This is a genomic window from Streptomyces sp. NPDC001606 (assembly GCF_053596835.1).
In genome coordinates this window covers 14978-55624 of the sequence record NZ_JBSFHC010000032.1, presented here as the reverse complement: position 1 = coordinate 55624, position 40647 = coordinate 14978, and the positions used below count along the sequence as shown (strand labels likewise).

Annotated in this window: 40 protein-coding genes and 7 pseudogenes; 32 read left to right on the top strand and 15 right to left on the bottom strand. The window is 69.4% G+C overall.

The window, feature by feature from the left end:
- Positions 1–341 precede the first annotated feature (341 nt).
- Positions 342–554 (bottom strand): helix-turn-helix domain-containing protein, encoded by a 213-nt coding sequence (locus ACWCV9_RS36185; RefSeq protein WP_450793094.1) that lies wholly within the window; start codon positions 552–554, stop codon positions 342–344.
- Positions 555–640: 86 nt separating this feature from the next.
- Positions 641–1828: a spore photoproduct lyase family protein gene (locus ACWCV9_RS36180; RefSeq protein WP_450793092.1), complete on the bottom strand. Its 1188-nt coding sequence runs from the start codon at positions 1826–1828 to the stop codon at positions 641–643.
- A 281-nt stretch (positions 1829–2109) separates the two neighbouring features.
- Between ACWCV9_RS36180 and ACWCV9_RS36175 the strand changes: the two genes are divergently transcribed.
- The 5 genes from ACWCV9_RS36175 (at position 2110) to lspA (ending at position 4830) form a co-directional block, all read left to right on the top strand.
- Positions 2110–2256, top strand: a complete 147-nt coding sequence (locus ACWCV9_RS36175) for a hypothetical protein (protein WP_385848290.1) — start codon at positions 2110–2112, stop codon at positions 2254–2256.
- A gap of 120 nt (positions 2257–2376) precedes the next feature.
- Positions 2377–2637, top strand: a complete 261-nt coding sequence (locus tag ACWCV9_RS36170; protein ID WP_450793091.1) for a hypothetical protein — start codon at positions 2377–2379, stop codon at positions 2635–2637.
- 96 nt (positions 2638–2733) lie between these two features.
- Positions 2734–3177 (top strand): large conductance mechanosensitive channel protein MscL, encoded by a 444-nt coding sequence (gene mscL, locus ACWCV9_RS36165; RefSeq protein ID WP_450793090.1) that lies wholly within the window; start codon positions 2734–2736, stop codon positions 3175–3177.
- Positions 3178–3388: 211 nt separating this feature from the next.
- Positions 3389–3922, top strand: coding sequence for a hypothetical protein (locus ACWCV9_RS36160; protein WP_450793088.1), 534 nt, complete (start codon positions 3389–3391; stop codon positions 3920–3922).
- A gap of 311 nt (positions 3923–4233) precedes the next feature.
- The gene (lspA, locus tag ACWCV9_RS36155; protein ID WP_450793086.1) at positions 4234–4830 is read left to right on the top strand and encodes a signal peptidase II; all 597 of its coding nucleotides are present in this window, start codon (positions 4234–4236) and stop codon (positions 4828–4830) included.
- Between the two features lie 116 nt (positions 4831–4946).
- On the opposite strand, the gene ACWCV9_RS36150 is transcribed toward lspA, so the two are convergent.
- The gene (locus ACWCV9_RS36150) at positions 4947–5213 is read right to left on the bottom strand and encodes a hypothetical protein (RefSeq protein ID WP_450793084.1); all 267 of its coding nucleotides are present in this window, start codon (positions 5211–5213) and stop codon (positions 4947–4949) included.
- 24 nt (positions 5214–5237) lie between these two features.
- On the opposite strand from ACWCV9_RS36150, the gene ACWCV9_RS36145 reads away from it, so the two are divergent.
- A complete protein-coding gene (locus tag ACWCV9_RS36145) occupies positions 5238–5582 on the top strand; it encodes a hypothetical protein (protein WP_450793082.1) in 345 nt (114 codons plus the stop codon).
- 104 nt (positions 5583–5686) lie between these two features.
- Here ACWCV9_RS36145 and ACWCV9_RS36140 read toward each other — a convergent pair whose 3' ends face one another.
- Positions 5687–6589 carry a helix-turn-helix transcriptional regulator gene (locus ACWCV9_RS36140; protein WP_450793081.1) on the bottom strand — a complete coding sequence of 301 codons (903 nt, stop codon included), beginning with the start codon at positions 6587–6589 and terminating at the stop codon, positions 5687–5689.
- A gap of 367 nt (positions 6590–6956) precedes the next feature.
- Here ACWCV9_RS36140 and ACWCV9_RS36135 point away from each other — a divergent pair, with 367 nt between their 5' ends.
- From ACWCV9_RS36135 to ACWCV9_RS36115, 5 genes and pseudogenes are all read left to right on the top strand, one after another.
- Positions 6957–7985: a zinc-binding dehydrogenase gene (locus ACWCV9_RS36135; protein ID WP_450793079.1), complete on the top strand. Its 1029-nt coding sequence runs from the start codon at positions 6957–6959 to the stop codon at positions 7983–7985.
- Positions 7986–8955: 970 nt separating this feature from the next.
- Positions 8956–9588 (top strand): hypothetical protein, encoded by a 633-nt coding sequence (locus tag ACWCV9_RS36130; protein ID WP_450793078.1) that lies wholly within the window; start codon positions 8956–8958, stop codon positions 9586–9588.
- A 647-nt stretch (positions 9589–10235) separates the two neighbouring features.
- Positions 10236–10613 (top strand): annotated as a pseudogene (locus tag ACWCV9_RS36125) (carbohydrate-binding module family 20 domain-containing protein); the annotation flags it as partial.
- 55 nt (positions 10614–10668) lie between these two features.
- Positions 10669–10794 (top strand): annotated as a pseudogene (locus ACWCV9_RS36120) (carbohydrate-binding module family 20 domain-containing protein); the annotation flags it as partial.
- Between the two features lie 127 nt (positions 10795–10921).
- A pseudogene (locus ACWCV9_RS36115) lies at positions 10922–11588 on the top strand (L-threonylcarbamoyladenylate synthase); the annotation flags it as partial.
- Positions 11589–11746: 158 nt separating this feature from the next.
- Here the strand turns inward: ACWCV9_RS36115 and ACWCV9_RS36110 are convergent.
- Complete coding sequence (locus ACWCV9_RS36110) at positions 11747–12391, bottom strand: carbonic anhydrase (RefSeq protein ID WP_450793076.1); 645 nt, start codon at positions 12389–12391, stop codon at positions 11747–11749.
- Between the two features lie 164 nt (positions 12392–12555).
- Here ACWCV9_RS36110 and ACWCV9_RS36105 point away from each other — a divergent pair, with 164 nt between their 5' ends.
- Positions 12556–14676, top strand: a complete 2121-nt coding sequence (locus ACWCV9_RS36105) for a SpoIIE family protein phosphatase (protein ID WP_450793074.1) — start codon at positions 12556–12558, stop codon at positions 14674–14676.
- 15 nt (positions 14677–14691) lie between these two features.
- On the opposite strand, the gene ACWCV9_RS36100 is transcribed toward ACWCV9_RS36105, so the two are convergent.
- On the bottom strand, positions 14692–15414 hold the full coding sequence (locus ACWCV9_RS36100; RefSeq protein ID WP_450793072.1) for a hypothetical protein: 723 nt from the start codon (positions 15412–15414) through the stop codon (positions 14692–14694).
- 648 nt (positions 15415–16062) lie between these two features.
- Here ACWCV9_RS36100 and ACWCV9_RS36095 point away from each other — a divergent pair.
- From ACWCV9_RS36095 to ACWCV9_RS36080, 4 genes and pseudogenes are all read left to right on the top strand, one after another.
- A complete protein-coding gene (locus tag ACWCV9_RS36095) occupies positions 16063–17241 on the top strand; it encodes a Cmx/CmrA family chloramphenicol efflux MFS transporter (RefSeq protein ID WP_450793070.1) in 1179 nt (392 codons plus the stop codon).
- Positions 17238–17489 (top strand): annotated as a pseudogene (locus ACWCV9_RS36090) (helix-turn-helix domain-containing protein); the annotation flags it as partial. The gene ACWCV9_RS36095 and the pseudogene ACWCV9_RS36090, both read left to right, overlap by 4 nt.
- Before the next feature lie 377 nt (positions 17490–17866).
- A pseudogene (locus ACWCV9_RS36085) lies at positions 17867–18412 on the top strand (aminotransferase class III-fold pyridoxal phosphate-dependent enzyme); the annotation flags it as partial.
- Between the two features lie 548 nt (positions 18413–18960).
- Positions 18961–20487, top strand: coding sequence for an NHL domain-containing protein (locus tag ACWCV9_RS36080; protein WP_450793068.1), 1527 nt, complete (start codon positions 18961–18963; stop codon positions 20485–20487).
- A 55-nt stretch (positions 20488–20542) separates the two neighbouring features.
- Here the strand turns inward: ACWCV9_RS36080 and ACWCV9_RS36075 are convergent, their stop codons facing one another.
- Both ACWCV9_RS36075 and ACWCV9_RS36070 read right to left on the bottom strand, forming a co-directional pair.
- Complete coding sequence (locus ACWCV9_RS36075; RefSeq protein WP_450793066.1) at positions 20543–21049, bottom strand: hypothetical protein; 507 nt, start codon at positions 21047–21049, stop codon at positions 20543–20545.
- Positions 21050–21092: 43 nt separating this feature from the next.
- Complete coding sequence (locus tag ACWCV9_RS36070; protein ID WP_450793064.1) at positions 21093–22187, bottom strand: hypothetical protein; 1095 nt, start codon at positions 22185–22187, stop codon at positions 21093–21095.
- Positions 22188–22537: 350 nt separating this feature from the next.
- On the opposite strand from ACWCV9_RS36070, the gene ACWCV9_RS36065 reads away from it, so the two are divergent.
- From ACWCV9_RS36065 to ACWCV9_RS36045, 5 genes and pseudogenes are all read left to right on the top strand, one after another.
- The gene (locus tag ACWCV9_RS36065) at positions 22538–23257 is read left to right on the top strand and encodes a hypothetical protein (RefSeq protein ID WP_450793062.1); all 720 of its coding nucleotides are present in this window, start codon (positions 22538–22540) and stop codon (positions 23255–23257) included.
- Between the two features lie 63 nt (positions 23258–23320).
- Complete coding sequence (locus tag ACWCV9_RS36060) at positions 23321–25168, top strand: FG-GAP-like repeat-containing protein (RefSeq protein WP_450793060.1); 1848 nt, start codon at positions 23321–23323, stop codon at positions 25166–25168.
- 773 nt (positions 25169–25941) lie between these two features.
- A protein-coding gene (locus ACWCV9_RS36055; protein ID WP_450793058.1) for an IS5 family transposase occupies positions 25942–26752 on the top strand; the annotation gives its coding sequence in 2 pieces (ribosomal slippage) (positions 25942–26294 and positions 26293–26752; 813 coding nt in all).
- Between the two features lie 51 nt (positions 26753–26803).
- Positions 26804–27522: pseudogene (locus ACWCV9_RS36050) on the top strand (IS5 family transposase); the annotation flags it as partial.
- A gap of 445 nt (positions 27523–27967) precedes the next feature.
- The gene (locus ACWCV9_RS36045; protein ID WP_450793056.1) at positions 27968–28312 is read left to right on the top strand and encodes a hypothetical protein; all 345 of its coding nucleotides are present in this window, start codon (positions 27968–27970) and stop codon (positions 28310–28312) included.
- 106 nt (positions 28313–28418) lie between these two features.
- On the opposite strand, the gene ACWCV9_RS36040 is transcribed toward ACWCV9_RS36045, so the two are convergent.
- Positions 28419–28946 carry an SMI1/KNR4 family protein gene (locus ACWCV9_RS36040; RefSeq protein ID WP_450793054.1) on the bottom strand — a complete coding sequence of 176 codons (528 nt, stop codon included), beginning with the start codon at positions 28944–28946 and terminating at the stop codon, positions 28419–28421.
- Between the two features lie 287 nt (positions 28947–29233).
- On the opposite strand from ACWCV9_RS36040, the gene ACWCV9_RS36035 reads away from it, so the two are divergent.
- Positions 29234–29923, top strand: a complete 690-nt coding sequence (locus ACWCV9_RS36035; protein WP_450793052.1) for a hypothetical protein — start codon at positions 29234–29236, stop codon at positions 29921–29923.
- Here the strand turns inward: ACWCV9_RS36035 and ACWCV9_RS36030 are convergent.
- Complete coding sequence (locus ACWCV9_RS36030) at positions 29833–30318, bottom strand: N-acetyltransferase family protein (protein ID WP_450793051.1); 486 nt, start codon at positions 30316–30318, stop codon at positions 29833–29835. The two genes, ACWCV9_RS36035 and ACWCV9_RS36030, sit on opposite strands and share 91 nt — an antisense overlap.
- Before the next feature lie 123 nt (positions 30319–30441).
- On the opposite strand from ACWCV9_RS36030, the gene ACWCV9_RS36025 reads away from it, so the two are divergent.
- On the top strand, positions 30442–30612 hold the full coding sequence (locus ACWCV9_RS36025; RefSeq protein WP_450793049.1) for a hypothetical protein: 171 nt from the start codon (positions 30442–30444) through the stop codon (positions 30610–30612).
- Positions 30613–30636: 24 nt separating this feature from the next.
- The gene (locus ACWCV9_RS36020; RefSeq protein WP_450793047.1) at positions 30637–30783 is read left to right on the top strand and encodes a hypothetical protein; all 147 of its coding nucleotides are present in this window, start codon (positions 30637–30639) and stop codon (positions 30781–30783) included.
- Positions 30784–31095: 312 nt separating this feature from the next.
- On the opposite strand, the gene ACWCV9_RS36015 is transcribed toward ACWCV9_RS36020, so the two are convergent.
- Positions 31096–31602 (bottom strand): hypothetical protein, encoded by a 507-nt coding sequence (locus tag ACWCV9_RS36015; protein WP_450793044.1) that lies wholly within the window; start codon positions 31600–31602, stop codon positions 31096–31098.
- 67 nt (positions 31603–31669) lie between these two features.
- On the bottom strand, positions 31670–32068 hold the full coding sequence (locus ACWCV9_RS36010; RefSeq protein ID WP_450793041.1) for a hypothetical protein: 399 nt from the start codon (positions 32066–32068) through the stop codon (positions 31670–31672).
- On the opposite strand from ACWCV9_RS36010, the gene ACWCV9_RS36005 reads away from it, so the two are divergent.
- Positions 32067–32360, top strand: a complete 294-nt coding sequence (locus ACWCV9_RS36005) for a hypothetical protein (RefSeq protein ID WP_450793039.1) — start codon at positions 32067–32069, stop codon at positions 32358–32360. The genes ACWCV9_RS36010 and ACWCV9_RS36005 overlap by 2 nt on opposite strands.
- Before the next feature lie 153 nt (positions 32361–32513).
- Here the strand turns inward: ACWCV9_RS36005 and ACWCV9_RS36000 are convergent, their stop codons facing one another.
- Positions 32514–32900 carry an endonuclease VII gene (locus ACWCV9_RS36000; protein WP_450793037.1) on the bottom strand — a complete coding sequence of 129 codons (387 nt, stop codon included), beginning with the start codon at positions 32898–32900 and terminating at the stop codon, positions 32514–32516.
- Positions 32901–33013: 113 nt separating this feature from the next.
- Between ACWCV9_RS36000 and ACWCV9_RS35995 the strand changes: the two genes are divergently transcribed.
- The gene (locus ACWCV9_RS35995) at positions 33014–33595 is read left to right on the top strand and encodes a hypothetical protein (protein ID WP_450793031.1); all 582 of its coding nucleotides are present in this window, start codon (positions 33014–33016) and stop codon (positions 33593–33595) included.
- 115 nt (positions 33596–33710) lie between these two features.
- A pseudogene (locus tag ACWCV9_RS35990) lies at positions 33711–34471 on the top strand (IS5 family transposase); the annotation flags it as partial.
- 18 nt (positions 34472–34489) lie between these two features.
- Here ACWCV9_RS35990 and ACWCV9_RS35985 read toward each other — a convergent pair.
- The gene (locus ACWCV9_RS35985) at positions 34490–35017 is read right to left on the bottom strand and encodes a hypothetical protein (RefSeq protein ID WP_450793029.1); all 528 of its coding nucleotides are present in this window, start codon (positions 35015–35017) and stop codon (positions 34490–34492) included.
- Positions 35018–35036: 19 nt separating this feature from the next.
- Positions 35037–35360 (bottom strand): NucA/NucB deoxyribonuclease domain-containing protein, encoded by a 324-nt coding sequence (locus ACWCV9_RS35980; protein WP_450793027.1) that lies wholly within the window; start codon positions 35358–35360, stop codon positions 35037–35039.
- Positions 35361–35420: 60 nt separating this feature from the next.
- Between ACWCV9_RS35980 and ACWCV9_RS35975 the strand changes: the two genes are divergently transcribed.
- From ACWCV9_RS35975 to ACWCV9_RS35955, 5 genes are all read left to right on the top strand, one after another.
- Positions 35421–35813: a peptidase inhibitor family I36 protein gene (locus tag ACWCV9_RS35975; protein WP_450793025.1), complete on the top strand. Its 393-nt coding sequence runs from the start codon at positions 35421–35423 to the stop codon at positions 35811–35813.
- Between the two features lie 324 nt (positions 35814–36137).
- Positions 36138–36572 carry a hypothetical protein gene (locus ACWCV9_RS35970; RefSeq protein WP_450793024.1) on the top strand — a complete coding sequence of 145 codons (435 nt, stop codon included), beginning with the start codon at positions 36138–36140 and terminating at the stop codon, positions 36570–36572.
- A 76-nt stretch (positions 36573–36648) separates the two neighbouring features.
- Positions 36649–36993 (top strand): helix-turn-helix domain-containing protein, encoded by a 345-nt coding sequence (locus tag ACWCV9_RS35965; protein ID WP_450793022.1) that lies wholly within the window; start codon positions 36649–36651, stop codon positions 36991–36993.
- Entirely contained in the window at positions 36990–37850 is an 861-nt protein-coding gene (locus tag ACWCV9_RS35960) for an XRE family transcriptional regulator (protein WP_450793020.1), read from the top strand. Before ACWCV9_RS35965 ends, ACWCV9_RS35960 begins: the two co-directional genes overlap by 4 nt.
- A gap of 434 nt (positions 37851–38284) precedes the next feature.
- Entirely contained in the window at positions 38285–38677 is a 393-nt protein-coding gene (locus ACWCV9_RS35955) for a hypothetical protein (protein WP_450793018.1), read from the top strand.
- Positions 38678–40647 lie beyond the last annotated feature (1970 nt).

The following is a 40647-nucleotide window of genomic DNA, read 5'->3' as shown; positions in this document are numbered from 1 at the left end:
CGCGCTGAACGCCGTCGGCCTGGACGACGGCGCGGCAGTCCTGGGCCCGGCCGTGGTCACGGGTATCGACACCGGGGCGTGAAGCGGCGAGCGCTGACGCGACCGGCCCGCGCAGGTCACACGTTCGGGTGAACCACCGCTGCCCGCCGGAGCGGCGTCACCGCGGACCCCGCCGACTCCCGCACCGGCACGTTCCGGGCCACGCGCCGGTCCCACGGCCTGTGGGACAGGGACCTGCTGACCACAAAGGACAGCGCCGAGGGCTTCATGGTGCGCACCGGCGACCGCCTGGAGACCCAGGTCCGGCTGCCCGTCGGACTCGGCGCCCGGCCCGGCCGCCGTCAGTCCGCCGACCGGGCAGCGTGGGTGCGTACATCGCCGCCCCGGCTCCTGAGCGGCACGCCCGCCTCACCGAGCACACGGTGCACGAAGCCGTACGAGCGGCCGTGAGCCTCCGCTATCACGCGGATCGAGCGCCCCTCCTCGTACTCCTTCTTCATCACTTCGGCCAGCTCCCTGCGCGCCGTACCCGTGATCCACTTCCGCTTGTCCACGACGATCTCCTCTCGCGACGTCGGATGTGATCACCGGCTGCCCGACTCGCCGCGATCCATGTCGCCGATCCGGCGTCCGCTCCCGGCTAGAACGCGTACCTGATCCGCAGCCAGGGCGCGTGCGTGGCAACGAGCCTGCGCAGGGCGTCCACCGCCTCCGCCTTGACACCGTTGCGGTAACGGACGTTCAGGGCCCCGTTCTGCGAGCGCTTGGCCTGCTGGAGGCCGGGCTGCCACAGCAGTTCCTCGCCGCGGGGGTGCCAGCCGAGGTTGACCTCGTGCAGGTCCTCGTTGTGGGTCAGCATGACCACCTCGGCCGCCGCCTGCCGCTTGACCGGATCAGGCAGCACATCGTCGAGGTGTCTCAGCAGCTCGGCCCATGCCTCCTGCCAGCCGGGGCGCAGCACGACGGGGGAGAGGTTGAAGTGCACCTCGTAGCCGGCCTCCAGGAAGTCCCCGGCGGCCGCGACGCGGTCGGCGACCGGCGAAGTGCGCAGGTCCAGGAGGCGGGAGTCCTCCGCCGGCATCAGGGAGAACCGGATCCGGGTACGGCCGCGCGGGTCGCAGTCGAGCAGATCGGGATTGACGAACTTGGTCGCGAAGGATGCCTTGGCCGTGGGCCAGTGCCGGAAGGCGTGCACCAGATCGGCGGTGTTGTCGCAGATCAGGGCGTCCACCGAGCAGTCGCCGTTCTCCCCGATGTCGTAGACCCAGGCCGTGTCGTCACACTGGTTCGGCTCGGGCTTCCTGCCCTGGCGTGCGATGTGCCGGCCGAGGTGCGCGATGATCCGGTCGATGTTGGTGAAGACGGTGATCGGATTGGCGTACCCCTTGCGGCGCGGCACATAGCAGTACGCGCACGCCATCGCGCAGCCGTTGGAGGGCCCCGGGGCGATCCAGTCGGCCGAGCGGCCGTTTGGACGGGTGGTCAGGGTCTTCTTCTCGCCGAGGACCAGGGTCTCGCCCTTGACGCGGATCCAGCGCTCGACGTTGCCCTCGTTGCCGTGCAGCCCGGGGATGCCCCAGTGGGACGCCACCTCGATCAGGCGGCCCTGCGGGAACAGGTCCAGGATCCGTCGGCCACGGGGCGAGGCGGCGGCGGCCGGCTCGGCGTAGATCTCCCGCACGGGCAGCAGCCGACGGGCCGTGGCACTGGCACGGAACGCGGGGCCCCCCGAACCCCGGCTTCGGTCGGGCTGCGCGGCGCCGGGTGCGCCCAGGGCCTCCAGGCCGAACAGGGCGTCGGAGCCGTCGTCCGCTGCGGCGTGCGTCATCCAAGGGCTCCGGGCTGGGGCTCGGCCGTTGCGGCGCGTGTGTGTCGGTGCTGGTCGGGTCCACCGTAGGACGCTCACGCGCCTGGCGCGGCGGCACGCGGTCACGGGCGCGTGGTGGACTGCGTCACGCGGTGACGCGCGTGGGCGGCGGTGCCACGCCGTCAGGCGCGCGCAGAGCGGTGTCCGTTGCCCGGCTGAACGCGCGACGGCCGGGTAGACGAGTGCTACGCGCCCCGGAACCGCCCTGCGGTCCCGCGACCCGACGGACGACAAGGAGCGTCATGGCCACCGTGATGGAACGGATCAAGCAGTTCGCGCGCAGCCCGCAGGGGCGCCGCACCATGGAGCAGATACGGCGCCAGGCCGCCGACCCGCGTCGGCGCGCCCAGGCCCAGCGCCTCTTCGAGCGGCTCCGTTCCCGCCGGTGACGCGGGCGCGCCGGAAGTGACGGCTGACACGTTTGCCGTACGCCGGAGTCATGACTCGCGCAACGCCGGGTAACGGCCCGCCAAGGACGGAGCGGGCGGCACGATCAGGGAAGGTTCGAGATGGCGACGCGCGTGGGCACGACGCCGGACACCGGTACGCCACTGCCGCAGATCACCGACCGGCAGAGGATTGCCCCTGAGGCCGCCCGTACCCTCACCCAGCTGTTCCTCCAGCGGCTCACGGTGCTCGAGGAAGGTGCCGCCGAGTACCAGTACGCCCGCAACACGCTCATCGAGATGAACATCTCGCTGGTGCGCTCCGCGCTGGGTCAACTGGCGCATCGACGTGCATCGAACCGGTTCTCTTCCTGGTCGGCATAAGCGCCAGCGTTACGCATGGGTGAGAGGTGGCAGGGCATCCGGGTGAGGAGCCGGGGTTGCCGCCCGTCGACGTCATGGCCCTAGGAGGGTGAAAAGGTGAAGGGCTTCCGCAGCTTCATCCTGCGCGGCAATGTGGTCGACCTGGCGGTCGGCATCGTCATCGGAGCGGCGTTCACCGCAGTCGTCAACGGCTTCGTCACCGCCTTTTTGACCCCGCTCGTGGGGCTGGCCACCGGTGTCACCGGCGACATGGCCCGCAAGACCTTCACCGTAGGCGCTACCACGTTCCCCTACGGAGCTTTCATCAACGCGGCGATCAGCTTCCTCCTCATCGCCGGCGCCCTGTACTTCCTCGTCGTCCTCCCGATCAACAAGCTGCACGAGCGTCTCGCTCCCCACCACGACGTCCAGGCCCCCAAGCGGGACTGCCCCGAGTGCCTCAGCCCCGTCCCGGCCCAGGCCCGACGCTGCGCCTCCTGCACCGTCCCCCTGCCCGCGGTGCCCGCCCAGGCCGGGGAGACAACTCAGCGGGCCGGGTGACCGGACTCCTGATCGAGCGGTGACAGCCGGACAACTTCGGTTCTCAACCCTTGGCCGGGGTGCCCCCGCAGCCGCGGCGCCGGCGTTCGGCATCCCCGCCCTCTGGTCTGCGGGCCTGCCGGAGACGGGCCAGGCGTCCAGGCACTTCTCGGAGCGGATCACCGCCGCGACCGGGGAGGTGTCTCGTCTGCGGTTTCTCGCCTCCTGCGCGGTGCTGGACGCGCAGATGGCGACCGTGGACGAGGTCGTGCACCTGGTCGGCGTCGTCACCGGCTCCGCCGCCACCTTCACCTCGCGCGAGGTGCAGTCGGCCCGGACGGCGGTGCGGGTCGGTCCGGCCCCTGTGCGCTGCCTGGCACGATGCTGTTCATGCAGCCGCTGCCCGTTCCGTGCCCTGCCAGCCTGGTCCCGGACGCAACAGGCGTCGATGCCTTCAACGCCGCATACCAGCGGGCCAAGCATCAGCGCGCGGTATGTGTCGGCCTGGAGCGCCAGCCCCTCCGTGGACGGTGAAGGCGGACACGCTCATCGCCCCGGGTTACAGGTCGACGATAGCGTGTACGACGCGCTTCGCAACGCGATGATCCGGCTGATCCGCCCCAACTCCTCTGCTGGTCCTGTCTACTTCGTGCTGCACGACGTCGACGGTGAGCGGCGGGCCAGCGAGTTGGCGGCCGCGTTGCACGCCGCCCTGTACGCCGACCTCGTCCCGCTGGCCCGCGCTGTTCCCGCGACCTCTGCCTGATCTGCGGCTGTCGCGTGTCACCGCACTGCCCTCCCCGATGGCGGAGCGGCGGTGACCTTCTGCTCGGTGGTGCGTTGGGTGCAGTGACGCGTGGCCGGTGTTCATGGTCACCTCACGACAGGGCACTGTGTTGCGTACGGCCGTGGCTCCCGCCCGGCGTCGGGGCCACGGTCGTCGGCGTGAGCCGGCCGGGCTGCCGTGGTTGGGCCCGGGCCCGGACGGCTCTGCTGCCGGTCCGTCGGTCACGGAACTGCGTCGGATCCCCCGACAGGCTCTTGTAACGTGGGCTTGTCCAGGGCGGCTCGGCATCCATGGAGCAGATCATCTCTACCGACAATGCCTCGCAATCCCAGCCCGAGCCAGCAACGCCTGGTGTTGATGAGCGTGTACTGGCTCAGGGCTCTGTGACCGCTCTGCTGGTGGCGGCCGCTCTCACCTATGCTTTGGACCTCGGCAGCAAGCTTGTGGCTGTCTCGCGGTTGGAAGGTCGGGAGCCCGTTGCCATAGCAGGCCGCGTGGTGACGCTTCAGGTGTTCCGTAACGCGGGTGCGGCTTTCAGTTCGGGCCAGGCTTTCACTGCTGTGTTCACGGCGATCTCGGTCGCGGTGGTCCTGGTCATCGCGCGTGTCGCACGCAGGCTTCGGAGCTTTTGGTGGGCTGTCGCTCTGGGCCTGTTGCTCGGGGGTGCGCTCGGCAATCTGACTGACCGGATCTTCCGGGCGCCCGGCGTCTTCCGTGGGCACGTCGTCGACTTCATCTCCGTTGAGCACTTCGCGGTGTTCAACCTGGCCGATTCGGCCATTGTCTGCGGCGGTGCCCTGGTGGTCCCCCTGTCGTTCCTGGGCACTTCCCTGGACGGCTCGCCCCCGCACGATCGGCAGGGCCGGAGCATTCTCGCTCCGCGATGAGATGCTCAAGAGCTGAGCGCTCGACTGCCGTGTAGCGCGGGCCCGGTGTCCCCTTCGGTAAGGGCTCCGGCTGCATGCACGTCGAGCCCGAAGGCACATCCGCGCCGGTGGTGCGGTCACCGGTGCAGCGCCACCACGGTGTCCACCACCGCGCGGGCCCGCTCCACCAGCTCATCGCACAGTGCCTGTAGAGCCTGGACGACGTCCTTGGGTGCGTCGGCGAGGACCTGGCCGACGAAGTGCGCGATGATGCGGGCGATTCCCGGCACGGCGGTCGCAGGGGCGTGTGTGGCCCACTCGCGGATCGCCATCAGGTAGATGACGCCGACCTCGTCCAGGACGAAGGAGCGGGCGCCGGGCGGGGCAGGCTGGAGAGAGGACATCCGGCGAGGAAGCGGAAGCTGCCCGTGGCGGTCACGACACCCCGTGCGGCGACACCGCTGTCCGTGCGGCCCTACCAGGGCGGCGACGAGGCGGCGGTGCTCGACCTGGTGGGCGCCGACCGGCTGCCCACCGCGCGCGGTATGCGGGAACGTGAAGAACCGGGCCAGGGCTCTGGCACGATTTGCGTTGCTGTTCCACGGACCCGTCAGATTCGCCTGAAGGAAGTACGCGTGGAGCGCGCCGTCGTGCTCGAACCGCGGCGACAGGGGGAAGGGCAGGCCGTCTGGCGGTCCTTCCTCATCCAGCCATGCCACCAGATCACCGGGCACCGCGTCCAGGAAGGAAGGCGTCGTCGCAAGCACGGGTAGTCGCGGCTCACGAAGTGCACCGTCCACCTGGGTCTGCTCAACACCCGCGGACCCTCACCGGTCAGTGGCCGACTACTTGCTCCTGCCGCAGTACGGCCGGGCACTTAGCTCTGTCGACGCGCTGCGTCCCGCTGCGTGGGGCTGTCGGCAGGTGGCGCAGTCATGTCGAGCAGAAGCAGCGCATCGTGGTCGCGGCTACCGGGCTCGGCGGTATAGACGCCGATGCGCTGGCCAGGGGTGCCTTCCACGTGCAGGGACTGCGAGGTGAGCGTGAGCGTTCCGCCCTGGGGATGCCGGAACGTCTTGTGAGCAGGCTTGCGTCCGGTCACTTCGTAGCGTTCCCACAGCCGGGCGAAGTCGGGGCTCTTGAGGAGGAGCTCGCCGACCAGGTTGGTCAGGTCGGGGGCGTCGGGGGCGGTGCCGGCGACGGCGCGCAGGCGGGCGACGCAGCCGGTGATCTGCCGGTCCCAGTCAGTGAAAAGGTCGCGGGCCGCGGGGTGGAGGAAGAGGTAGCGGGCGAGGTTGCGGTGCTTGGCCGGCCAGTCGTCCAGGCCCGCGTACAGGGCGAGGCCGCCGGGGTTCCAGGCGAGCATGTCCATGCTGCGGCTGATGACGTAGGCCGGGTTCGGTCGCAGCGACTCCAGCAGCAGCTTCAGGTGGGGGCGCACGGTACGGCTCGGGGCCGGCGGTGGCTCGGGCGCGTAGCGGGCGGCACGCGCGGCGAGCTCACGCAGGTGCTGATGCTCCTGGTCGTCCATGTGCAGAGCACGGGCGAGGGAGTCGAGGACGGCGGGACTGGGGCGGGTCTCCTTGCCGCGTTCCAGGCGCACGTAGTAGTCGATGCTGATCCCGGCGAGGGTGGCCAGCTCCTCACGGCGGAGCCCTGGGGTACGGCGGATACCGGCGCCGACGGTGAGGCCGACGTGCTCGGGACTGGTCTGGGTGCGGCGGGCACGCAGGAAGCGGCCCAGCTCGGCGCCCTCGCTGTGCGCGCTCGTCGAAGTCATGACTCCAGTCTCACCCGCCGGGCACCCGCTGCGCGGGCGGAGGGGGGCCCTGTCATTACCCCCGAAGAGCCCGCCCTGCCACACCCGAGCCATCCGGGCGAAGGTGAATGAGGAAGACGTCGGCCCCTCGCTCCGCCCGGACTTCAACCGGCACGACCTGCCGGGCCGGACGCCAGTGAGAGACCAGGTGACACCATGATCGGAAGAGGGTGACCGCCGAGCAGCTCAACAAGCTCTCCAGCCTGCCGCCCGCCGTCGGCGACCCCCACACCGAGGCCCAGGCGCAGATGCTCGAACGCTGACCCCAATCCTGGCACGCCGCGCCTCGCGTGGCGCCCCCCGCCTCTCGTTTGGAGTAACACCTTTCATGCGTGCAGCAGTGATGTACGGAGCCGGTGACGTCCGCGTCGAGGACCGGCCCGACCCGAAGATCGTCCAGCCGGCCGACGCCGTGGTTCGCGTCGTCGCTTCCTGTGTGTGCGGCAGCGACCTGTGGCCTTACGCGTCGATGCCCGCCACCGGCACCGGCCGCCCCATGGGGCACGAGTTCCTCGGCGTCGTGGAGGACACCGGCGCGGACGTGACCGGCCTGAAGACCGGTGATCTGGTCGTCGCCCCGTTCACCTACAGCGACAACACCTGCGACTACTGCGCCAAGGGCTTGCACATCTCCTGCCGCAACGGCGGCCGGTACGGCTTCGATGGCGTCGACGGCGGGCAGGGCGAAGCCGTTCGTGTCCCGTACGCGGACGGCACCCTGGTGAAGCTGCCGGTGGCCGCCGACTCCGCGCTGCTGCCGTCGCTGCTCGCGCTCTCCGATGTGATGACCACCGGCCACCACGGCGCCGTCACCGCCGGCGTCGGCCGCGGAGATGCGGTGCTGGTGGTCGGGGACGGCGCGGTCGGCCTGTGCGCAGTGATCGCGGCCAAGCGGCTGGGGGCCGAGCGGATCGTGCTCGCCGGCCGCCACGAGGCCCGCACTGGCCTGGGCCGTGAGTTCGGTGCCACGGACGTGGTCGCCGAGCGAGGCGAGGAGGGCATCGCTCGCATCCGCGAGCAGACGGGCGGCGTGGACAAGGTCATCGAGGCCGTCGGCACCCGCCAGGCCCTCGACACCGCACTCGGGGCGGTCCTGGACGGGGGCACCATCAGCCGCCTGGGCGTCCCCCAGTACGAGCAGGGACCGATCGGTCCGGCCGAGTTCATGCGCAACATCACTCAGACCGGTGGCGCCAGCCCCGCCCGCGCCTACATCCCGGAACTGCTGCCCGACGTCCTGGACGGCACCATCACCCCCGGCCGCGTCTTCGACCAGGAATTCATCCTCGACCGGACACCGGACGCCTACCGGGCCATGGCCGACCGCCAGGTCCTCAAGGCCCTCATCCGCCCCTGACTCCCCGGCCCTCCGGTGAAGGACATCCCGCGGTGCCACCGTCGATCCCGGCGACGAACAGGCCCTGGTGGGCAAGGAAGCCGTGGTCGGCAGTGCCTTCGTCCCCTGGGACGACTGGTTTCGTCCACCGGGAAGTCCCGCCGGATACCCCGGCGGACGCTGAGACCAGACCCCTCCTACCACTCCGGGCACCGCACCGTGGCTACGTCAGTGAGAACGGGCTCTGTCTGCAAGTTCTCGAACACATCGCCTTTCTTACACCGCTATACCCCGTGGCGAACCGGTCGCGCGCCGCCACTTACCGATCTTGCTCATCAATCGCATCCCCCGCCTCCCCCCGCCAGGAGGCGAGGTTGCTCCGGGCAGTGAGGGTGTCGGGGTGGTTCCGGGCCCAGCGGTGTCGCGTTCGATGGCGGGCCAGGCATTCCTTCACAGCAAGGCTAGGCATCACGTACGGTCATAGCCGGGGCAAGATCATTGATTAGCCGCACGAGTGAAGACGGCGTTGTAAACGGCGCCGGCTCCTGACCCCTTAGCCACAGATTGGGGCCTCAGGACAGAGACGCCACGATTCCTTCGCCAGCTCGCGCGTAGACCTCCACCCCGGCCCTCAGACGCAGGCGCCTTCCTGACAGCCGCCCCGTGGGGCTCATTGGCGCTCGCGCCATCCGGTGACCGATGAGGCTGGTTCTGTCCCCGTAGCCACATCCGGAGCCGACCCAGGTCTGGGCAGTCACGTGATCGCCCGAACACGCCCTGGAAAAAGACCATGACTGCCGCACCTGTCACTCCAGGTGGCACTTACACACAGCGTTCGGCCCTGACCAAGCGTCACTCGACGGTCGGCGCGTGTGTGAAGTGCGCAGCGTGCACGCACACTTGGGAGGTATCGGTTTTCGGAAAGGACGCTGCATTCATGGGTCTGACCCGTCGGCTTCTCATACTGCTCTTCGCACCCCTGCTCGCCCTGATGGCGGCGCCCGTGCTGGGGACCGGGTCGGCAGTTGCCGCACCGCAGGCGAAGACGATCTCGATCGCCCAGGCCCGCGGCCTGCCGGTCGGGACAGTGGTCACCGTGGCGGGCTCGGTGACGACTCCCTCCGGTGCCTTCGAATCCAGCTTCGGCGACAAGGGATTCGGGCTCCAGGACAGGACCGCCGGTATCTACGTCAGCCTGCAGAGCGAGGTGCATGCGTACCCGTGTCAGCGCGCACGCATCACCGGCACGCTGCGGGACAGCTCCGGACTGCTGACCCTGGTCCCGGCCGATCCTTCCGATGTCGAGCTCGGTCACGAGGGCCGGCCGGTGAAACCGGAACGGGTCGGCACCGCCGGGGTCGGAGAGGCCACCGAGGGGCGGCTCGTCAAGGTCGTCGGCAGGATCACTCAAGCACCCACGAGCGACCTCCCCTACGGGTACAAGCTGCCCGTCGACGACGGTTCGGGCCTCGTGCCGGTCTTCGTCAATGTGCAGACGGGCATCGACGTCTCCGGCCTGAAGCAGGGGCAGAGGGTGCGGGTGATCGGCTTCAGCAGCCAGTTCGGCACCCACTACGAAATCGATCCGCGGTCGCCGCACGACATCGCGGTGGTCGGGGCCTGATCGCCGGCGGGGCGGAGCGGGATGAGGGGGGCGGGGTAGTCCTGGGCATTGGGTTGCCGGAGGATGAGGACGGCCGCCGCAAGGGTCATCTGCTCCGCGAGCACTGTCGGCGATGGATACCCCGGCAAGCACGGCCACGCCGACCATTCGCGCTGTGCGTGCCGTCGTAGCGCGGTCGGGACCGGTGAGGCCCACCTTCGCGACAAGCATGGTGAAGGGCGTGGGAGCCCTTCGCCTTCCCTGCGGGGACGGTGATGCTCGGCAGTCCTGCGTCCAGGACTTCCGGGCTGGCGGCGGCATACGGCTGCCAGCCCGCTTGGGCAGGATCGAAGGTGGTGCCCCAGGTCTGAGCGGCGGAGGAAGGACTGCCCGCAGCAATCGACGTCCGCGGCGCTGGCACCCGAATCTGACCACCACAGCCAGCCGGCTCCTGGCGCAAGGGGGCTACGTGGCGGTCAGGCAGTGGTGAACCGCCCGGGGATCGCTAGAGGCTACATGCGTTGACTCGTCAGCCACGGTGTCCTCCTGCTGCACGAAGCCCACATCGGCCGCCGCGCGACTCCCACTTGTTTCGGGATGCGGGCCGGCGGGGGAGAGGGACGCCCCTCGGCGGGGCACCCGCCGACTCTTACACAGAAGGACATGCCATGCTCGCGACACATAGCCGAGTATCGGCCGCCTGGCGGCCGATACTCATGCTCGCTGTGCTCCTTGCCGGACTGCTCGCCGGCACGGCGCCCCACGCCCGTGCAGCCACAACCCAGGACACCTCCGTCACCTTCCACGCGCAGGCAACCACGGAAGGCGGGACGCTCCTGGTCTCCGGCAGGACTCCGCAGCTGGGCTCCTGGGACCCGGCCAGAGCCATTCCCCTGGGCACGACTGCCAGCGCGTACCCGCACTGGGCGGCCAGCATCCGGCTTCCCGTCGGCACCACCGTGCAGTACAAGTACCTCCAACGCTCCCCGAACAGCACGGTGACCTGGGAAAGCACCCCCAACCGCACCCTGGCCGTCTCCGGGGACACGTCGGGCACCGACCACAGCTGGAACGTCAGCCCGGTCACAGGCCACCGCCACCACCCACTGGGGCCAGAACCTCTACGTCACCGGCAACCTGCCCGACCTCGGCAACTGGGACCCCGCCAAGGCCCTCCCCCTGGCCACCGGCCCCAGCACCCACCCCCTGTGGTCCGGCACCCACTAACTGCCGCCGAACACCACCGTGCAGTACAAGTACCTGAAGAAGAACCCCGACGGCACCCTGACGATCAACGACACCTGGCGCTGACGCGCCGACAGCGGGCGCCGCGGTGCCCAGGTGCTGCTGGACGACCGGCGGCCTGGAGACGGTCGCTGTGCGTATGCCGGGACACCCGCTCGCGCTCGCGCGGCTGGAGGCGTTCGGCGGCGGCATCACGGCTCCGTCCGCCAACCGCTTCGGCCAGTCAGCCCAACCGCGGCGGACGACGTCCTTGCCGAGCTCGGCGACGCCGTCGACTTCGTGCTGGAGGGCGGCCGCTGCGAGGTCGGCGTCGAGTCCACCCTCGCGACGTCACTGGTGAGACTCCGGCCATCGTGCGACCCGGCGGGGATACCCGTGAGGACCTTGAAGCAGTGCTGGGGCACCCGCTCGCTGCGCCTGCGACCAGTCACGTCCGGGTGCCGGGCCAGCACCCGTCCCACTACGCACCGCGGGCGCGGTTCGTCCTGGTCGAGCCTGAGAGGGTCGTCGCCGAAGCGGAAGTCGCTTCCGGCCTGGGGCACCGGGTGGGCGTCTTCCTCCCCGCCGCATTCGCCGGGGCGCCGGTGAGGGCACACGCCGCGGTGGAGGTGCCCGCCTCGGTGGCCGCCTACGCGCGCGGCCTGGACGGGTTCCTGCGCGAACTCGACCAGAAGGGATGCGACCGCATCGTCGCGTCCTTGCTGGCGGAGGAGGGGCTGGGCCTGGCGATCGCCAACCGGCTCCGCCGCGCCGCGGGGCCCCGTACGACCGTCTGACCACCCCCGAGCACCCACGTCTGATGGGCGGGCTGCCGGGCGCGTGCCGATCCTCGCCTGAGATTCTCCTGTTCTTCCGCACGTGGCAGCCCGCGGCCCTACCGGCTCGGGCGGGGCCGCGGGCTGGATCCGCGATCTTCCGGGTGAGCGGGGTCCAGTCAGGACGCGGCGGGACCCGCGACGTCGAGGCCGCGGGCGGCGACGAGCTGGGCGCTGCCCGCGGCCAGCCGGTAGGACAGGCCCACCACGCCGAGGCGGCCGTCAGCCACCCGCTCGGCCAGGACCCGGGAGCGTTCCAGCAGCAGGTCCACGGTGTGCTCGATGTGCTCGGCCAGGATCTCCTCGGCGCTCTCGCGTCCGGCGGCGCGGGCTGCCAGCACGCTCGGGGTGACCCGTTCGACGACGTCGCGGACGAAGCCGCCCGGCGTCTGCCCGTTCTCCAGGGCGGAGCAGGCGGCGGCGACGGCGCCGCACGAGTCATGGCCAAGGACGACGACGAGCGGCGCGTTCAGGACACAAGCGCCGAACTCGATGGAGCCGAGCACCTCCGCCCCTATGACGTGACCGGCGGTGCGGACCACGAACAGGTCGCCCAGGCCGCGGTCGAAGATGATCTCAGCGGCCAGACGGGAATCGGAGCATCCGAACAGCACGGCGAACGGCTGCTGGGAGGGTGCGGTCTCGGTGCGACGGACGGCGTCCTGGTTCGGGTGCTCGGGCGTGCCGGCGACGAAGCGCTGGTTGCCGGCCATGAGCAGCTCGAAGGCGTCGCGGGGCGACGGCGTGTGGATCTTCTCGGTCATGGCGGCAGCCTACGAGGCAGCACCCGCCGCGGCTGCCCCAGGCCCACACCGTGGACGGCATCACGCACCGCCCCCACACCCGCAATATCGTCCCGTAAAGTGATTGTTTGTCCGGCCGTATGAGCCGCGCCGGATCACGTCGCACCGGCTGGAGGGAGGAGCGGTTGTCCGAGGGCACGGGGCTGGGGCGGCGTTTGCTGGACCACCTCTTGACCGAGGCGGTGCGGGACCTGGGCGCGCACGCCGCCGGGGTGTACGTGCTGGCTCCCGGGGAGGAGGTGCTCACGCTGGAGGTTATGACCGGGCTGCCGGTCGAGTTCGCTCAGCCGTGGCAGCGGGTCTCCCTCGCCTACCCGGTGCCGGTGACCGACGCGGTGCACGTCCGGGACCTGGTGTGGGTGGACTCCCAGGAGGAGCTGGCGCGCCGCTACCCGCGCGCTGCGCTCGTCCTGCCCTACCACTTCGCACTCGCCGGTGCCCCGATCCTGCACGACGGGGCGGTGGTGGGGGCACTGCTGCTGCTGTGGCCCGGGCCTCGGCACGACCTGGTGCCCGCGGTGAGGGCCGGCATCGCGTCGGTGTGCGCGTTCCTCGGCCACGTGCTGGCCGCGGCCGAGCAGACGGGACAGCCGCTGGCCCCACTTCCGGCCGCGCGCACCCTGGCACGCCCCATGACCAAAGACCCCGCACCCCCGGCGGCAGCAGAAGTCGCGGCGGGCTACGCCGAGCGGCTGCCCGAGCCCGGCGTCGCGCTCGACCTGGACGGCCACATCACCTTCATCACCCGCGCCGCGGCCCGCCTGGTGGGCGCCGGGGAGCAGCGGCTGCTCGGCGCTCTGCCGTGGGAAGCGCTGGCGTGGCTGGACGACCCGGTATACGAAGACCGCTACCGCGCAGCCGTGATCAGCCGTCATCCCACCTCGTTCACCGCCCAGCGTCCCGACGGGGTGTGGCTGCGCTTCGAGCTGTTCCCCGACGACACCGGAATCAGCGTGCGCATCACCCCCACAGCCGGCCCGGCCGCCGTAGTCGCCGCTGAGCCGTCCCAGGCCGGCACAGCCCTCGGCACGCCGCCGCGGGTGGGGGCGCTGTACCACCTGATGCATCTGGCCGGCGCGCTGACCGAGGCGGTGGGGGCCGAGGATGTGGTGCGGGTGGTGGCGGACACGGTGCTGCCCGCGTTCGGCGCACAGGGACTGACGGTGCTGGTCGCTGAGGGCGGGCGGCTGCGGATCGTGGGTTACAGCGGCTACCCGGCCGAGGTTATGGACCTCTTCGACGGCACTCCGCTCACCTCGCCCACCCCTGGGGTGCGGGCCCTGACAGAAGGGGTGGCGGGTTTCTTCTCCACCCGCAATGACCTGGAGCGCACGTTCCCGGCTCGCGCTCAGCGGGAGGACGGGATGGCGGCATGGGCGTTCCTGCCGCTCATCGCCTCCGGCAAACCGGTCGGCACCTGTGTCCTGGCCTTCGCCCAGCCTCACGTCTTCGCGCCGGAGGAGCGGGCGGCGCTGACCTCGCTGGCCGGCCTGATCGCCCAGGCGCTGGACCGCGCCCGCCTCTACGACACTGAGCACGCCCTCGCGCAGAGCCTGCAGACCGGTCTCCTGCCGCGCGCCCTCCCGGACGTCCCCGGTCTCGAGGTGGCGGCGCGCTACCTCCCCGCCACGCATGGCATGGAGATCGGCGGCGACTTCTACGACCTCATCCGCCTGGACGCCACCACCGTCGGGGCGGTCATCGGCGACGTTCAGGGCCACAACGTGGCTGCCGCCGCCCTGATGGGCCAGGTCCGCACCGCTATCCACGCCCACGCCACCGCCGGCGCCGCCCCCGACGAGGTCCTCACCCGCACCAACCAGCTCCTGTGCGACCTCGATCCTGGACTGTTCACCAGCTGCCTGTACGCCCGTATCGACCTCGCCGCCCACACCGTGTGCCTGGCCACCGCCGGCCACCCGCCACCGCTCCTGTGCCTCGACGCCATCACGAGCATCGTGCAGTTGGAGCCCGGTCTGCTGCTCGGCATCGACCCCGGTGCCATCTACCCCACCCACACCCTCGCCCTACCGCCTGGGGCGGTGCTGGCCCTGTTCACCGACGGCCTCGTCGAAACTCCCGACGAACCGCTGGATGCCCGCATCACCGCCCTCGCCAACGCTCTGGGAGGCGGACCGACCGACCTGTCCACCCTCGCCGACACCCTCACCACAGCGGTGCGCGCCGGTGACGAACGCACCGACGACGTCGCCCTGCTCCTGCTCCGGCCGGCCCCATCCACCTGATCCGTCCTGCCGGCGTCAGGGTGTCCGCCGTACCGAATCCCGCGCCAGGCGTCCACCCCAGGAGCGTTGCCTGACCGCATGTCGTCTCGGTGCCGCAACCATGGAGCCCGCACCGGAAGCTGTGACCACCGCCCTGCTGGACGCCCACTGGCTCGCACCCGGTTCACCCGCCCGTTGTCCGGTGCCCTGCCCGGCCGGTGCTCCGCGGACAGATCGCGGGCTCGGGGCCGGTGCGATGCGCAGGAAGACGCAGCGCTTGGACAGCGGGTTGAGGACCGCTGCTTTCAGCGGGGTACGGGTGGCGGCCTGGATGCGGGCGAGCCAGGAGTGTCCGGGCACCAGGATCGTCGGCTCTGCCGGCCACTGGGCGACTGCTTGGGGATCGGGGCACACCACACCGGCGACCCGGAACTCGCGGCCCGGGTGGGGCCTGCTGTAGACGAGCAGCCCGTTGCCATGGCTCTGGCCGCCGTACTCGACCGTCTTGCCGGAGACGGTACGGACCAGCTGCGTGAAGGCGGGCCACACCTGGGCGTCTATACCGGCGTGCCCGAGGAACGCGGCCTGACGTTCCTGCTCGGCCTGCCGTTCCTGTGCTTGCAGCAAAGCCTCCTGCAGCCGCTGTTCGGCGGCAGCAGCATGCGCGGCGGCACAACCGCGTGCCTGCTCGGCGGCCCTGGCACGCGCGGCGGCCTCGGTGTCCGCCTCCAGCCCTGAACCGGCGGCCGCCAGTTCCACGTACGCGGGGGGTTGTCCACCACACCGTGCCGCCCGGCCCGGTGCGGGGGTGCACACGCCTCTGGAGGATCCACCGGATCGCCTCGCCGAGCGCGCAGGTGATGTGGTTCCAGCCCGGCTTCGCCGCCAGCGTGCGCGGGGCCCATGTGTAGCGCGCCAGGCCATGCCGCACCGTCCAGCCGGCCCCGCGCGGCTTTTCGGGCCTTTGGCTGAGCCGGAGCGCCGGCGGGCCGGGGGCCGCCGTCCACCGTTTTGGCTGTCAGAAACCCTCCGAGGGGCCGGGCAGCCTGGGTGACGTCACGCGTGGCGCAAGCCGCGATCGGGGTCGCGTACCTGGTCGGGACGGAAGGGCTCGAACCAGTCCGCAGCGGCCAGGTTGGCTGGTGTTGGGGGACATGACGTTGGTGACACAGGCCAATGCCGGTGAAACCGAAGTGCCTCGACGGGCATCGGTCGGGTAGCGTGCGGGCCATGTCGAGTCCTGAGTCAGACAAGGTGGGGGCTTTCGGTCACACCGTCAGCCCCCTGAACCCCTGAGCTCGTAGCCCTGTCGTCGTGCCGCATCTGCGGTGGGACGCGTGTGCCCCTGGGGCTGGCCGCGGTGACGAGATGACCTTCTCGTGCCTCTCCTCACCCCGGAGCCACTCGATGCCTCTCCCGCTGTACCTGCTTGCCCTGGCGGTCTTCGCCATGGGCACCTCGGAGTTCATGCTCGCCGGCCTGTTGCCGGACGTCGCCTCAGATCTCGACGTCACCGTCGGGACAGCAGGCGCGCTCACCTCGGCCTTCGCCATCGGCATGATCGTCGGCGCCCCCCTGGTGGCCGCGCTTGCCCGCAACTGGCCCAGGCGCTCCAGCCTTCTCGGATTCATCCTCGCTTTCGCGGCAGCCCACGCCGTGAGCGCCCTCACCACCAGCTTCCCGGTCCTGTTCGCCACCCGGGTCGTCGCCGCGCTCGCGAACGCAGGGTTCCTTGCCGTCGCTCTGACGGCGGCCGCCACGCTGGTCTCGCCCCATGAGAAGGGACGTGCGCTGGGTGTGCTGCTGTCAGGCACGACGGTGGCCACGATCGCCGGTGTCCCTGGTGGGTCGGTACTCGGCACGCTGCTCGGCTGGCGGGCCACCTTCTGGGCCGTCGCCGCTCTCTGCCTGCCCGCAGCTCTCGGCATCCTGAAGGGGATCCCCCCGGGACGTGTGAAGGCAGAGGCGACCGGCGGGCCGGTCCTGCGAGCAGAGCTCGCCCAGCTCACCCGGCCGCGGTTGATCCTGGTGATGCTGCTCGGCGCGCTGGTGAACGCGGCGACGTTCGCGAGCTTCACCTTCCTCGCCCCCGTGGTGACCGGCGCCGCCGGGCTGGACGAGCTGTGGATCTCTGTCGCGCTGGTGCTCTTCGGCGCCGGTTCCTTCGTCGGCGTCACCGTCGCCGGCCGGCTGTCCGACCAGCGTCCCGGTCTGGTCATCGCAGTCGGTGGTCCGTTGCTGCTCCTCGGCTGGCTGGCCCTGGCCATGCTGGCCCACCAGCCGGTCGCCCTGTTCGCCCTCGTGTTCGTGCAGGGCGCGCTGTCGTTCGCGCTGGGCAGCACACTGATCACCCGGGTCCTCTACGAGGCCGCCGCAGCCCCCACCATGGCCGGCTCGTATGCGACCGCGGCCCTCAACATCGGCGCCGCCGCCGGTCCCCTCCTTGCCGCGGCCACTCTCAGTACCGCGGTCGGGGCTCTGGGGCCGCTGTGGGCAAGCGGACTGCTCGTCGCTGCCGCGCTGCTCATCGCGTTCCCCCTCCGCACGGTGGTCGCGGCGGGCCGAAGCGCCGAGGTGCTCCAGTGACACACGCGAACGCCCCTTTGAACATCGAGGGACGCCGAAGGCTCGTGGAGCGCTGCCGCAGTCGTCCGACCGCCCATGTGGCCGTCGAGGCCGGCGTCTCCCGCGCCTGCCTGTCCAAGTGGTAGAACCGGTACGACACGCACGGCGAGGCCGGGCTGCGGGACCGCTCCAGCGTCCCGCGCTGCTCACCAGACCGCACCCGACGTCATCGAACGGATCGAGCGGCTGCGGCGGGACAACTGGCGGCGGCCTGATGGTCGGAGAACTGCGGCCCGCTCGTGATGGTGCCCGTGGCTGTGAGGGCCGGGCGGCCGGTGGTCTGCGGGCTGGACGGCATGGAAGTGGCTGCAGTCTTGGCACCAGGCGGGATTACGGTGAGGGCGGTACTCATGGCTGGTGGCTGCTCCGTCGGACGGTCGGACGGCGGCCCTGACAGGCGCATGGCTATCGGTGCCCGACCGGTGACACAAGATCTGTTACTCCTGACGGCCAACCACCCTCACTCGTAAGGGTGGCCAGGCACGGGGAGCCGGTTTACTGCCGGAGAAGCCCTGCCGTGCTCTGGCCAGCCGGTTCCCCCGGCCGCGAGAGGTGACCGATCCGCGGCTGCTTCGTCGACCCGGCCATGAAGAAGATCATCACTCTCTCGCTCACGACCACGGCCGCCCTCGCCCTGGCTGCTCCCGCTCACGCCGATGGCAGCGGCGGCGTGAACCCGCCACCAACTGGAACTTCAGCGCCGCCGCTGTCTGCCGGCAGGAGTCGGCCGTGGTGCCGGTGGCCGGGCCCCTCGTGGGCCCGGGCGCACGGCACCCTGGTGGTGGCCGACGAGATCCAGATGGGCTGCGGGCGCACCGGCCCGTTCTTCTCCTTCGAGACGTCGGGAGTCGTCCCCGACATCATCTGCCTTTCCCAGTCGGTCAGCGGTTACGGGACGCCCATGGCCCTCACTCGCATGCGCTCCGACCACGGCGTGTGGCGTTCCGGCGAGCACAACGGCACCTTCCGGGGCTACAACCCGGCGTTCGTCACCGCCACCCGGGCACTGGAAGTCTTCTGGGCCGACGGCGCGCTCCAGGCCCGGACCGCTGAGCTGGGCGAACAGGTGCGCCGCTTTCTCACTGAGACGGCTCGCCATCATGGGCTCGCCGCCCCACGCGGACGGGGCCTGGCCTGGGGGCTCCCCCTCGACCGCCCGGGGGCGGCCCGAGAGGTCTGCGACGCGGCGTACCGGGGGGGGGGCTCCTCCTGGAGACCGCGGGCCTCCAGGAGGAGGTGGTCAAACTGCTGCCACCGCTCACCCGTACGGAGCGGCAGTCGGAGCGGGGGCTCGCGGTACTCGACGAGGCCGTCGCGGCGGTGGCAGGCGTCCGGCACCCGACGGCCTGACCCGGGCTCCGCCACGGTAGTCCAGTACGGCTGTCTGACGGCACCCTCACGTGTGTCCGCCGGGCCCGGTAACAGGGCGACCGCCCCGGCTGCCACGACCTCCTGGAGTGCGCCAGGCCGCGACACGCGCCCGGCGCCTCCCCCTGGGAACACGAAAATCCCAGGTGGGGAGGGGTCGGCTGGGATCGAGCGCCGTGCCGGTTCGTGCTCTCGCCACCCTCCTCGCGGCAATCACCCCGAAGTGATCTTGCCGAGCCTCGCAACCCTGTGACTTGCTGGAGTCGAGTGGCAACCGCTGGTAATGAGCGGGCTGAGGTGAAGGGATGACGGATGAGTACTCCCCAGGGAGCGGACGCGGATCGTGATGGTTCACCCCCTCCGATCAAGTTGGTTGCGGGAACGGGGGCGGCGGGGTCCGCGGGGGACAACGAGAGCGCCGTATCGGCTCAGTTGAACCGCCCGTACGGGATCGCGGTGGACAGTACCGGCACCATCTACGTTGCCGACCACGGCAATCACCGGGTCCGGAAGATCACGACGGATGGGAAGATCAGCACGGTCGCGGGGACCGGCGCCGCGGGGTTCAAGGGAGACGGAGGCCCTGCCGCAGCGGCCCAGTTGAACTACCCGCGTGAGGTGGCCGTGGACAAGGCCGGCGCCGTCTACATCGCTGACACCAACAACCACCGGATCCGCAAGGTCACGGCTGACGGGAAGATCAGTACGGTCGCCGGCACCGGTGCCGCGGGATTCCGGGGGGACGGCGGTCCCGCCACCGCCGCCCAGCTGAACCTCCCCTTGGGGGTCGCGGTGGACAGCACCGGTGCCCTCTACATCGCCGAGTACTACAACCACCGGGTCCGGAAGGTCACGGCTGACGGGGTGATCAGTACGGTCGCGGGGACCGGTGCCGCGGGCTTCCGGGGTGACGGCGGTCCGGCGGTCTCGGCCCAGCTGAACGGCCCGCACGGAGTGGTGGTCGACGGTGCGGGCGATCTCTACATCGCCGACCAGGCCAACCACCGGATCCGGAAGGTCACGGCTGACGGGAAGATCGGCACCGTCGCCGGCACGGGCATCGCGGGCTTCAGCGGCGATGACGGCCCTGCCGTCTCCACCAAGTTGAACTCCCCGGTAGGGGTGGCGGTGGACAGCGCCGGCACCCTCTACATCTGCGACTACGGCAACCATCGGGTCCGGAAGGTCACGGCTGACGGGAAGATCGGCACGGTCGCTGGCACAGGCACCCCCGGCTACGGGGGTGAGGGCGGCCCTGCCGCATCGGCCCAGATGAACGGCCCGCGCAAGGTGGCGGTGGACTGCGTCGACACCCTCTACATCACCGACCATCTCAACAACCGGATCCGGAAGGTCACGTCGGCGAAGATGGCCGGGCTGCCTGAGTCGGGCGCGGTGGTCTCCTGGGCCAACGTCCGCAGCAGGCTGCGGCTCGGAGTCCACCAGGAGTCGGCCAAGGACGGGGCCGAGATCCACCAACTGCTCGCCTCACCCAGGAACCACCAGCGTTGGCGGCTCATCGCCTCGGGCCAGGACGACGGTGAGATCCTGTACCGGATCGAGAACGTGCGCAGCGGCAAGGTCCTGGAGGTCGCCGACGCGCAGGAGAGGGCAGGGGCGGCGGTCGCGCAGCGGGTCTACGAGGGCGGCGACGCGCACCACCAGCACTGGAGGCTGATTCCGGTGGGCCCGGTGAACGGCTTGCCGCGGGTCTACGAGATCGCCAACCGGCACAGTGGTCTGCTGCTGCGGGTCGACACCAACGCCCGCACCGTCATCAGGCAGTACGGCTCGGACGGTGACCACCAGGGCCGTCAGTGGCAGCTGCTCCCCGTATAGCGCGCAAGAGGGGGGGAGGGACGGCCTCGTCCCTGCCCCCCCCGCAACTGCGGTCCTACTCGGAACGGGACGGCTTCTCCGCCGAAGCCTTGGGCGCCTTGGGGGCATCCGGGGCTTTGGGGGCGTCCGGGGTCTTGGGGGGCTTCGTGAAGTCGCTCTTCTTCGGCCTGCCCTCCAGGTCCTCGTCCTTCTGGAGGTCGCCGTACTCCTTCACCGTCGCACTCGCCTCCTGCATGCCGGCGGAGGCCGCCTTGGTGACCGAGCCGGGATCCTGGGCGTACTGGGACTGCGCGCCGGCGGACGCCTGGGTCGTATGGATGAGGGAGCCGAGGAAGCCCAGGACGGCCCGCGCTTCGGGCGACGTCTCCTGCACGACCTTCGAGCGCGAGGAGGCGCCGTGGATCGCGTTGTTGAACAGGCTCGTACTCGTGTCGTCATACGTGTTGTCGTCGGAGTCCTCGAAGTCGACACCTTCGCCCGGCTGGGGCTTCGTGCTGTCGGTGGTCACGGAGAAGAGTCTCGCGCCCTTGCCCGCGGAGTTGAAGATGTTGTCGAACACCATGATCGTCACCTCTGGTCGTCGTCGTGGCGGCGGTGCCGCGCGGTCAGGGCTGCTTGTAGAGCGACTGCTGGCTGACGGTCAGCCTCTCGACGTCGAGCATGGCGTGGTGGACGTCCAGGGCGGAGACGACCTCGGCCAGTCCCTTCATGCGGAAGCCACCGGGCGTCAGGTCGATGTCGTTGATGTCGCGGGCGACGACCCCGTTGAGGCCGGGATAGGTGCCAGGCTGCGGGGGAGACAGGACCGCCACCGGCACGGCGTACTGCACCGCGATCAGACCGGAGAAGGTCACCGGGATCTCGTAGGTGTACTGCTTGCGGGTACGCCGCTGCGTGACGATCGTCTGCACGCGGGAGTTCGCCGGCACCTTGCCGGAGATCTGCGACTTCGACGCCCAGCTGGTGTTGAGGGAACCCCCGACTGTGGCCGCGATGCCCAGGGCCAGCTGGGCGTTGAGCGACGCGTTGCCGGTGGCGCTGCCCGAGGTCGTGAATCCCACCGAGTTGGTCATCCCGTTCGACGAGGAGTTCGTCGCCGAGCTGCTCGCGGACGTCTCGCTCGTGTTGGCGTTGTCGACCCCGACACTGTCCTTGCTGTTCTTGTTGGTCACCGTGTTCGAGTTCCTGTTCGCCGTCCCGTTCTGGCACGACGCCTGGAGCTGAGACTGAAGATCCAGGCGCAGCTGGTTCTGCAACTGCAACTGGAGCGAGGCGCCGATACTGCCGCCGAAAGTGAGCTTGGCATCCCCGTGGAGCGACCACGTCACCCCGTTCGAAACGGTGAAGTCGACCGAGTCGGTAAACGTCATCTCGGACTGGCTGCGGTTGACGTAGGAGCGCGTGGAGAATGTGTCGGGCGGCGGCTGACCGATGTCGCCCCGCACCTCGATCAGTGGCTCGCCGAGGTTCATATAGGCGAGCCAGCCGAGCTGGAACGCGGTCCCGGTGAAGCTGCCGAAACTCGACTTGTTCACGGAGAATCCGACCGGCTTGTGCTTCACGCCCGAGGGGTCGACGTAGACCAGGTTGGGGTGGTTCATGATCGACTGCCAGGACTGCTCGATGTTGAGTTCCCGCAGGTTCTTCTTCGTCAGCGGCTGACGCTTGGCGTCTACCAGACTGTATGCGGTGGAAGGCATCTACCCGTCCTCGACTAATTCCGGCCGAACCGCACCGGCTGAAAAGGTAGGTGAATAATGGACATAATTGTGTCCATGTCTTCGGCGGTCGAAATTAGCATGCCGCATAATGGGCCGGGAAGGTGTATCTGTATGTCACACTCATTCGAGTGATCAAGGTTCGCTGATTTCCCTCTGTTGTGGGGAAATCGATCTCGGATTCGCCTTCCGTCACCCGATCGATGACTTTTCAGCGGCCCCTTCGCGCCCGTAGCGTGAACTCGACCGTTGTCGCATTCGAGATTGCCGTCGCGGTCGTCCGTTTGTTACCCCATGCGCATTCAGGTCATGGAACAGAGGAGGTTTCCGCGATGTACACCCAAGAACGTGCGACGATGTCCAATCTGGTGGTCGGCGGCCCGGTGGCGGTGAACAGCTACGACAACGCGATCGTGGCGGCACTGGTCGAGAACCGGCCGGTCATGCTCGTCCACGCCTTCAACGGCGGCTACCTGCGGCCCGTCGAGCTGAAGGAGGAGAGCCACGACAAGGGGGTCAAGCTGGCCACCGCGCTCGACTCGCCCACCAAGGAGGCCAAGGGCCACCTCTGGTACATCACCCCGGCCGGCTTCTTCGGACAGCGACCGCTCTACGTCATCGAGAGCGCCGCGGGACAGGTGTCACCGAAACCCGCAGCCGCCGGAGCGGTCGACGCTGGCCGTGGCGACGACGGTGTGCCCAAGCCGCAGCGCAGGCGCATCACCGTCCACCAGGACGCACCCAAGAGCACGGCCGACGGCGTCCAGGTCGGCCTGCCCGACAAGGTCGGCGACAAGTGGCGCGGGAAGAACGGCGCCCCCGAGGACACGCAGCTCTGGATCGTCACGGTGACGCCCTGGGGCGGGATCACCTTCGTGCCGATCACCCACCCTGACTCCATCCTGGGGTTCAAGGACCACGCGGTGGCGGCCGACAGCGAGGTACGCGTCACCTACAACTGGGGTGGGGACTTCACCGGGACGGTGATCAACACCTTCTATCCGCGGCTGCCCAGCGAGTGGGACGTCCCTTACCACCACGTCTTCACGTGACCGTCTGCCGCCGCACCCCACCGTTCCGAATCGAAGCCCGTACCGCCTGGAAGAGGCACCAGCATGCCCCTGCCCATGGAAGAACTGAAGTTTCAGATCGTCAACGCCGCTACCGGGAAGCCCCTTGGCGCCGAGGCCGGCTCGGGCGCGGGCGGAGCCCTCGTCGTCCGTGAGGTCTCCGACGGAGGCCCGCTCCCCGAACAGTGGCAACTCAAGCCTGTGCCGACCGGACCGGGCGGGCAACCCGAAGACGACCCCGTGTATGTCATCCGCAACGTTGCCGGCAGCAAGGTGCTCGACAACCCCGCCGCCGCAGACCGCGGTGTGCGCCAGGCGAACGCCGCCGGGGGCAAGAAGGGGCAGCAGTGGCGTGTCGTCCCCGTCGACGGCGAAGCGGGCCTCTACTTCATCGAGACCGCGACCGACGACACCGTGCTCGACCTTGCCGACTCCGGCGAGGACGGCACACGGGTCATCCTGCGCGAGTACGACGAGAACGCGGCGAGCCAGCGCTGGCGGTTCGTGACCACCGAACCCGAGCGCACCAGCGACCCCGTGCTGCGCTGGGCACACCTGAGTCACTGGAACGGCCGTCGGTCCTGGCGCCTGGACCGCTCCACCGCGATGCGCCCGGTACCCGGCGCGGCGCCCTCCTTCAGCGACCTGCTGCTGGTCCTCGAACGCTTCGGCAGCGACCAGAACGCCGGCGGCTGGGGGAGCGCCGGGGCCGGCCGTGCGCCCAACGGGCAACCGGGCGGATGGGCCGGGCTCGGCGCGCGCTTCCTCGCCGACACCACGGGCGCGGGCCGGGCGGACATCGTGGGGATCAAACCCGCGAAGGGCGCTGTAACGGCGTCCAGCAGAGGCGACGGTACGTTCGACGACGACGAACGCGTCCTGCACCAGCCCGCGCCCTCCCCGAACCCGGCCGACCTGTGGACGCTCGCGGACATGACGGGTGACGGCACCCCTGATGCCGTCACGCTGTGCGCCGACGGCGTCCGTGTGTCCCCTCGGGACAGCGGCGGGACGTTCGTGCCGGCGGGCGGCACTCCGGCCGTCAAGGGGTTCGGCCACGACCAGCAGGCCGGCGGATGGCTCGCCGACAAGCACCCCCGCTTCCTCGTCGACACCACCGGCGACGGACGCACCGACATGGTCGGCTGCCACGACGACGGCGTGTGGATCTCCCTCCAGGACGAGGACGGGAAGTTCGCGCCCCTCCCCGACGAACCGGTCCTCCGCGCGTTCGGCCACGGCGAGAAGGCCGGCGGGTGGCTCGTCGACAAGCATCCCCGCTTCCTCGTCGACACCACCGGCGACGGACGCACCGACATGGTCGGCTGCCACGACGACGGCGTCTGGATCTCCCTCCAGGACGAGGACGGCACCTTCGCCGAACCGCTCTACGTCCTCGACGACTTCGGAACCGACCAGGGGTGGACCTCGGTCGAGGAACACCCCCGATTCCTCATCCGCACCATCGGTGACGGGAAGACGGACATCGCCGGATTCGGCCCCCAAGGCGTCGTCGTCGCACGGGGACGTGGCGACGGCACGTTCGAACCCTCGCAACTCGTCCTGAACGACTTCGGGCAAGCGCAGGGATGGACGGGCCGTAAGCACCTCCGCTTCCTCGCCGACGTCACCGGCGACGGCAACCCGGACATCGTCGGCTTCGGCGACGAAGGAGTGTGGGTGTCGCACAACCGCGGTGACGGCCGGTTCGATCAGGCCCAACTCGTCTGCCGCGGCTTCGGATACAACGACGACGCAGGCGCCTGGCGAGTCGACCGCCACCCCCGCTTCCTCGCCGACATCACCGGCGACGGACGCGTCGACATCGTCGGCTTCGGCGGCCCGGGCGTGTACGTGGCCCGCAACCTCTTCCGCCGATTCAGGACCCGGTAACCATGCCAGTGCCTGGCGGTGTCCTACCCCCCCTGTTGAAGGGCGGCGCCCGGAGTGGGAACGTCGGGCAGCCGGCGCGGTGTGTGCAAGGGGTCGAGGCGCTCCACGCCGGCTGCTGCCCAACTGATGCACGCTTCGGCCTCGTCCTGGCGTCTGTGTTCGGCGGCTCGGCCGCGCAGCGCGACCTCGGCGAGTTGCTCTCACACCGTGCGACGGATCCGGCGGCGGTCGCGGGACTGGGCCCTCTTCTCTGTCCCGGCCCCCCGCCAGCGCAGAGCCGCAGATCCGTCACACGCCCCGATCTCCAGCGATCACGAGCTTGTACAGAGCGGTCGCCTCCGCATCGGCCAGCTTCTGAGAGTAGGTGTCACCGCGCTTTCGCTGCGTTCCCGTAGCACTGCGCACTCTCGGGCGGCTCGTCGGTACTGGCCAAGTTCCCGTAATGCGCGGGTCAGACCCAGCCGGATCTCGCGCTCTGTGGTCCAGTGGCAGTCCGCTGCCAGCAATTGCAGGGCGGCTTCGAAGCTGTTCAGCGCCTCTTGGGGCTGGTTCAGTGCAAGGTAGGCGTTGTCGATGTTGCACCGCCCCGTATCGGCGTACATCGTTTCCCCCAGTGCCTCACCGAGTCTCACGCTGCGCTCGTGGTATTTGATGGACAGGTGGGGATCGGTGTGCTGGTAGAGATTGCCCAGGTTGCTTAGAACGGCTCACACAATGAGGTGCATCGGTCCTGGTGGCCGTGCCTGACGGGCGGGTTGGGCGGTGTCCGCTCCGTGGGGACTTCACCGTGGATCGTGCCTGACGACCTCTGGGCGCGGATCGAGCCGCTGCTGCCGAAGAAAGAACGTCGCTTCCGGTACCCCGGTCGCCTGCCGGTCCCCGACCAGCAGGTGCTGTGCGGGATCTTGTACGTGCTGCACACCGACATCCAGTGGGAACACCTCCCCAAGGAGCTCGGCTTCGGCTCAGGCATGACAGGCTGGCGCCGCCTGCGGGACTGGAACGAGGCCGGCGTCTGGCAGCGGCTACACGAGGCCCTGCTGGCCGAGCTGAATGCGGCCGCACGACTCGACTGGTCCCGCTGCGTGGTCGACTCCTCCCCACATCAGGGCCCTGAGGGGAATCCACACGGGCCCGTCGCCGGTCGACCCGGGCCGGGCAGGCTCCAAGCATCATCTGATCACCGACGGCCACGGCACCCCGCTCGCCGTCATCCTCACCGGCGGCAATCGAAACGACGTCACCCAGCTGATGCCACTGCTGGACGCCATCCCGCCCGTCCGCGAACGGTTCGCCCGTATACGGCACAGGCCGGACTCGCTGTTCGCCGACCGCGGCTACGACCACGCCATCTACCGCGCCCAGGTCCGTGCCCGCGGCATCGTCCCAGCCATCGCTCGCCGAAGCACCCGTCACGACACGGGACTGGCGTTCTACCGGTGCGTGGTCGAGCGGACCCTAGCCTGGCTGCACGGCTTCCGACGACTCCGCGTCCGCTGGGAACGCCGAGCAGACATCCACGAAGCCTTCCTCAAGCTGGCCTGTTGCCTCCTCACCCACCGGCAACTCAATTCATTGTGTTAGCCGTTCTCAGACGCCATTTCAGTTGGTGTGATCTTGCGGCAGTCTGGGGCGATGACTGCTGCGCTTGTCGAGCGGATGGCGCCGGAAGACCTGTGGACGTTGTTCCAGCGGGTGGTGCCGCCGGCGCCGGTCCGCCCTCAGGGTGGAGGGCACCGGCGGCGAGGGGACCGCGAGGTGCTGGCTGCCATCATCTTCGTGGCCACCTCAGGCTGCACCTGGAACCAACTGCCACCAGGCTTCGGGCTGTCGGGCGTGACGGCCTTCCGCCGGTTCACCGAGTGGACCGAGGCCAGGGTGTGGGCCAAGCTTCACCGCCTGGTCCTGGATGAACTCGGTGCCCGAGGTGAGCTGGACTGGTCGCGGTGCGCGATCGACTCGGTAAGCGTCCGGGCCCTCAAAAGGGGCAGCTGACGGGACCGAATCCGACCGGCCGTGGCAAGAAGGGGTCGAAAATCCACCTCATCGTGGACCGTCAGGGCCTGCCTCTGTCGGTCGGCATCTCCGCCGCCAACCTCCACGACAGTCAGGCACTCATCCCGCTGGTCCGCGGCATCCCACCCATCCGCTCAAGTCGCGGCCCGCGACGCCGGCGGCCCGCCAAGTTGTATGGTGACGAGGGATACGACTACCGCTACCTGCGGCGATGGCTCGCTTCCCGCGGCATCCGGCACCGCCTTGCCCGCAAGGGCATCGAGTCGTCCCGGCGGCTGGCCCGGCACCGCTGGGTGGTGGAGCGGACCGTGTCTTGGCTGTCCGGCTGCCGCCGCCTGGTCAAATGAAATGACGTCTAACAAGACGATCTCACCGCATTCGAGCTACACCCTTCGAGGTTGGTCCGTCGCGTGACACTGCGGGGTGCGCCGGGTTCCACAGCCCGGTGGCTTGCCCTCTCTCCCTGCTGGTCCTCGTCAGGGTGCTGTCGGTGACGAGCTGGACCAGGGGGCGCCGGTGGTGTCCTGGAGATCAAGGATCTGGGAGGCCCCGGTCGGGGGCCGTCCCAGACGGTTCCGACAGCTCCGGGAACGCGCCGGCCGTCCACGTCCTCCGCCACGTCCGAAAGGCACCGCCAAAGAGACTTCGTGTCATATAACCACCTAATTCGGAAATGAGAAGGCCGGGAGTGTCCTTGCTGCGGTCTTGTTGGCATGCACAGGGAGATGGTTGGCTCTTCGAGGTCTACCCGCTGGGGGCGGGTATCAGAGCTTGGGAGTGCATATGCAACTCGTCCGCAAGCTGGTAACAGGAGTGATGGCGGCTGGCCTCGCCACCACCGGCTTCATCGCCGCAACCCCGGCGAATGCCACGGTCGTGAACTCCACGTGCAACCTGTCGAGCGTCGTCAATATCAACGCCGGCCAGGACTGCTACGTCTGGGACGGCAACAAGGCCACCGGCTACGTGGGCGGGATGTACATCGTGGGTGTCTACCAGGTGTGCTCGGACAGCTACACGGGCTGGGTGACGGACGTCAACGGATTCACGTACAACTTCTATCGGAACAGGTGCAATAACCAGATTAACGGGGCGATTCTGACGTCGATCACCTTCACCGGCAACTGAGCCCGAATCCACCGAGTGATCTTTCGCGGGTCCGTTCACGTGCCCGGACGCTCCGGACGGCCAGGTGTTTGCCGTCAAGTGGCGCTGAGCGCGAGAGCGGACTGCGTCAGCGGCAGAGCTTGTCCAGGTCCTCCGAAAAGGACGGGAACTCGGCCTGTGCCTCGGTGATGATGTCCCGGGCGGGTCGGCGCGACGTGGTGGCGTGGTGCTCGGCGAGCTCGGTCAGTGCCGGGTTCGGTCGCGCTCCGCGCTGCTCGTACTCGACGACCTCCATTGGGCCGAGGCCGTCGGCCAGCAGCCACAGGAAGTCGGACAGGTTTCCGGCCACGACGCCACGCTCGCCCTCCGAGCCCAGGAACACCACGGGCTGTTCGGCGAGGGGCCGGCCCGGGCGCACACGCCACAGGGCGACGAGGCCGCCGGTGCCGTCCTGTCCGAAGACCCGGTAGGCGCCGCCGTCCAGTTCGTGGTTGCCGGTCCAGTTGCGGATCCAGTCGGTGGTCTCCTCGGCGGAGTCGAAGGCGTCGTAGGGCTTGAAGTCCACGCCCTCGCCGTCGTCGTAGTCAAACTCCACCTGGGCGACGGCGACCAGGGCGGGCGGGAAGCGGCGGTCGTCGCCGGTCGTCTCGATCATGCCCGCAGGCTAGCCGCCGCCAATGACAACGGCCCTGGCCGACGGAGATGCCCACAGAGGGGCACGGTTTCGCCGCCGCGGCCAGGGCGTCGTGCACGGGGCGGGTCCCTGTGAGTGCGGAAAAGCCTGTCCTGTGTGTTCTGCGTCCTCGCCTCCTTCGACGTCCTCGTGCGCGCCGCCCGCCTGTGTTGGGCCCTCGGCTTGCCGCTGCCCCTCCCGCTACCGCAACCTGGACGCGAAGATCAGCCACCGCTTCAAAGAGCCACAGCCTCGCGGAGGCGAACAAGGTGGGCATCGCCACCTTCGTGATGCGCAACAAGCAGTACCTGACCGCGCTGCGGGCGGAGGACGATTACGAGGCGTTCGCCGCCGGCGCCGCTGCCCTGACCCGCGCCGGCAGCGTGCTGATGGTCGTCGCCAGCAAAGTCATCGCCAGGAACGCCGCGCGCGCCATGACCAAGCGGTTGGGTGTCGGGCCCGAGGCGGCGGCCCTCACCGAGTTCCTGGCCGAGACACTCGGCGAGGAGCACCCTCTGGTCGGCTGCACCCGCCACGGCGTCGCCTTCCACCACGGTGACCTTCCCGACGACGTCCTTCACGCCGTTGAACAAGGGCTTCGCGACCGGGACCTGCTGGCCATCGCCAGCACCACCACCCTCACCGACGGCGTCAACCTTCCGGTACGCACTGTCATCATCAGTCGCACGGTGGTGAGGACGTGGCGTTCCCATTGGTCGTGCCATTCGGCGTGGGCGGGGGAGTCAGGCGAGGGGACAGTCCACAGGCGCGCGGGAAGTTCGGTCTCATGGGCGCCCCATGAGGCGTCGTCGCGTACCCCGCTCAAGGCGATCTGGCGGGAGGAGTCGACGATGAGGCCGGCGACGGGCTACTCACCTGCGGCGTCAGCCGCGCCCTTCACAGCGAGCATCTCCGAGACCGGGCAGCCCCATGCTGCGCCCGGTCCGGCGGGGCCGTAGAGCGTGAACCCGCACGCCTGGAAGAACGCGTGCCGGTCAGCCGCGTCGGCGCCGTCCTGCGGCACCAGGGCCAGGAACGTGTCGCCGGCTTTCTGGGCCCGGCGGGCGATCTCGGTGAGAAGTGCCCGGCCGACCCCGCCGCGACGACCGGTAAGGGCGACGGCTATCGTCGAGATGAACGTCTGCTCGCCGGGATGCGCCTCCCGGTCTTCGTCGTGCCCGAAGTCGCAGTGGAGCTGGAACTCGGCGACCCCGACGACAGACCCGTGGAGCTCGGCCACGACGACGTCCAGGCCCTCGGGGTCGTAGAACCTGCCGTCTCCCAGATGATTCGAGTACAGCAGCTCCTCCACCACCGAGTAATCGGCTTGGACGATGTCACGGATGAGCGGCATGACCCAAGTGTTCCAGGACCGCGGCGCGGAGGCACCGTCTACGGGCGCCGAGGTCTACGAGCGCTTTGCCTGCTGGCCCATGGTGTCGACTCTGGCAGAGGTGCAGAGCATTACGCTCCTTCCATGTGGAGTGAGTCGAACAACTATGGCTTCGAGAACGAGCTGGACTACCTGCGGTCGATCAAGAAGGACGACAGCTATACGTTCACGTACCCGTTCGAGTACATCGCCAAGAACTACGGGAACGACAATTACGACATCGGCACAGCGGACATGGTGGTCCGGGTCCAGTGAAACGACGCGGAGGCCGGTTACACGGTGGCCTACGACGTCCCCGAGATGGACAAGATCGACCCCGCTGAGGGGAACGGCGATGCAGCGAGCTTCTACGAGAGCGACGTTTACTGGAGGCTCGTGAGCGACCTCGACGGCATGGGGATCAGCTCCGAGCTTCGTGCAATCTAGGCACGGTTGGCTTGCCATCCCAGACGCCGTGCTGTGAGCGGGATACCGATCGGCTCCGTGGTGGTGTGCCCGGCCCCTCGTGAAGCCGGGCACCACCACGGGCCAACAACCAGAGCGCCAGGGCCCCTCGGGAGGGGGGAGAGGGGCCAGCGTCGACTAGCAAAAGGCGGTGGTCCTGTACGCCGTCCCACCGCCAAGGTAGAAGCCCCTCCCGCACAGCGCAGCTTCTGATGGGCTGCCGGGACGACGCCCCCCTTCCCCTGGGATCGCGGAGTGGAAGAGGCGTCGTCCATCAGGGTCCGACGGCGGAGCTCAGGCCGACTGTGTCTGGAGCGGGGCGAGGGGAGAGCGCCGGCCCTTGCCGACCGTACGCAGCTGCTCCCAGTCGACTTCGGGGTGGGCGGGGATGACCGCGTCGACGGACGCCGTGGTGTAGAGCGCGACGTCGACGGCTCCGGCCCGGCTGGTGCCGAAGCGGACCTCGATCGACTGCGGTGAGCGGACCCAGCCGAGCCGGACCATGTGGTCGAAGTCGGCACGGCGCACCCGGAGCCGGGTGGAGGCTTGCTCGGGTCCGAGCGGGGTGTCGGCGGCGACCAGGTCCGCCAGGTCCTCGCGGCGGCAGACCTCCGCGACCTGGCCGGGGTGGTGCAGTGTCCCGTCCGGGTTCGCGCTCAGGTCGACCAGCAGGCCGCGGTCGACGAGCCGCCGCACCACGAAGGCCGTGACGTTCGCCTTCTCGCCGATCACGTTCGGGGTGCCGAGCGCGTCGGCGATCCGGTCCGCCGCCGCGCCGCCGCCGATCGGCGGGGACAGCATCGCGGCCCGGATGGCGTCGGCGTCCAGCGCCTTGAGGGCCCGGCCGACTGGCCGGGCCCTTCGTCGATTAGACGGGGTCGGGGTGTGAGTAGGTGATGCCGACGTCTCCGGCGGAGGTCGCAGCGAGGGCCACGACCTTCCATATGGCGGCCGGAACGCCAGCCCTGGGACCGTCCCAGGTGTCGTTGAGGAGATCCACGGTCAATGCCACGGACTTGCCGTCCGGCCCCTTGGCCGAGAACTTGACCTTGTCCGCTGTCCACGGCTTCCCGTGGGCAGAGACGAACTCCACCAGGGCGTGGTACGCCGCGAAGTCCTTGCCCGAGCTGGTAAGGGTGAGAGTTCCCGGCCGCAGGTCGAGGCCGACATGGACTTGGGTGTCTTCCTGCATGACGACGGGTTCACCGGTGGCGCTCAGCTCCACGCTGCTCTCCAAGTGGGTGAGGTGGGTGTCCGACTGCAGCATGGCAGCTGACTGCCCGTCGAGAGGGGCGTTCAACAACCGGGAACTACGGGCGTTCAACAAGAGTTGCGGGGCTAACCCCCATGTGCTGCAAGGTGCGGCCTGCGACGCGGACGGACCGCGTCCCACCATCCGCACCTGGGAGTTCACCGTGAACGGTCTCGACATCCGCACCGCTGTACTGCTGCTGGCAGGCGCCGGCGCAACGTACGTCGCCTTCCTGCATCCCGCGGTCGGAGTCGCGCTCCTCGTAGGACTGGCCGTGGTCGGCCTCCTCCACACCCTGATGCGGTGACCCTGGTATCCGAGCTTGCCGCGCTCGCCGACCCAGGTGGAGAACTGGTGGCGCGCCGTCTGCTTGCTCTCCCACCAGCCGCGCATCATCGTCGTGCCGACGGCGGTCAGGTTGAGGTGGTAGCGGACAGGGTTCACAGCGTCCACCCGGCGATCATGCAGTCACGACAGGAGGCCTGCCAGCGTGCCGGGCCCGGTCGACCATCCACGACACCAGCCGACGCCGCCAGTCGGGGCGGTGGCACTCCTCCGGATCGCGTTCCGGGATGTCGCGGTACGGGGGCAGCTGCACGTCGACGACGTCGTCCAGGTCCAGCTCCAGCTCTGCGAAGGCCCGGCCGGCGGCGAGGATGTCCGGCTCGTCGTACATCCAGCGGACCTTGTGCCTGTAGCAGCGCACCGCGATGTCGCCGAAGAGGACGTGACCGTGCTGCCGCAGGCCAGGCATGTGGAGGAGTTCGTCGGGGTCCAGCGGGACCGTGGCGCTGTGCGTCAGGTCCGCGAAGAGGGAGCGGGCCCGCTCTCGGGTGACGAGAGGCATGACCGGATGGTGGCAGCAGGCACTGACAGCCCCCGGTGAGCTGGGCGCCCTTGCAGGGTGTCAATGCAGGCGAAGTCGTCCGGCGGGTGCTCCGGCGCGCCTACGATGCCGTGGTGCGGAACACGAAGGCGTTCAAGGAAGCCGTTGCCCAGACGCTCGTGGAGCTGGCCCGTCGGGGGGTGACGCTCGCGCCGTCGACCGTTGAGGACACTATCGAGAAGAACATCAACGCGGTGGCTGAGCAGTTGCGGATCCAAGTGCGCTCCGCTTGGCGGTACTTCGACGCTTCCGCGCTCGCCGACCGTCTCGCCGGCAGCGCGCACGCCTTCGAAGAGAGCAGCGCCGCGGAAGGGGCCGGGCATGCGCCGATGCCGCCGGTCGGCAACCCCGAGCTGGCGCTGATCCTCGCCGGCGTCCCGGACGCGCTGGCCCAGACCGGCGGCGACCTGTTCGGCGTCATCGTCAACGTGGCCGTCAACGCCTGGATGGCCGGCCACATGCACGGCGAGGACGGCTGCACTGGCTGCGACGGCAGCCGCGGGCCGGCCGGACACGACTGGGGAGCCCGGATGCGCACGATCACCGAGATGCAGCCGGACATCGCCTCTGTTGAGTGCGACGCCGGCCTGTGGGGCATCGCGCGTATCACCAGCAGCGGGGTCGGATCCCCGTGGGCTTGGTCGACCCCGTTCTGACGGCACGCCCGGGCGCCGAATCGGCGTTCTGATTCGGTGGCGCCTGCGGCGTTCGTCCATGTGGTGACTCGGGGCTAGCGCGTGTCTCTTTGATGGGTTGGTCAGTTGATCGGACGTGTCTGTCCGATTAGTGATCACCGATGCGAGGTGGGACCGGATCGAGCCGTTGATGCCCGCGGATCCGGTCCGCGGGCGGCGATGGGCCGACCACCGCCGCACCCTTGAGGCCATCGCGTGGAAGTACCGCACCAACTCGCCCTGGCGGGACCTTCCCGACGAGCTCGGCTCGTTCCAGACCGCTCACAAGCGGCTGATCAGATGGGCCGTCGACGGCACCTGGGAGACGATCCTCACCGCCGTCCTGGCGGCGGCGGACGCCGACGACGACATCAACTGGACCGTGTCAGTGGACTCCATGGTTGTCCGGGCTCACCAGCACGCCGCCGGAGCACTCAAAAGGGGGCGGCCCGCACCGGCGAGCCCGCCGATCACGCGCTCGGACGCTCCCGCGGCGGGCTGAGCACCAAGATCCACCTGGCCGCAGACGGCCGCGCACGACCCCTCGCCTTCACCGTCACCGCAGGCCAGGCAGGTGATGCACCCGCCTTCGAGACGGTTATGGCCCGCATCCGCGTGCCCCGCACCGGCTGTGGCAGACCCAGGACCCGCCCCGAGGCCGTTCTGGCCGACCGTGCGTATTCCTCCCGCGCCATCCGCAGCCATCTGCGACGCCGGGGCATTCGTGCGGTCATCCCGCAGCCGTCCGACCAAGTCGGTCACCGCCTGCGGCGAGGCCGGCTCGGTGGCCGTCCGCCCGGCTTCGACGCGGAGACCTACAAGCAGCGCAACACCGTGGAGCGGAGTGGGAGAAGGCTGGTGTGGGCGCATCGCCGGTCAGAGTTCCTCATCATCGATGGGTTCCGGTTCGCGGACGTATGCGAGGTCGAGGACGTAGCGTTCAATGACCGGGTTGTTGTTCCAGGCTTCGAGGAGTACGTCCTCGGGTGAGTCGTCGCTGAGCTGGTCAAGGGTGGTGCCGTAGTAGTCGGCGGCTGCGGTGCGTCCCTCCCACCATGCGTGGCCTTCGTAGACGCCGGGTCGGGGCAGCGTGATCTCGCCGGCGGGTCCACGGTCGAGCTGCCCGATTACGAGTGTGCCGGTCTCGGATTCCAGAGTGACCGCGGTGTGGCCCTCGGCGTTCGCGGGCGGGTCCGGTGGGGCATCCCAGATGCGAATGGTCACCTGGACGTTCATGTCGGGTTGCAGGCTGAGCATGTACAGGTGGTAGCCGTTGCCGGCGACCACCTGTGTCTCTGCTGCGTCCAGGGCTGCTTCGTCGCCAAGGTAGGCGTCCGCGTCGTACACCTCCACAACACAGCGGCCGGGGGTGGCGGTGATGTTGTGTTCGGCAAGAAGCGCCATGGCCTGCCGAGCCCTCCTGCTAGTCCGTGATCCTCATGTAGAACGCGTCGCCGTCCAGGACACGGTTGAGGGTATACATCTGATCGAGGCGTTCGCCGCCCTTACGGTTGTCGGTCCCGTCGATCAGTCGGACGGAGAACCGGTTGTCGCCCTTCGTCGAGCCTTCACGGGTACTGGCGAAGGGGTACTCGTCGCACTGCAGGCCGCTGCCTGAGTAGTCGCCCCACACCTTCTTGCACTCGCTGATGGACTTTTCGATGCTGGCGATGTAGTCGACACGACGGCTGCCGTCTCCGAGCCTGACTACCAGGGCATCAAGAAGGAGGTCGTCCTCAGTCCACACCAGTGCTACAAGGCCAACGTCGGGTGACCGGACGGCACATCGTCCCGGCCAGCGGCCATCGTGAACAACCGAAGCGAAGTCAGCCAGCTCGAAGCCTTCGACAACGACTCCTGCCAGGGCCAGCCCTACGCCCTCATGCGCTATAAGAACAGCGCGCCCAAGATCAGCGACCGTGCCAAGTCCCTCCGCGTCGCGCCGGTCTGCGACATCGGCCACGTCTGCATCTACGAGAACAAGGACTTCACCGGCAAGCGCTGGCAGATCGCGCCCCCTTACACCAACCGGTGCTACTCCGCCGCTGATGACGCCTGGGGCTACGGCTTCTACAACGCCACCAACTACACGGCCACCTTCTATCGGTCCGTCCTGTGCACCATCCTCCCAACCGAGGGCATTACGGCGGGGCGGTATGGATCCTTCAACGACCAGGTCCACCTCGTGAAGATCGACTAAGAGTCAGCGGGTCCTGAGGCCGGGCGTCCCCGAGGCGCCCGGTCCCGCCCAGAAGCATTGCTGGGCCGTCATACACGAGTGGTCCGGCCCGCAACCGTGGATGGGGGCTCCGGGCCGAACCGCTGTCGACTGCATGGGCTTGCAGTTGCCCGTACGTGTGACTGAGCGCTTTCGTTGGCCAGTGAGCGCAACACCCGGCCGGTGGTGTTCGGCAGCCACGCGTCGCCGAGCACCACACACCCCGCGCCTCCGTGTCCGATCACGGGGCATACCATGGCGCCGCTGAGCCGCGAAAGGGGGGCCTGACCTGTGGCAGGTGGTGCAGTGATCATCCCGTTCCTGGCGTTCTTTCTGGCCATCCCGCTGGCGATGCTGTCCTATGCGGTCGGCAAGAAGACGTCCCAGAAGATGGGCTGGCTGTTCGCCTCGGTCTTGGTTGGCCTGCCCGCTGTGCTGCTGATCGCCATATTCATGCCTCGAGGTGGCGCCTCCGACCCGTCGCGTCCCATCATCTACGGGAATCCATACGAGCCCGGCTCGATTGCGGACACCCAATACAAGCGCGGCTACGACTTCGCCGCCGCTCTCGCCAAGCAAGGGGAGAACCCGGGATCCGGCATGGCGGACGACGTCTATCTCTGGTGCCAGGACCGGCTGACGCTGGCAGCAGGCTTCAAGGGCAAGGTCACCACGGCGATGATGCAGGGCTGCATCTGGGGATCCCAGCAGCGCTCCGCACCTCCGTCGAATGCGCCGTAAGGCCAACTGCCCTCGCGCACGTGCACGACCCATACCCTGGGCCCATCAGAGCCTCGGTTAGCACTGGGATGGGGTCATGAACATCGAACACCCACCGACGGGCCCGGCAGGGTCGATGCCGCCCGGCGAGCGCGTCCGAAGAACGGGCCAGGCCCAGGGCATGTCGCTGGCCGAACTCGGCGCGCGTACTGGCTACTCCGCAGCCCAAGTGTCCCGCCTCGAACGGGGCAAGACGCCCATGATCGACGTCGATGTGCTCCACAGATTCGCCCGTGTCCTGGACATCCCGCCGCACGATCTCGGCCTCGCCCCGTCCCAGGCCGCGCCCGGCCCCGGCGCAGTGTCTCAAGCGGCCCGTACCCGCGGCTTCCCGCCCCTACTGTGGGAAGCCAGGGGCGTGAGGACGGTGAGGGCGCGGTGAATCGAAGGAAGCTGCTCGCGAATCTGGCGGTCACGGCCGCAGCTGCCGTCGGCGCACCCATCATCGGCAATGGCTCCGCCAGAGCCGATGACGCCCGGCTCGGAGGCGTCCTTGTCGCCGGCGTCCGGGACGCGATGCTCGGCCTCGGCGCCAGCTCCGCGGACCCGAACCCCGAGCAACTGGCCCCCGAACTCACTCGCGCGGCAGCCATGTCCAATGCCTCCCACTACGCTGGACTCGCCGTACGGCTGCCCCGTCCGATCCGCGCAGGACACCAGGCCATCGGTACCGAGCACTACGCCGTCCTCGCGCACAGCTACCTCCTGGCGACCCGTGTGCTCATCAAGCTCAACGCCTCCGACCTCGGGTGGCCCGGTGCTGTGCAGCGAGGGCTGCTCATCCAGTGCGCCGCCTACACCGTCGCCCACCAGGGCGACCAGAAGGGCATGCGGCAGCTCACCGCCGAAGCCGCCGCCATCGCCAAGACCCTCGGTGCCACACACCTGCGGGACACCGCGGGCGGTTTCAACCCCGCCACTGTTCAACTGCATCTCATCAGGGCCGAGTGCAAGGCAGGAGATCCGTCAGCCGCCATCGCCGCAGCTGATGCCCTCGACCCGAAGCTCCTGCCCACCGTCGAGCGCCAGGCCCTCTACTTCATGGACCGGGCGACCGCCTACGCACGGTGGGAACGCCGGGATGAGTGCATCGGCGCGCTTCTGGAAGCCGAACGCCTGGCTCCCGAAGAGACCCATGCGCGCCCCGCTGTGAAGGCCATGCTGAGCGGGCTCCTCGTCTCGGGCCGCACCATGCCGGAACGCCGGGGCCTCGCGGCCCGCTCCGGCGTGCCTGCCTGAGTGCTGTCCCGGCCCTGAGGACAGATGCTTTGGATTCGCGCTGTCGCCGTTCTCGCCGTAGACCGGACGTATGCTGCGAGCGCCGGTGGAACCGATGCTGGCGCAGGTCCGCGACACGGTGCCCGGGCCCGGGGCGCTGCCCGGTGAGCTGCGGTTTCAGTCGAAGTCCGACGGTTCTCCAGCCACTTAGATGTGTCTCACCGACGGCCAACACGGCGATCTGCCCGTGCCGTCAGTAGGAGCTGGCGAGGCTGTTCGATCCTGCGCAGCCGCGACGTCATGCCGGTCCTGCTGAGTCCACCCCTGCCACTTCAGGAGGACGAGGCATCCGCGCCGCGGAGGAGCCCGCGGTTGCGGCCTCCTACCATGTTCGGCCCCGGCAACTGTTCTCAGGACCGATGCTGCCACGGCACCACACGGACATGCTGATGCTCATGGTCACTCGGGACACTCCCCTCCGTTCGCCGGCGCCCCGCTGGGCGGTCCGGGCCGCTCACGTAATCACGCTGGCCACCCTGCCGACCGGCATCTGGCGCCTGTTGCTGGCAACCGGCCACCCGGCCGGATACACCGAGGCAGGCTACAAGGCCTTGGACGCCACCGGGTGGGGCGCGGCGTACTTGATCGGCCTGAGCCTGTCGAGCGAGGCGCTCGCACTGTTCACGCTCGGCCTGGTCCGGCCGTGGGGCGAGGTGATCCCCCACTTCGTCCCGCGGATCGGCGGCCGCAGAGTCCACCCGTGGGCTGCCACCCTGGTCGGTGGCATCTGCGCCGCCTTGCTGACCGCCCCTTCCTGCTCTGGTGGGCCGTACCGCATCCCGACCTGACCACGCTCGGCAACGCCGTCATCGGGTTCCTCTACCTGCCCCTGATCGCCTGGGGCCCCTTGCTCGGTGCCGTAACCATCTCCTACCACCGCCGACACCGCACAGGAGCCCCCAAGCACAAAGTAAGTGCTGAGACCTGACTTCGGCGTTGGACCGAGACGATCGGCCGCTGAGCCTGCCTGGTACGGCTGCGGTCGGCAGAAAACGTCTCATGAGACACCTCATAGTCTGGAGAAGGACGGCTACCGGGCGCTCGTCTTCACACCGTGGCCGGCGCCCGGCCCGTTGCTGGTGCAGTCCTGGCGCGGCAGTCTCATGCAGAGCCGCTTCCCTGATCTTGTGGGTGCGGCCGGCGATCTGCCCCTCGGCCTGGTCCTCGATGGCGAACTGGTCGTGGGCTGAGGGGTAGATGTCGTTCGAGGCGCTCCAGCGACGACTGGTCTCCGGCGGCCGGACCGCCGTGCGGCTCGCCCAGGAGATGCCGGAAGCGGTGAACGGCGCGGTCACTGGAACCGTGCGTCGGCCGCAGACGCTTGTGCTGGGGCGCCTCGAAGAGGCCGGGACACTGCGGCAGGTCGGTCGCAGTACGCCACTGCGGCCTGCCGCGGCGCGCGACCTGGCTGAGCGGCTGACGCCGGCAGGGCTCGGACATCCGTGGGAAGGCAGACGGTTCACGACCTCGTGTGGGTCCCGAACTCCGCTGGACGTCGCCCTCGTCGAGCCCCAGTGGGTGGCGGAGGTCGGCGTAGACACCGCTCAAGACCGTGGGGTCTGGAAGCATCCCGCCACCCCCGCGTCGGCGGGGAGGACCAAGGGCCCCGGCATCCCCTGGTCCGATGCGCCGGAACACCCCGCGTCGGCGGGGAGGACAGAGCCGACGTACGTCTTGTTCGGGCCGCGCTTGGAACACCCCCGCGTCGGCGGGGAGGACTTCACCACCTACACCCGCGACAACGTGCGCGACGGAACACCCCCGCGTCGGCGGGGAGGACCTGGTCGAGCAGGCCGACAAGCTCGGCGACTACGGAACACCCCCGCGTCGGCGGGGAGGACTTCTTCAGGCTCGTGCCCCAGCCGGGGATCGTCGGAACACCCCCGCGTCGGCAAGGAGGACCACTGTCCCCCTGTCGCCCTCCATGAGTCTGGAGGAATACCCCCGCGTCGGCGGGGAGGACGCGATCGGCTGGGTCGCCAAGCACACCGCGGACGGAACACCCCCCGCGTCGGCGGGGAGGACGACCGGGACGCAGGACCAGGGCGCGGCCGGAACGGAACACCCCCGCGTCGGCGGGGAGGACGGCGACCTGTTCGCGATGGCTGGCCGACGGCGGAACACCCCCGCGTCGGCGGGGAGGACGAGGAGTCCGGCATCGTGGAGTGCAGTGAGGGCGGAACACCCCCGCGTCGGCGGGGAGGACAGGACGGCCGGGGTCATGGTGCGCGGCGCGAACGGAACACCCCCGCGTCGGCGGGGAGGACTCGGCGGGCGCGTCGGCGGAGTCGACGGCGGCCGGAACACCCCCGCGTCGGCGGGGAGGACGGGTTCCGCGGCTCCTACGCCCTGGCCCTCGACGGAACACCCCCGCGTCGGCGGGGAGGACGAGTTCGAGCCGACGCCCCACGACTCCGAGGACGGAACACCCCCGCGTCGGCGGGGAGGACACGATATGAGCGTTCGCCTGATCCGTGGTCATCGGAACACCCCTGCGTCGGCGGGGAGGACGGGGGAACGGATGCGTCTCGGTCACCAGCCACCGGAACACCCCCGCGTCGGCGGGGAGGACGCCAGCGAGGCTCACCCCGTGCCGCACGTGTCCGGAACACCCCCGCGTCGGCGGGGAGGACGGGAAGCGGGCGGGCGGAGCGCTGCGGTACGACGGAACACCCCCGCGTCGGCGGGGAGGACTCCGCCACCTCGAAACTGCGCTCCAGCACGGCCGGAACACCCCCGCGTCGGCGGGGAGGACTGG

Coding starts and splice junctions, on each gene's coding strand:
- ACWCV9_RS36180 (WP_450793092.1), bottom strand. CDS start 1,828: ATGACGCACGCCGCAGCGGACGACGGCTCCGACGCCCTGTTCGGCCTG.
- ACWCV9_RS36175 (WP_385848290.1), top strand. CDS start 2,110: ATGGCCACCGTGATGGAACGGATCAAGCAGTTCGCGCGCAGCCCGCAG.
- ACWCV9_RS36170 (WP_450793091.1), top strand. CDS start 2,377: ATGGCGACGCGCGTGGGCACGACGCCGGACACCGGTACGCCACTGCCG.
- lspA (WP_450793086.1), top strand. CDS start 4,234: ATGGAGCAGATCATCTCTACCGACAATGCCTCGCAATCCCAGCCCGAG.
- ACWCV9_RS36150 (WP_450793084.1), bottom strand. CDS start 5,213: ATGTCCTCTCTCCAGCCTGCCCCGCCCGGCGCCCGCTCCTTCGTCCTG.
- ACWCV9_RS36140 (WP_450793081.1), bottom strand. CDS start 6,589: ATGACTTCGACGAGCGCGCACAGCGAGGGCGCCGAGCTGGGCCGCTTC.
- ACWCV9_RS36135 (WP_450793079.1), top strand. CDS start 6,957: ATGCGTGCAGCAGTGATGTACGGAGCCGGTGACGTCCGCGTCGAGGAC.
- ACWCV9_RS36130 (WP_450793078.1), top strand. CDS start 8,956: ATGGCGGCGCCCGTGCTGGGGACCGGGTCGGCAGTTGCCGCACCGCAG.
- ACWCV9_RS36110 (WP_450793076.1), bottom strand. CDS start 12,391: ATGACCGAGAAGATCCACACGCCGTCGCCCCGCGACGCCTTCGAGCTG.
- ACWCV9_RS36095 (WP_450793070.1), top strand. CDS start 16,063: ATGCCTCTCCCGCTGTACCTGCTTGCCCTGGCGGTCTTCGCCATGGGC.
- ACWCV9_RS36080 (WP_450793068.1), top strand. CDS start 18,961: ATGAGTACTCCCCAGGGAGCGGACGCGGATCGTGATGGTTCACCCCCT.
- ACWCV9_RS36075 (WP_450793066.1), bottom strand. CDS start 21,049: ATGGTGTTCGACAACATCTTCAACTCCGCGGGCAAGGGCGCGAGACTC.
- ACWCV9_RS36070 (WP_450793064.1), bottom strand. CDS start 22,187: ATGCCTTCCACCGCATACAGTCTGGTAGACGCCAAGCGTCAGCCGCTG.
- ACWCV9_RS36065 (WP_450793062.1), top strand. CDS start 22,538: ATGTACACCCAAGAACGTGCGACGATGTCCAATCTGGTGGTCGGCGGC.
- ACWCV9_RS36060 (WP_450793060.1), top strand. CDS start 23,321: ATGCCCCTGCCCATGGAAGAACTGAAGTTTCAGATCGTCAACGCCGCT.
- ACWCV9_RS36045 (WP_450793056.1), top strand. CDS start 27,968: ATGCAACTCGTCCGCAAGCTGGTAACAGGAGTGATGGCGGCTGGCCTC.
- ACWCV9_RS36040 (WP_450793054.1), bottom strand. CDS start 28,946: ATGATCGAGACGACCGGCGACGACCGCCGCTTCCCGCCCGCCCTGGTC.
- ACWCV9_RS36030 (WP_450793051.1), bottom strand. CDS start 30,318: ATGCCGCTCATCCGTGACATCGTCCAAGCCGATTACTCGGTGGTGGAG.
- ACWCV9_RS36025 (WP_450793049.1), top strand. CDS start 30,442: ATGTGGAGTGAGTCGAACAACTATGGCTTCGAGAACGAGCTGGACTAC.
- ACWCV9_RS36015 (WP_450793044.1), bottom strand. CDS start 31,602: ATGCTGTCCCCGCCGATCGGCGGCGGCGCGGCGGCGGACCGGATCGCC.
- ACWCV9_RS36005 (WP_450793039.1), top strand. CDS start 32,067: ATGGCAGCTGACTGCCCGTCGAGAGGGGCGTTCAACAACCGGGAACTA.
- ACWCV9_RS36010 (WP_450793041.1), bottom strand. CDS start 32,068: ATGCTGCAGTCGGACACCCACCTCACCCACTTGGAGAGCAGCGTGGAG.
- ACWCV9_RS36000 (WP_450793037.1), bottom strand. CDS start 32,900: ATGCCTCTCGTCACCCGAGAGCGGGCCCGCTCCCTCTTCGCGGACCTG.
- ACWCV9_RS35985 (WP_450793029.1), bottom strand. CDS start 35,017: ATGGCGCTTCTTGCCGAACACAACATCACCGCCACCCCCGGCCGCTGT.
- ACWCV9_RS35965 (WP_450793022.1), top strand. CDS start 36,649: ATGAACATCGAACACCCACCGACGGGCCCGGCAGGGTCGATGCCGCCC.
- ACWCV9_RS35955 (WP_450793018.1), top strand. CDS start 38,285: ATGGTCACTCGGGACACTCCCCTCCGTTCGCCGGCGCCCCGCTGGGCG.